Here is a 57671-nt window from a genome sequence, read left to right as displayed (position 1 = left end):
CGAAATCACGGGCGGAATGATCGGTGGTGCGGTCTGCGGACATGGCGAGGGTTCCTGACGATGGTGCCTGCGGCATGGCAGGTGAAAAATGACAGCGGGCGGTCACGACCCCGGTGCGGCGGGTCGAGCAAACGGCGCGACAGATCCGACCGGTGCAGGATCCAGCGCCTGCGCTCCGCCCGCGCGGGCCGGTTGGGTCAGCATCGACAGCAGGATCAGGGCGGCAAGACCCGACAGCAGGACCGCCAGCAGCGTCCGCAGCAGGCTCAGCGCAAAGGGGTTGAATAGAAAATAGACCATGCCGAACCAACGCGGCAGACCGCTGTTGGTTCCCTCGCGCCCCCTGCCGGGACCGCGCTAGCTGTCGAAGGCCTCCGGCTCCAGCTCACGCCAGAAGGCGATGATGGCCGCAGCATTGAGCGCCGAGCGCCAGCCGTGCTGACGGAAATGCTCGCGGTCCAGATCGCTCTCCAGCCGCGACAGGAACAGCCGTTTGTCTGCGTCACGCTGGGTCGGGTTTCGCCGCGAAACCAGCGCCTCGACAGTTTCCAGATGCCGCGCCCGGTCCCGGCGGGCTGCGGCGCGGGCGTCAAAGGCGGCGGCCTCTGCGGCGGCCTCCGCCTCGCGTGCCAGACGGGCCTCGCGGATGCGGGCCTCCTCCTCGGCTGTGATCGGCGGCGGGGTTCCGGCCTCTGCTGTCGCGCTGTAATCGCCGTCAATCGCCGCCCGCAGATAGCCAAGCCGCGATTTCACCGCCCCCTGCCCGGCCACGTAATCCAGTTTCTGCTGAACGTAATCCGGCCCGTGTTCGGTGATCCATTGCCGCGCCAGACGGTCTGACACGCCCTGCCCGCGCAGCGCCTTATAGACCGGTTGCTGGCGCAGCCCGTCGCTGTCGTCGATCTGGAACATCGCCATCTGCGGATTTTCACGGATCAGGAAACGGATTTCGCTGACCGCGCGGCCTTTCTTGCGGGTCTGCGGCTCGATGATGATGTCGGAGGATTTATTGACCTCGGCCACCGCCGGTTTGATGATCTTGGCGTTGAGATGTTTGAAACTCTCGTAATAGGCGGAGCCATCCACCCCCATCAGCTTGCGAAAGATATCGAGCCCCCACCAGCCAGTCGATCCGGTGCGCACAAAACGATAGCAGTTTTCATAAAGCGCCAGCCCGTGACCGGAGCTGAAATTGCGCTGAATCTTGACGTTGATCAGGGCAAAAATCTTGGGGTCGTGCAGTTTCTTGGCCAGCTCCGGCGAATAGGCATATTCGCAGATCCCATTCTTCAGCTTGGCAAAGCTGAGCAGCGATGAGACGCCCCATTCCTGATGGCCCTGTTCGTCCAGCATGTCCCATTCGGCAACGGTTTCGGCCAGCGCCCGCAGGCTGGCGCGCAGACTGTCGATATCGTTGGAGTTATACCCCACCATCATCGCCAGAGTGCGCGCGTCGATGGTATGGCTGCGCGCCGAGGTCAGCGTGTCATAGGCATTGAGCAGCAGCACATTCGACAGCTTGCGCTGCAACAGCGTCAGCTTGCCGCTGATATGGATCGCGGCGACATTCTTCTTGACCGTTTCGCGGGTCAACGCGCCGGTCAGCCGCTCTGTGTCAAAGCTGGGCTCTGCCATGGAATCACTGCCTGTCATCATGGGCCTCAATTGCGCCATACCCTGCCACAAAAGGAACCTATGCGACAACCGCACATGGGTTCCTTTGTTATTGGGTCGGCCGACATTTGTCTTTGGCACCGGTTCCGGGCAGCGGCCACCGCCACGCCGAAAGGGACCCGTTCACGGGATCAATCGTGGCAAATGACGCCCTGTTGCGAATCGCGGCGATGCCCCATGATCGCATGATCCGACCCGCCGTTGCGCCGCAGAGGCCCAGAGCGCGCGCTGGGGGCGCAACAGGAATTTCCGCCAATCAGTGTCAAAAATGGCGCAACAGGCTCTGTTTTGTGGCTGTCATTCGGTCTAGCATCAGGCTGGCAGCACCTCTGACACCGGACTGCCGGTGTGCAGCGCCATCCTGAGAATCGGCGCCTTTTGCCCCGCTTTCAGGCGCCTGTTATCCCGCATACGGGTGCCTTTCATCCCGTGTTCAGGTGCCTCTTGTACCGGATGCGGGTCCCCAAACTGGGGTAACTGACTGTAATTGAATGTTAAACCGGAACCAAAGACTCTAAAGATTCTAAAAAATATAAACGTTTAGCTGTCATCTATTTTTGAGTTTTCCAAGGAAAAGCCGAACGTTTCGCGGCGAAACCGGGCCGAGGTGGATTGAAGCACCTGCAAAATTTGCCCTTGCGGGTCCATATGACCTAGGCAGCCTGCAAGATGTTCCCTATTCTCTGGCATATAAGCGCAAATAGAAAACACGCGCGATAACACGCATCCACATGCACCGAGATCGAGCCGCAACATGACATCGCCTCCCCTGCCCCCGTATTTCAATCTGGATCCCAAACAGGCCGCCGCCAAACTGCCGGATCCGATCCAGACCACACGGTTCGCCAAGGCCGCCGCCATGTGCACCAAAGGGCGCGAGGATCTGGCCCGGCGCGGTTATGCGCCCGACGGCGAAAAACGGCTGCGCAAATTCTCCACCTGGGAGATCACCCGCTATCTGATCCCGGTCGCGCCACAGCATCTGCGCCGGGTGTTGAAGAACCACCCCGACCTGCCGCAGGGCGAGGGTGAAGGCGGCTCCAAATGGTTCACTCTGGAGGAGGTGCTGGCGCTGCGGCGGCATTTTGCCTCCGAAGGGATCTCGACCAAGGAATATCTGCCCTACCGGCCCAAGGGCGTGCCGGCCAAGGTGACGGCGGTTGCCAATTTCAAAGGCGGCGTTGGCAAGACCTCGACGGCGGCGCATCTGGCGATGTCGGCTGCGCTGGATGGCTACAAGGTGCTGGTCATTGATCTGGACAGCCAGGGGTCGATGACCTCAATCCTTGGCGGCAAGGTTGAGGACGAATGGTCCACCGTCTTTCCGCTGATCGCCAAGGATTACGCCAAATCCGTGGTTGCGGAAAACGCCGTGCGCGCCGCCGCCGGAGAGCCGGAACTGCCGCTGGATGAGACATTGAACGAGGCGCTGCGGGTTTCGTCGCGAAACGTCATCCAGAAAACCCATTGGTCGAATATTGATCTGATCGGCGCGCAGCTGAACCTGTATTGGGCGGAATTCCAGATTCCGGTCTGGCGCATGGGGCTGCGCAGCTGGCCGCTGTGGGATGCGCTGAGCAACTTCCTCGAGCAGGAGGGCATTCTGGACGATTACGATATCGTCTTCCTCGACACCCCCCCGGCGCTTGGCTATCTGACCATCAACGCGCTGGCGGCGGCGGATATCCTGCTGGTGCCGCTGGGGGCATCGTTTCTGGAGTTCGACTCTACGGGTCGGTTCTTCGACATGCTTTATTCCACCTTCGCCTCCATCGAGGAGGGCGAGAATATGGCACAGCGCGCGGCGGGTTTGCCGGAAATTAAATTTGAATGGGATGTAGTGAGGGCGCTGATCACGCGCTTTGACGCCAGTCAGCAGACGGACATGGCGAATGTGATCCAGGCCTATTTCGGAGATTTCATGAACGCCTACCGTCAGGATGTCACCGCCCTTGTTGGGCAGGCGGGAGAACAGGTGAATGGTATCTACGAAGCAGACTATCGCGACTTCAACCGCGATACCTATGTACGCGGTCGCGAAACCTTTGATCGGACCTATGCGGAGTTCAAGGAGCTGCTCATCGGCAGCTGGTGGCGTGACACCCAGATGGAAGAGGCGGAGTAACATGGCAAAACGCAGACGGCTGAGCGCCCCGGACGCGTCCGAAATCGAAGCCATCGAGGAGGGTTTCGCCGCGAAACCCGGCATCAACCCCTTTGACCCGGCGCCCGGTGGCGTCCCGGCCAGCGCGCCGCCGATTGCCAAGGTCTCGGCCGAGGCGGCACAGCTGCGCGGGATGGCGGCGGTGGCGGATCGGGTCGAGATGGCCCGCGACAAGGCAGACGCCGAACGCTGGCGCGCGGCTGAGACTGCCGGGGAAACCGTGCTGCGCATTCCGCTGGCAGAGATTGACCGCGACTATCTGCGCCGCGACCGGATGCAGATCGACGAGGAGGAGCTGGACGAGCTGATCAGTTCTATCCGCGCCCATGGTCTGCGCAGCCCGGTTGAGGTGATCGCGCTGGACGATGGCTACGGTCTGGTGTCGGGCTTTCGCCGTCTGGAAGCCTATGCGCGGCTGAACCGGAGCGAAGACGGGTTTGCCGAGATCCCCGCGTTTCTGCGGCGGGGCGCGGACAGTGCGGGCGCCTATGTGGCGATGATCGAGGAAAACGAGCTGCGCGCCAATCTGACGCCCTATGAACGCGGGCGCATTGCGGTGCTGGTGGCGGGGCAGGGGGTGTTTGCCTCGGTCGAGGCGGCGGTTGAGGCGCTGTTTGCGGCGGCGTCAAAGGCGAAACGCTCCAAGGTGCGCAGCTTTGCCGCCGTGCATGAGGGGCTGGGCGATCTGCTGCGCTATCCCAATGCGCTGTCGGAGAAGGCCGGGCTGAAACTGGCGGCGGCGCTGCGGTCGGGCGGGCAGGGCGCCCTGCGTGCCGCGCTGGCCGGGGCGGATCCGGCGGATGAGCGGGCGGAATGGCGGCTTCTGGAAACCGCGCTGTCGGATATGGACCCGGTGGCGGAGGCCAAGCCGCGTGGCGGACGCCCCCGGCAGGTCACCCGGCTGGCCGCGCGGCGGCTGCAATCGGGAGGGGACCTGTCGGCTGAGGTGGCGCCGACGGCGGTGCGAATCGACCTCAAGGGCCGCAGCCTTGACCCCGCGCAGGTGGAGGCTTTGCTGGCATTGATCGAGGATACCCTGGACTGAGGGCTGCCCGGAATGGCCGCTCACCCGTCTGTTCTGTTCGCCCCAGCTGTCGACCTCGGCGGCTGGGGTGCTTTTTACGGGGATTAATGGGTAAAACTGTAGGTACCGTCCCGTTTTAACGATAGGTTCAGACATTTTTGGCCAGATGGGTGGCTTGAGGGGTATGCACAGCGGGACGGCACTTGCAGGTACTATTTACATTCACGATGCGGCGCCTGGCGGTATTGCTGTTCTTCGCTCTCGTCGGTGTTCCGACTCTGGCCAGCATGGGGCAGGCCGAACCGATCCGGATGACCTATGAGGAATACCCGCCCTATTCCTTTACCGATATTGACGGATATCCAAAGGGCGTGTCGATCGACCTGATGCGGCATATCGCCAGCGCGGCGGGGCGGGAGGTCGTGTTTCAGCCCAACACAAACCCGGCCGGTATGCTGGATGAGCTGCGTCTGGGCCGGGCGGATGTGACATCGCTTCTGGCGCTGACGCCGGAGCGGTTGAGCGCCGGGCTGGCCACGCGCACGCTTGGATCGTTTGAGATGCGGGCCTTTGTCCGCAAGAGCGATCAGCTCTACGAGCTGGATGATCTCGCTGGAATGGATATAGGCGTGGTCAGCGGCAGTTTCGCCGTTGACGGTGCCCGCCAGATCCCCTTCACCGAGATGGTCGAATTTGCCTCGATGGACACCCAGATCCTGCCGTTTCTGACCGGTGAGATTGATGTGGTGGTGTCAGGCCACAACAGTTTCCTGCGGCGGCTGCGGATGGCTGAGGTTGACGACCATGTCCGGGTGCTGTCACCGCCGCTGGTCAGCAGCCCCTATGGGTTCCTGGTGGCGCCGGGGCAGGAGGCGCTGCGCGATGAGCTGGACGCCGCCATCGCCGCAAGTGTTGACGCCAACTTGCTGCGCGATCTGGACAAGAAATGGTTTGGCCAGTCGCGCACGATCTGGGACAATATTCTGGTGCGCTGGGGCCTGCTGATCGGTGCCGTTCTGGTGGCGGTCATCCTGACGCTGGGCTATTGGTTCCATTATTATCGCAACAAATCCAATCAGTTGCTGAGGGATCGCGCTGGCGACCAACTGCTGGTTGAGGCACTGGATGAGGTGGCTGCGGCCATCGTGATCTATGATCACAACCTGCGGGCGGTGCATTGGAACCATGGGTTTGAACTGATCTTTCCCGGCATGGTGGCGGCCCTGAAAAAGGGCGCGACGATGCAGCAGATGATCGTGAAATCCTATATGGATGGCACCATCGAAAACCCCTACACCGATGCGCAGATTGCATCCCTTGTTGATCAGGTTGTTGAGGATCTGCAGCGTGGAAGATCCGAGCCACGGACAGTGCGCGCGACGGATGGCCGGGTGTTTCAGGCCCGTGATGTCAAGCTGGGGCCCCGGCATTTTGCCTCCCTGCGGGTGGATGTGACCCGCTTGCAGGAACAGCAGGATCTGATTGCCGCGCAGGCCCGGTCGCTGGAGGTGGTCAACGAGGATCTGCGCACCTTCTCCGCCATTGCGGCACATGATCTGAAGGCGCCTTTGTTCAGCCTGCTCAACCTGATTGATTTTGTGGCGGAGGACATGCAGGAAGCCGGGATAGATCTGCCCGACGGCGTCCGCTCCAACTGGGTTGAAATGGAACGCCTGTCGCAGCGGATGATGCAGCTGGTGCAGGATCTGCTGGTCTATTCCACCACCCATAGCGAGAGCCATCAGGCGGAGGTGATCGAGCCATCGCAGCGCCTGCATGAGGTGCTGGAACTGGCCGGACCGCGCGCCGGTTTCGAGGTGATCATCGAAGCGGGGATGCCGGAACTACAGGTCAATCCGATCGCCTTTGACATGGTGATGCGCAACCTGATCGCCAACGCCTTTCAGCATCACGACCGGGAACGCGGCCATGTGGTGCTGAGCGCGAAAACCGGTCCCGATGCGGTGACGATCTCGGTGCGCGACGATGGTCCGGGCATCCCGGAGGAACACCGCGAGCGGATCTTTGCCCCGTTCCACCGGCTGTCCTCCTCGACCGAAGGCAGCGGGCTGGGGCTGGCGTTTATCAAGAAAACCGTGGAGAGCTGGGGCGGAACCGTGCAGGTTTCGGCGGCCCAGCCTCGTGGTGCGGTCTTTGAGGTGAGTTTTCCTCGCCCCCTCGCGAAGGGTGGCGCCGCGCCGAAGCAGCTTGTCGGCTAGACCTGTTCCTGGCCAGCTGCGCGCCTGGGGTTCATAAATTCAGGCTCTAACAAAGGCATTACAGACCAATCCCTGCGGTTGCATTGACTCTTCTTCCGCGGGCTGGCTACACACGGGCTGACACCTGATCGGCCCGGCCTGCGTGCGGCGGCTGCATTAAGGACAAAATTGGGACAAAACAAAGACAAACACCCCGTTAATTATGGTCTTAAGGGCAACCTTATTGTGACATCGGGGCTGGGGCGGCCTGTTATGGGCCGCGGGTTGTGATCCGGCGACCCCCGGCGCGCGACGACACCAAGGCGGAGTTTGACGATGACAGAACCGCAGACCATCTCTGGCGTGACCGGCTCCACATCTGGAGGCGGGGCAGGAGATCTGACGGTTGCGCTGCATATCGGGGCGCCGTTCACCGATGAGGATCAGCTGATCTGGTCGCTGCGCCGGGATTCGGCGCGGCTGTTGCAGGATGGCGTACTGGTGCGCCGACCGGGAACCTATCTGAAAGACCTGACCGATCTGAAGGGCCGCGCCGCAAAGGAGGGGGTCAGCGACGAGGCGTGCGAAGACTTTCTCGAGGGGGTTCTGCGCGACGCGGATCCGGCGCGGGTGGTGCTGTCGATGTCGGCGATTCTGGGCGTGCCGGCCTGGATGCTGAATGATGGGCGGCTTTACCGCAATGCCGGTGCCAATACCGCCGCGCTGCGGGCGGTGTTTGCCGATCATCGCTGCGAGTTTTTCCTGGGTCTGCGCAATCCGGCGACGCTGGTGCCGGCCGGGTTTGCCGCGCAGTCGCAGAAGGATTGGTACGGGTTTGCCGGGGATACCGACCTGATGGAGCTGCGCTGGTCCGAGGTGGTCGGCGATATCCTGACCGCAAATCCCGATTGCGCGATCACCGTCTGGTGCAATGAGGAAACGCCGGTGGTCTGGCCGCAGGTGCTGGGACATGTCACCGGGTTGGGCGCGGGCTACCGGTTCACCGGTGAGACGGATATTCTGCGTCAGGCGATGACGGAGGAAGGCACCCGGCGGCTGGAGGCCTATCTGGCCGAGCGTCCGAAGCTGTCGGAACAGCAGCGCAATCAGGTGCGCGAGCTGTTCCTGTCCTATTTCCACGCAGAAGATGCGGTGGAAGAGGAAATTGACCTGCCGGGCTGGTCGCAGGGATTCGTCGATGAGATGACAGAGCGCTATTTCGCGGATATTGATCTGATCCGCAGCCTGCCCGGCGTGACCGTTATCGACTGAGCCTTTGGCCTGTGCGAACGGCAGGTCCGGCCCGCCGCGCAGCTCAGCTGTCGTGGGCGGAGGCCCGCATCCGGCCCAGATGTTCGTCCCATCCCTTGTCCAGCGCCAGCAACAGGTCAAAGGCCTCGACCCCCTGTGGCAGGCCGGTGTGGGTCAGCGACAGATTGGTGCCGCCGGGCACCTCCTCTAGCGTCCAAGAGACGGTGCTGGTGCCATCGCCCATCGGCGCGATGGTAAAGCTGTAGTCAAGGCGGGTGAAGGGCTCCGCCAGCAGCACCTCGCCCCACATCAGCCGCTTGCCGCTTTCGGTGCCGAACATCTCATAGGGGCCTTCGACCAGCGGGGTCTGGGGTTTGTGGAACCAGATCGCCAGTTTCTCCGGCTCTGTCAGATAGGCCCAGACCTGGGCCGGGGTGGCCCGCAGATAGATGGATTTGCGCAGGATCGTATCGGTCATTGGATGTCCTTTTCGATTTCGGATTTGAGCGTCGCAAGGCGGTCGTCCCAGAAGGCATCAAAGAAGCCGAACCAGTCGAACACCTGCCGCAGCCCATCCGGGTTGAGGTGATTGAGCCGGGCGCGGCCCTCGGTCTGGACCGAGATCAGATTGCCCTCGTCCAGAATGGTGAGATGTTTCTTCACCGCGGCGCGGGTCATCTGAAAATTCTCCGCAACCTCGGCGATGGTGAGGCTGTCCTGCGCCAGCAGCCGGAGGATCTGGCGGCGTGTCGGATCCGCCAGGGCGCGAAAGGCCAGTTGCTCCGGGTGCTGGTGGTTCTGCTGGTCCGGCGTCTGCTGTGACATGGCGGTATCTGCTCCCTATATGATACCGTTTGGTATCCTTTTAATATGATACCTTATGGTTTCACGTCAAGCCTGATTCTGCGGCATCGCGCCGGACCCCCCGCTGGTCGGGGGCAAAACCGTGCTGTCCGGCGTCCTGTCCTGCCGGGACGGGCAGTCTGGCGTCCTTTCCGGCCCGGTTGGACGACGGAGCTGCGCGGCTCTGGCTAGGGTCAGGGCGAGGCGGCGGATGGCCTGCCCTCTACAGCCCTGCTGTTGCGCAACCGGAATATCTGACCAGAGAGAGACCCCGCCATGCTCAGACCTTCGTTTCAGTCCCGTTATCTGACCTCTGCGCTGCGGCGGTATCGGCGCGCCGTGCCGCTGCTGCCGGTGGTGTTCTGCATCGCACTGGGGTTTGCCATCGGGGCCACCCCTGCGACCAGCGCCGGAACCGGCAGCGATGACATCCAGCCGCGCGACGGGCATTGGCTGGCGCTGATGCAGTTCCGGTCGGTCAGCGGCTGTTCGGCGACGCTGCGGCGCGAGATCGAGTCCGATGCAAAGGATGAGGTGCTTTATTCCAAGCCCCTGCATTTTTCCAAACCACTGGATCTGAATCAGCTCAATGCGGCCTGGGAGGTAGATATCAACTGGACCCGCACCAGCCCCAACCGCTGGGAAGGGGTGATGACCGAGGTCGAGCGCACCCTGTTCGGCAAGGTCACCACCGTGACCGAGTTGCAGACACGGGTGATTTCGGAGGGGCTGATTGATCAGAAGGCAGTGGCCACGATCAGCTTTCCGCCGCGCATGGTCCGGCAGATCGGTTCAGCCGAGCCTTGCGTGGTCCATGCCGATATCACCCACCGGCTGCGCTGATCCGCAGCTGGCCAGCATCGCTCGCCCTGACGAGGGCGCGCCGGGGCGTCCCGAAACCCATACCCAAGACCTAAAACACGATCTGAAAAAGGATAAGACCATGAATTTTTATCGCAGCGCCGCTCTTGTGACCGCGTGTAGTCTGGCGGGCGCATCTGGCGCCGCCGCCGAGGGGCTGTTTTCCAACGGCCAGTTTACCCTCGGGCTGGGGGCGTTTGCCTCCTCCGACCTTTACAAGGGCGAAAGCACCGAAGCCGCCGCCCTGCCGTTTGTGTCCTATGACAGCGACCGGCTGCATCTGGGCTGGGACGGGGTCGCCTATCATATTCTGAACAGCGAGGACCTGCAGGTTTCGGTGCGCGTGGGTGCGGGCGAAAAGCCGGATTACCCGGAGAACAAGCCGCTGTTTGCAGGACTGAAGCGCAGCACACCGATCGAGGCGGGATTTGACATGACCTATCGTTTTGACGGGTTCTATGTGGCGGGCAGCGCGATGGTGGATGTCTCCAATGAGCATGACGGCTATCACGCGGAGGCCAAATTCGGGACCGAGTTCCAGATGGGCCAGCTGGGTGTCGATATTGGCGCCGGGGCGCGGATGCGCGACGGCAAGCTGAACAACTTCCTTTACGGTGTGTCCGCCAGCGAGGCGAGCGCGCAGCGGGCCGCTTATGATGTTGGCTCCACCACCGAGCCGTTTGTGGATATGACCATGGTCTACCCGATCAGCGACACGTTGTCGGTGCTGGGGACGGTGAATTATCAGCTGATCGACAAGAAGGTTCACGACAGCCCGCTGACCAATACCAAGGACAGCTATTCGGTCGGGCTTGGCCTGATCTACAGCTTCTGATCCATGGCGTCTCCGCTTCACTCGAAACTGCGGGGCAGGGCAGGGGAGGCGCGGCGGGAGACCGCGCCGCCAACCGGCCCCGCTGCCGCCGTGCCGCCGCTCTCTGCCGTTACCGGGGCCGCTCCAGCGGCGCCGGTTGAGCTGGTGTTTGTCAGCGATGCCAGGGCGACATGGCCGCCACTGCTGGCGGCGGCGATCTATCTGGGGCTGGTGGTCTGGATGCTGGTCGGGCTGTTCTGGTCCGCCGCCCCGCTGCCGCCGCCCGATGGTGGGAATTCCCCTGTAACAGAGCCTGTTTCTGTCGCTGTGCAGCTGTCGCAGGCGGCGCCGGTGACGCGGCTGCTGCACGCCGAGGGGCATAGCAGGGCTGACCGGGACGCCACCCTGCGGGCGGAGATGTCGGGCCATGTGGCCACCGTTGCGGTGGCGAAGGGCGCACGGGTTGCGCAGGGGCAGATCCTCGCCACCTTGCAGGCCGGTCCCCGGCAGGCGGCGCTGGCGCGGGCGGAGGCCTCGCAATTGCGGGCCGAACACGAGTACACGCGTGCGGCGGCGCTGCATCAGCGGGGATCGACCACCGATCAGCGGCTGAGCGAGGCGCGCGAGGCGCTGGCCGTGGCCAAGGCGGATCTTGCCGCGGCCCGGCAGGCTCTGGCGGAAACGCAGCTGACCGCGCCCTTTGCCGGGCATCTCGAAGCCTTTGACCTCACCCCCGGTGCCTATGTGCAGGAGGGGGCCGAGGTGGCGCGGGTGGTGGCGCTGGATCCGCTGCGGGTGGTGTTTCAGGTGCCCCAGCACCAGCGCGGCTCCCTGACCGAGGGGGCCATCGCGCAGGTCCGGTTTCTGGACGGGCGCAGCGCCGAGGGGCGGCTGAGTTTTCTGGGGCAGAGTGCGGCGGCAGAGACCCGCAGCTTCACCGCCGAGCTGACGCTGGCCAATCCGGCGGAGCGCAGCGCTGCGATCCCGGCCGGGGTCAGCGCCCGGATCGAGGTGCCGCTGGATCAGGTCCAGGCGCATTTCCTGTCACCGGCGCTGCTCTCGCTGGATATGGCGGGGGGGCTGGGCGTCAAATCTGTCGATGACACCGACCGTGTGGTCTTTACCCCGGTGGAGATCGTCCAGTCAGCGCGCGACGGCGCCGGTGTCTGGGTCAGCGGCCTGCCGGATCAGCTGCGGCTGATCACCGTCGGACAGGGGTTTGTCAGCGCAGGCGAACGGGTGCGGCCCGGCGGCGATGGCAACGGCGCGGCGGATCCGTCGTGAACGGCATATTGGCGGTGATCTTTTCCCGCAGCCGCGCGGTGATCCTGATCTTTGCGGCGCTGCTCTGCGCCGGGGCCTATGCCTATGTCAGCATCCCCAAGGAGAGCAATCCCGACATTCCGATCCCCTTTGTCTATGTCAGCACCAGCCTGTCGGGGATATCGCCGGGTGACAGTGAGCGGCTGCTGGTCAAGCCGCTGGAAACCGCGCTGAGCGGGCTGGCGGATCTGAAGGAGATGAAGGGTCACGCCTATGAGGGCTATGCCAGCGTGACGCTGGAATTCGAGGCAGGTGCTGATGTGGCAGAGGCGCTGGACCGGGTGCGGGTGGCGGTGGATCAGGCCCGCCCGGACCTGCCGGAGGCCGCCACCGAACCGGTTGTGATCGAGATCAACACGGCACTGTTTCCGGTGCTGACCACGGTGCTGTCCGGGCCGGTGCCGGAGCGCAGCCTGAACCGGATGGCGCGCGAGCTGAAGGCACGGCTGGAGGCGGTTTCGGGCATTTTGGAGGTCGATATCGGCGGCGGTCGTTCGGATCTGCTGGAGGTGCTGATCGACCCGGTTGCCTTTGCCACCTATGGGCTGTCCTTCGAGGCGCTGGTGGGACAGATCAACCGCAACAATGCGATGATTGCCGCCGGGACCATCGACGGTGCCGCCGGGCGGTTTGTGCTGAAGGTGCCGGGGCTGGTCGATGGGGCGCAGGATCTGATGCAGATGCCGGTCAAGGTGCAGGGCGGTGCGGTGGTGACCCTTGGCGATATCGCGGTGGTGCGGCGGCGGTTCGAGGATCCGCGCAGCTTTGCCCGGATCAACGGCCAGCCGGCGCTGACGCTGGATATCACCAAACGCAGCGGCGCCAATATCATCGAGACGGTGGCTGCGGCAAAGGCGGTGATTGCAGCGGCGCGGCAGGAGTGGCCGCAGAGCGTCAAGATCGACTATCTGCTGGATGAGAGCCGCGAGGTGGAGACCATGCTGGGCGATCTGGAGGCCAATGTGGTGGCGGCCATCGTGCTGGTGATGCTGGTGGTGATCTATGCGCTGGGACTGCGCGCGGCGCTGCTGGTTGGCCTGTCGATACCGGGGGCGTTCCTGGCTGGTGTGGCGCTGCTCTGGGCGATGGGGATCACGATGAACATCGTCGTGCTGTTCTCGCTGATCCTGGTGGTCGGAATGCTGGTGGACGGCGCCATTGTCACCACTGAACTGGCGGATCGCCATTTGCAGGAGGGCGCGACCCCGGCGCAGGCCTATCGCGCGGCGGCGGGGCGGATGGCGGGGCCGCTGATCTCCTCGACCGCCACCACGCTGAGCGTGTTTGTGCCGCTGCTGTTCTGGACCGGCACCACCGGTGAGTTCATGAAATTCCTGCCGATCACCGTCATCGTGACTCTGGCGGCATCGCTGCTGATGGCGCTGGTGTTCATCCCGGTTCTGGGGGGCGTGATCGCGCGGCGGTCGCCGCAGACGGCGGCGGCGAAACGGGCGTTGCATGCGGCGGAATATGGTGATCCGCGCCTTGGCCGTGGGACGGCGGGGCTATATGCGCGGATGCTGGCGCGCGCACTGCTGTTTCCGGGCACCACCGTTCTGCTGAGTCTTGCGCTGTTGATCGCGACCTTTGGCCTATATGGGACATTCGGCGCGGGGCTGAGCTTTTTCCCCAAGATAGAGCCTGAATTCATGCAGGTTCAGCTGCGTGCACGGGACAATTTTTCGATCCATGAACGCGATGCGCTGGTGCGGGTGGTGGAGGATCAGCTGCTGCGCCGCGATGGGATTGCCAGCGTCTATGCGGTGGCCTCGCTGGGCGGGGGTGATGATCTGGACCTTATCGGCACCATTCAGCTGGAGCTGGATCCCTGGGACCAGCGCCCGCCCGCAGCGGAGATTGGCGCCGGGATCCGTGCCGAGGTAGCGGATCTGCCGGGGGTCGAGGTGCGGGTGGAAACCGAGGATGACGGGCCAAGCGCGGCCAAGCCGCTGGATCTACATGTCACCGCCCGGGACCCCTCCGCGGCCGAGGCGGCGGTGGCCCGGATCCGCGAGATCATGGGCGGGATTGGCGGGTTCACCGATGTTGCCGACAGCCGCGCCCTGCCGGGGGTGGAATGGCGCATCGAGATCGACCGCGCCGAGGCCGCGCGCTATGGCGCGGACCTCAACCTTGTGGGGCAGGCGGTGCAATTGCTGACCCATGGCGTGACCGTGACCACATTCCGGCCCGATGACGTGGCGGAGTCGGTGGATGTGCGGGTGCGTTTTCCGGCGGCGGACCGCAGCTTTGACCGTTTGCGGCAGCTTCAGGTTCCGACCAGCGCGGGGCTGGTGCCGATTGCCAATTTCACCCGCTTTGCACCGGTGCCGCGCTCCGGCGCGATCGAGCGGCGGGACCAGTCGCGGGTGCTGACGCTCTCGGCCAATGTGGCGCCGGGGCTGCTGGCCGATGCGCAGATCGCGCGGCTGCGTCAGGCGCTGGACCGGGCCGATCTGCCAGACGGCGTAAGCTGGCAGTTCCGGGGCGAGGCAGAGGAGCAGGATGCGGCGATGCGGTTCCTGATCCTTGCCTTTGTGACGGCGGTTGTGCTGATGGCGGTGATCCTGATCGCGCAGTTCAACAGTTTCTATCAGGCGGCGGTGGTGATGTCGGCGATTGTCTTTTCTATCGCCGGGGTGCTCCTTGGGCTGCTGCTGGCGGGGCGGCCGTTTGGTGTGGTGATGGGCGGCATCGGGGTGATTGCGCTGGCGGGCATCGTGGTCAACACCAATATCGTGCTGATCGACACCTATAATGCGCAGCGGCAGGCGGGGCAGTCGCCTCATGAGGCGGCGCTGCGCGCAGGGGCGCTGCGGCTGCGGCCGGTGGTGCTGACGGCGCTGACAACGGTGCTGGGGCTGATGCCGATGGTCCTGGGGATGAAGCTGGATCTGCTTGCGGGCAGCATGGTGTTTGGCGCGCCGTCCAGCCAGTGGTGGACCGAGCTGTCGACAACCATCGCGGGCGGGCTGGTGGCGGCAACGCTGCTGACGCTGCTGGTGACCCCGGCGATGCTGGTGCTGGGCGCGCGCGGCCGCAGCTGGCGGGGTCAGCGGGCGACGGGTGGCTGAGAGCGGTGGCTGAGAGTGGCAGCGGCAGGCCACCGGCCAGCTGCTGCCCCGTCGTCGGCGTCAGGTCGATGGGGCGGCGCTGCCGCGGGCGGCACGCAGCGCAGAGGGGGTGGTGTTCATCTCGCGCTTGAAGGCGTTGTAAAAGGACGAACGCGAATTGAACCCGACATCATGGGCGATCACCAGAATGGTCTCATCGCTGTCATGCAGCTGTTTCACCGCATCCTGAATGCGCCATTTGTTGACGTAATCAAAGAAATTCGACTGAAGCGTCATATTCAGCGTCTGCGAGACGTAGTTGGAGGTGACGCTGATATGTTTGGCCAGATCCCAGAGCGACAGGTTGGGATCGCGGTAGAGCATATCCTTGGTCATGGCGCGTTCGATCTTGGCCGCGATACGGGCCGCGTGATCGTCGGTGAGCGCGGAGCGTTCGTATTTTGCGGTGGCCAGTTCCCGCTCGGCGGGCGGCTGCGTGTCGCCGCGCGGTTTCGGCATCAGCCCCGGCTGCTGGCGCACGCCCCAGACGCCGATCACCCAGGTGATGGCGAGGCTGGACAGGCCATTGGTCAGGTCGGAGGCTTCGCTGAACAGGATGAACAGCTCAAGACCAAAGAGGTCGGCCAGAATCTCGGCGACACTGAGCAGGAGATAGGCGGAGACCGTGGTGGTGATCCACCAGACCCAGGTCAGCTCGCGGTCCTCGGTGGTGGCAAACAGATCCTTCAGGCGCGTGCGATATCGCGACAGCATCCGCATGATCAGCACCAGGTAGATGGCGACCTGGCAGTAAAACAGCACTTCGACCAGCTGGAAGTAGATCAGGATCGCCTGAATATACTGGCTGAGGTCGGCGAACTCCAAATCATTCTGGGCGAACAGGGATTTCGGGATGGTCCAGAACAACACCACCATGCTGATCGCCAGCAGGATGGGCACCGCGTGCCAGAACCTTTGTGTGACCGGGGGGCCGTCATCCTCGGAGGTGAGACCGCGCACGTAGAGCCAGAGCAGCAGCGGCTGGGCAAATACGGCGGGCACATGCAGGCTGTTGAAGCGCGCGACAAGATAATCATAGGCGTCATCGGTGACCACCAGATCAAGGATGCCGAGCATTTCGGTAACGGATTGAGTGATGAAGAACAGCGCCAGCGGCACATAGATGCGCTGATGGCGTTGGTGCAGCAGCAGCTGATTGGTGCAGAACAGCGCCATGCCGAGGTGAAAGGCCGACAATGCCAGCAGGTATTTATCGTCCACCATCACGCGCCCGATCCTGAAATTCCCTATCTGGCCTTTAGCAGCGGGCAGCGCTGATGGACAGATCTGCAGGCGGTCAGGCTGTCCTTTCCAGCAGGGAAGAACGCCGGACAGGGGGCAGGGGCGGCTTTTGACCCTAGGGGCCGGGCCTCGCGGAGGGCCGGATCCTGGCGAGCACGCCGATCGCCTCGACCCGGTTGCGGACGTTCAGTTTGCGGTAGATTGAATGGGCGTATTCCGAGACCGTATGGGGCGAAATCTTGCAGATTGCCGCGCATTCCTTGGTTGTCAGCCCCTGGCTGAACAGATAGAGCACCTCGCGTTCGCGCGGGCTGAGCCGGGTCAGCGCCTCCGATTGCGGGGCGATCAGGGACCTGTTGAACGCGGCCTCTGCCGGGGCGTCGGCGGGGGGCTGTTCCGGGGCCGCCACCGTGGGCTGTCGCAGCTCCTCCATGCGGCGATGGATGATCATGCAGAGAAAGCGCAGGCTGTCGGTCTTGCCCGCGACATGGGCGAGAAAATCGGCCCGCGTCAGACTGGTGCCGATGTTGAAACCGCCGAACCGGTCGGAACCTTGCAGCCGAACCGGGATGGCAATGCCGGCGCGAAACCCGCTCTTGACCGAGGCGTCGCGGATGAAGGCGGTTTCCGCAGCGGCCAGATAGGGGTGATCGGCCAGAAACTCCGCCCCGGTGAACTGTGGTTCGTAGCTGTTGCAGCAGTGATCCAGAAACGGATCCCGATGGCTGGGCAGCTGCTGGTAGATATCGGGCAGGTTGGTCTGGATATGTGGATGGCTGCGGTCGCCGTCCACGGTCAGGTAGATGGCGTAGTCAAATCCCATCGCAGCAAAGACCTGCAAGCTCTGCGCCCAAAGCTCGGCGATGCTGGTGCAGCGTTCCAGACTGTCGATATCAGTCCAATCCACGACGATACCCCCTAATGTTAAGGGATAACACCTGCGGTGCCGCATTGCTAGCGTGGCCGAGGCGCCGGGGATACGGCCATGTCTCTCCTCGGATATGTTGGGCAAGGCTGTGGTCCGGCGCTGGTGGCCTGTTGTGAGTGCGGGGCATCTGAGTGTTTTTGACCGCCGCGGATCCGGTGTGAGGCCGATGCGGGGCGGCGAAGACAGCAAAGCCTGATGGGCCTGGCCGAACGTCGCATTACCGCATGTCGTATTGGCCGGGGGAGGCGCAGGGTGAGGCCGAATTGAGCGATCCTCGCTGCTGCCGGGGCCGTGGCATCGCTTGCCGGGGGGTAAGGCCACGGTCGTCGGCGGCGCCATTTGACCCGCGTCAGCCAGAGGGCGGGCGGGCGGTGACTTGATTAGCGCCGCTATTCAGATCATAATAAGCCAAATTTTGATCCGATTAAGGGCGCTTATCACATCATGCCGCATATCTGGCAGTCTCCATCCTGGCCGCGCTTTGGCTATGATCCGGCACATATCGAACCCGAACTGGCCCGCGCTGCCGAGGCGGTGGGCGAGGTGACGGGGCTTGTCCACGGGCTCACCCCGCAGGAGCGCGAGGAGATGCTGCTGCGCCAGATCGTGCAGGAGGCGATGGCCTCCTTTGGAATCGAAGGCGTGGCACTGGATGCCAGCGAGATCGAAGCCTCGGTTGTGGCTTCGCTGCGCCATCGCGACAGGGCGGCGATCTCGCGGCGCTCGGATGCGGTGGCGGAGCTGATGCTGGCGGCGCGCCGGGCCGATCAGCCGCTGGACAGCGCGCAGATCCTGACCTGGCACCGGTTGCTGTTCACCGGCATGGAGGTGGAGGACCTCGGCCGCTGGCGGCGCTTTGAGATGGAGATCGTGCGCTCCGCGACGGCGGGTCCGGGGGATGTGCTCTATAAGGCGCCGCCGCCGGATCGGCTGGAGGCGGAGATGGCGCAGTTTCTCGACTGGGTGAATGCCGATCAGGGAATGCCAGTTGCGGTGAAGGCGGCGCTGGCGCATCTGTGGTTTGAATCCATTCACCCGCTGTCAGATGGCAATGGCCGCATTGGCCGCGCCCTGATCGAACATGTGTTTGCCCGCAACCGCGCGTTGCCGTTTTCGCTGTCGCGACAGGTGGAGCGGGACAAGAAAGCCTATTATGCCGCCCTGCAGGCAGGGCGCAAAGAGGGCGCGACTGGCATGATTGACGCCACCGAATTCGTGCTCTGGTTTCTGCGCACGCTGACTCGGGCGGCGGCTTCGGCCCGCGATGAGGCGGGGTTTATTCTGCGCCGCAACCAGTTCTTTCTGCGCTACGGACCGGTGTTGAATGATCGCCAGAGCCATGCGCTGCGTCTGCTGTTTGAGCAGGGGCCGGAGCGGCTGGCGGTGGGGCTGAGCGCCAAATCCTACCGCAAGATCACCAAGACTTCTCCGGCCACCGCCACCCGCGATCTGCGCGCGATGGAGGAGGCCGGTGTGGTCACGCGGATGGACGCGGGCGGGCGCTCCACCGCCTATGCGATCCGGTTCTGACCTCCGGTCAGGTTTATATGTCTGACCTCTGGTCAGGTTGTGTGTCTGACCTCCGGTCAGGCAGGAGCCGTTGCAGAGGCCCAGGTCATCGCCTCAAATTCTTCGCGAAAGGCAAAGCGCTTCAGGTGGTTGTCGATGATCTTGCGGGCGTGATCCAGCTCTTCGGCAGTGGGGGCGGTGACCTCGGCCAGGAGCCGGTCGGCGCTGGCGGTCAGCGTTGCAGGTCCCATGCCCAGAGCCACGGTGCCCCGGCTGTCGTCATGGGTGACGGCGACCTTATGGGCAAAATGCTTGCACAGCTGTTGCAGGTATTTGGAGGCGTTGGGGGTGTCGAAATGGCCGGTATCCGTAATCATTTGGCTTAATCCTTAGTTTTTCTGTCAGCTTTGCAGGATAGAGATTCCGGGGCGCAGCGCAAGGTGAATTCACCGCTGCCAGCCATGGTGCGCGGCGGGCCGCAAAATGGGGCGCAAGCCAGATTGCAGGACTTGGCGCATGGTGGATTATCCGGCTGACAAACCCACCCGGCGGCAGTAGAACGGCCCGGCTACGGTGCAGGCAGATGTCGCGTCAGGCGCGGGAAGCAGCGGGTCACGGACCGCCACGCTGCTGTCCTGCTGATGCGAAAGACAGGCGACCCACATCTCAGGCGAATTTCAATTCATCCTTGAGAGGGGCGCTATGTTCCGGGCTTTTGAAAACCTTGTCGATCCGTTTGCGGCCTCGCAGAGGGCGGCGCCGCGTGCCGGTCTCTGGCCGTATCTGTGGCAGCAGCTGGCGCCCTATCGCAGATGGCTGCCGCTGATGCTGGTCACTGGCGTGCTGACCGCGCTGATGGAAAGCGGGCTGATCTTCTATGCCGGGCGGCTGGTGGATCTGATGACCGAGAGTGGCGCTGCGGCGTTCTGGGCCGATCACGGCGGTGAGATGATCCTCGCGCTGGTCTGTGTGCTGCTGCTGCGTCCGGCGCTGGTCGGGCTGAACCATCTGCTGCTGGAGCAGACCCTGTCCTCCAACCTGCAGGAACAGGTCCGCTGGCAGGCGCATCAGCATCTGCTGGGGCAATCGGTCGGCTTTTTTCAGCATGATTTCGCCGGGCGGCTCAGCAATCGGGTGATGCAGATGGGACCGGCGGTGCAGGACAGCGTGCATATGATGTTCGAGGCGGTGCTGTTCGCGGTGACCTATATGCTGGGTGCGGTGGTGGTGCTGTCGCAGATCGACGGGCGGCTGGCGGTGCCGCTGCTGATCTGGGTACTGATTTACGGCGTCTACGTGCGCCATGTCGCCCGCCGTGTCGCGGCGACGGCGGAGAAATGGTCCGATGCGCGCTCCGGGGCGACGGGGCGGATTGTCGATGCCTATGGCAATATCGAAACCGTCAAGCTGTTTGCACAGGGCGGGCAGGAGCTGGGTTATGCGCTGTCGGCGCTGCGGCGGCTGCGGACGCGTTACCAGCGGTTCATGCGGATGATGACCACGCTGGCCTTTGGCAGCATTGCCATCAACGGCGTGTTGATCCTGATCGTGGTGGCTCCGGCGATCTGGCTGTGGACGGTGGGTCAGGTCAGCGTTGGAGAGGTGGCCGCCGTCGCGGCATTGACCATCCGGCTGAACGGCATGAGCGGCTGGATCCTCTGGGTGACGATCCGCCTGTTTGAAAACATGGGCATCATCCGCGAGGGGCTGCGGTCGCTGGCAACGCCACATGCGGTGGTCGATGCAGCGGCGGCGCCGGCCCTGAAGGTCACGCGGGCGGAGATCCGCGTGGAGGGGCTGCATCACAGCTATGGCAAGGCATCGGAGGATGGCAGCGGGGGTGTGGCGGGGCTTGATCTGACAATCGGGGCCGGGCAGCGGATCGGCATTGCCGGGCCGTCCGGCGCGGGCAAGTCGACGCTGGTGTCGCTGCTGTTGCGGTTTGATGACCCGGACCGGGGGCGCATTCTGATCGACGGCCAGCCGATCGACAGCGTGACACAGGACAGCCTGCGCGCGCAGATTGGCGTGGTGACGCAGACAACCGCGCTGGTGCATCGCTCGGTGCGGGCCAATATCCTATATGGCAATCCCGGCGCCAGCGAGGCGGAGATGGTGATGGCCGCCAAACGCGCCCGTGCCCATGATTTCATTCTGGGGCTGCGCGATCAGGCCGGGCGGACCGGCTATGACGCCCATGTGGGCGAGCGCGGAGTGGCCCTGTCCGGCGGGCAGCGGCAGCGGATTGCGATTGCGCGGGTGGTGCTGAAGAATGCGCCGATCCTGATCCTGGACGAGGCAACCTCGGCGCTGGACAGCGCGGTGGAGGCGGAGATCGAGGAGACATTGCGGGATGTGATGCAGGGCAAGACGGTGATCGCCATTGCGCATCGCCTGTCCACGATTGCGCAGATGGACCGGATTGTCGTCATGGATCAGGGCCGCATCACCGAAGATGGCAGCCATGCCGCGCTGCTGGCGCTGGGGGGCACCTATGCGATGCTGTGGTCGCGGCAGGTGGGCAGCCCCTGCGTGTCGGTGGATTGCTGACGGCAGGCAGAGAACGGCGCGAGGATTGATCCGTGCCGTTCTCTGCCGCGCTGGCTCAGCCGACCGAGCGCGTTTTTTGTCCGGTCGGGGTCAGATCATCGGCGGCAAGCGCCCGGATCTCGGCGATGTCACCCGCAAGCGTCTGAAACACGGCGTCCCCGAACCATTCCAGCGAGGCCTCGCAATCGCCGTCCCGCTGCATTTCGCGCAACAGGGCGCGGTAGTCATAGGCGCCCTGCATCAGCGGCACCATGCCCGCGCGACAGCCGGCGGCGCTGTAGACATTCGCCGGGGCAAAGACCGGCAGGCGGGTGCGGTCGGAGATGTTCTTCAGGTGGTAATGCGCAATTCTGGGCAGCAGGGTCCGGCGTGCCGCAACCGGATCATCCCCGCCTTCCCAGACGTGGAGCGCATCGAAATTGATGGCCAGCGCATCGTGGTTGGTGGCGTCGATCAGCGCCACGGTTGAGGCGAGCGTATCGGCCAGCGTGCCGGGATGGGTCTCCACCAGCAGGCGCAGCCCGTGATCGGCGGCGATATCGCAGGCGTGGCGCAGGGCGCGGGTGGTCTGGTCGCGGTCCGCCGCCGGGACCGTGGCGCTGGCCTGCATCCCGGCAAAGGTGCGGATCTTGCCCGCGCCCCAGCCCTGCGCCAGCGCGCAGAGGGCGCGGGTTCGACGGGTCAGCTCCTGATGGTCCTGCAGGGGCAGGTAGTCGCTGATCATCGGGATCGACAGCCCCTGCGCGGCCATCCACTGGGCGTTATGGATCGCCAGCGGTGACTGATTGCGGGCATGAACGCCCCAAAGCTCAATCCCCTGAAACCCGGTATCCCGCGCCCAGAAGGCAATGTCCTTCAGATCAATCAGCTGATGGCGAAAGGAAATCGTGCAGAGCGAGATCTTCATGCCGGCTCCCCCGTCCTCACCGCGGCAGATGCGGGCGCCGCTGGTATCTGTGACTGGCACCAGCTCTGGAATTCGGTGTGAAGTGCCTCCTTGATGGCAAACTCCAGCCGGTCCAATGCGTCCAGCGCGGCGATCAGATCCGGCACCAGTGTGCGGTCTCTGGTATGGGCGATTTTCGCGGCAAGGAAATGCAGGCTGCGGAACCCTTCGCAGAGCGCCTCGACCTGATCGCAATTGGCGTCGAACGCGGCAAAGCTGGTGTCCAGCGCGCGCCAGAAGAAGGCAAAGGCGTGTTCATAGGCGTACTTGCGCAGGGACAGCACCGGAAGTTCGCGCAGGGCGATCTCCAGCTCCGGCAGTGCCAGAGGCCTGTCGGGACGGCAGTGATGCGCGATAATGCCGCGCAGGGCGTCCGTCAGCTGGTTGGCGTCCGGGCGGAAGGTCGCGTCGAAATAGGCCACGAGGTCCTGAGGCTCGGGCGCGCGGACGCGTGTGCTGTCGAGGATATAGCCGCCCGCCACGCTGGGCTGTGCCATGGCATTGAGGATGGCGCCGCGCGGCAGATCTCCGCGCCAGCGATAATCCGGGTCGTTCATATGCCAGACCTCGGGGTCGGCGGTCGGCTCGACAATGACGAAATGCGGAAACGGGTCCTGATTGTATTTGGTGTCCCGCTCCGGCAGGTGGAACATGTCGAGCATGACAACCAGCTGGCGGTCGGTGGCCGGGTTGTGGAGCAGCTTTTCAAAGCGGGTCAGGTTGTCGGATTTCGACAGGGCGGGATCGTGCCACTGGCTGACGCGGATGCCATACAGTCGTTCGACCCAGCGGATATAGTGATCCTGTGTCATCTCGGCGCTGTGATAGGCCAGATGCTGATGGGTAGTGATGGCAAAATCGCTGTCCCAGGTGCCAAAATAGAAGGGTCGGAAATCCAGCCCCTCATGCCGCCGGATCGCCGCACAGAGACAGCTGACAAAGCAATGCACGGTGATCTCGCTCGGGTCCTGATTGGCGGGCGCGGTCTCGGGTTCTGCGCTGGGAGAGGTCGGCGGGCCGGGCAGAAGCACATGGATCAGATCGGCGACGGTGACGAAATCCTCCTTGCGGAAATCACGCTCGGGGATGGCCACGCCGTGGTCGGTTTCCAGATGCACCAGCAGGTTGATCAGCACCACGGAGTCGATATGCAGATCATCGTTCAGCACCGCCTCGGGGCGGAACTGCGCCATATGCGGATTGGCCAGCGGTCCGGCGAGGGTCTGCTGCATTGCGTGCAGCACGCTGTCGAAGGTCATGCGGGCACCTGCTGATCGGCTGTGTGATCGGTGCCGGATGCGTATCTGTTGGCGATGTCGCGGCGGCTGATCTTGCCATTGGCCTGACGCGGCAGGGCGGGGAGGCGGCGCAGGAAGGTTGGTCTCTGGTAGTCGGCCAGCAGATCGGCGCAGTGCGCGCGCAGCTGATCCTCGCTGAGATCCGGGGCGACAAACAGCAGCCCCACCCGCGAACCGGCCTGCGGGTCGGGCAGGCGAAAGGCGACGGCATCCTGCACATCGGGCAGGCTCATCACCGCGCGTTCGACGTCCTGCGGATAGACGTTCAGCCCGGCCACGTTGATCATATCGTCCGCACGGGCGGTAAACACCAGCCCGCCATCGGCGGTGAGATAGCCCAGATCGCCGGTTTCGACCCAGTTGGTCGTGGCGGCATCCGTGGTGGCCGGTTCCCCTGTCGTCAGCTGCACGCGGACCGGGCCGGGCGTGCCGGGCGCGCCTGCCTGTAGGTCGAGATGCGGTAGTGGTCGGCCGACATCGCAGGGCGCCCGCAGGTCCTGATTGATGGCGACACAGCCCACTTCGGAACAGCCATATTGCTGGAACAGATGCCGGGTGCGGGCGCGAATGGTGTGGAACCATGGATCGGGCAGCACGGTCCCGGAGGTGACGGCGGCGTTCAGTGTCTCGTCCGGGGGCAGGAGCCTCGCCAGCGTGTGCAGCATCGCAGGCGAGGTATAAAGCACCGGGTCTGGCAGCTCGCGCAGGCGGCGCAGAATGTATTTCGGGTTCACCGCATCAATGATCACCGGCACATGGCCACGATGCAGCGCCACCAGAACCCCCGGTATCAACCCGTAGGAATGGGTCACCGGGCAGGCGATCACCGGCGTCATCCCGGCCGCGCGGTCAAAGAAGGCGGCATAGGTGCGGATCTCGGTTGCGATGCTGTCCCAGCTGCGGGTGATCACCTTGGCCGCGCCGGTGGTGCCGGAGCTCATCTGCACCAGAACGCCTGCGCCGGGGCGCGCGCTGGCGGTCTGACCGGGCTGCCGGGGCAGCGGTTGCGGGACAAGATCATCCTCCAGAAACCAGTCGCATCCGGCCTTGGTCGCCATCTGTTTCGCGGCTTCCGCCGGGATATCGGCGTGGATTGGGAAAACGCCGGCCTTGTGGTCCTTCAGGTAGAGCAGGGTTGCGAGGCCGAGGCCGGTGTCGCGCATCCGCAGGGCGTAGCGGTGGTGCAGATCATTGCCAAGCGCCTGTTGCAGTCTTGGGTGCAGCGCGGTTGGATCAGAAAGGGTGTCGTTCAACACAAACATGGGTCAGCTGTCCTTTGCAGTGGCCAGAGGGTTGTCGATGAGATGGCGGTAGCTGCCGCGTCGGTCGGGGTCGATTTTGCGGGTGATCAGGCTTTCGGCGTGGATCTGGCGCGCAAAGGGAGCGAAGGCCGCCATGCGCTGTTGCTGCCCGTGATCGGCGGCGTAGCGGTCCAGCCGGTCGCGCAGGCGCTGCCAGAACCGGGTCTCCGGCAGGTCGAAATGGCGTTGCAGGAGGTCCGACAGATCCGCGAGGTTGAAGACAAAGAGCGTGTCCATCACCAATTCGCGCAGCCCGTCAGCACAGGAGAGCGCGTGGAACTGATCCGGCTCTGCGCTGGCAAAGGCGGGGTCAATCGCCGCCAGATCGGGGCGTAGCGCGGGCTGGGACAGCAAGGTGTCGACATATTCGACACCATCGTGGAAATCGCGGGCAATGAGGCCGGTCGGCCAGCCGTTGTCATGCTGAAGGATGAGGTTCTGCCCATGGGCTTCCAGCCCGATGCCATGGGCCACCATCAGGTGCCAGACCGGCAGTACCGCCGTTTCAATCAGCTGCGCCAGCCAGCGGTCGCGCCCGTGGGCGGCAATCCAGGGGGCGATCAGCGGCTTGCCGTCCTCTTCTGTCAGGGCCAGCGCGTTGAACGGCATCATCTGATTGTCCGCCAGACCGAGCGAGGCCGGGCTTTGCCGCCAGATCGCGGCCAGATGCCCCTCCAGCGCGGTGCCGCGCCCGGCGATGATGCCGGCATATTCCGGCAGCAGGGTCAGCGGATAGCGATCCTGCAACAGCGGGTCACTGGCGATCACCGCGGCAAGCCAGTCCGATATCAGCGGCGCGATGGTGACGGTTTCGGGGATCAATGTGCGCAGGGACGAGGTGTTGCGCATGGTCATTGCGGTTTTGACATGGGCGCGCTGCGGCTGGTCGGCATTCATCAGCGTGCGCACCGATTGGGTCGCCCTGTAGCGGTCGCCGATCTCGCCGAGGGGGATCAGCTGGCCTGCGGCGTGCCAGGCCTGCACCAGCGGATCCTGTGCCAGCTGGTCCCATTGCCAGGGGTGGACCGGCAGCAGGGCAAAGCCCTCGGCGCTGCGCATGGCGGCGAGGCTGCGGATGCGCTCCCATTCCGCCGGTCCCAGCTCGCGGGGCCAGAAATCCGCATCGGGCAGGCGCTGTTGGACCAGCGCGGGGTGCAACAGCAGCCCGATCAGGCGAAAACTCTGCCCTGCCTCAGGCCCGTAGCGGAGATGATCGCGGTCGCTAAAACCGCTGCGCGCCTTGTAACAGGGGTGGTAGGGGTGGCCTTCGTGGATGGCGCGCTCCATATCGGCGATGCCCAGCTGGTGCCGCCGGGGCGGGCGGGGAATCTGCCGGTGGTTGAGATCATCCAGATGGGCGGTGCGGTCAAGGTCGACGCGCAGCGCGGCCAGTGCCGCCGCCGGAGCCGTGAGCGCCGAGAGCACGTCCTCCAGCGCGGCGGGCTGCCAGCCGTGCTCCTGTGCCATCTCGATGCTGCCGGCATCCAGCCGATAACGGCCAAAGGCGCCACAGCGCCCGCTGGCGCGGAAAGACCGGTTGCCGAGCTGCCAGCGCAATCCGCGATCGTGCCAGGTGATGTCTTGGGCGCAGCCTTCGCTCAGCAGCGCTTCGCATAGCTGGCGCAGCACCCGCAGCGCGCCGCGGGTCTGCCGGGTTTGCGGGTGGGGCTGTGCTTTGCCCAATGGGCACGCGAGGTCATAGACAGGCATCTTGCATAACCTCTCTGGTCTGGCGTTGCGGGGCGGCAATCGGATTGGGGATATCGACAAACAGCCCTTCCTGAGTGTCGGTCTGCAATTCATCCAGATCGTGCAGGCGGGTCAGCAGATTGGCCTTGGTCGCCAGCCGTGGCGCATAGAGCAGCTGCTCCACCAGCGCGCGCGCGGGTCCGGTAAAGCGCGGCCGCAGGCGGTGCAACTCATCGCGCAGCTGTTGCAGCAGCGCGTCTTCGCTAAGCAGCCCGTCGCAGCCCATGCGCCAGATCACCGCAAAGATCTGGTTGACCACAAGGTAGTAGGTCAGGCGGGCGTTGATATGGGTGCGGCTGAACACCAGCGCGGGCACATCGGCGAGGCTGGGCTCGATCTGGCGCAGCGGGGCAAAGGCATCATCGGTGATGAAATAGCCCTGATTGTCGCGGTAGAAGCCCTGCCGGGGCAACCCCTCGGACAGATCCAGCAAGGCGTTCTGCTGATGCGCCTCAAGGGCGATGCCGTGCCGGTCATAGAGCGTCAGAACCGGGGTGAGCATACAGTCGAGATAGGCGCCGAACCAGCGCGTCGCCGCCTGTCTGCGGGTGCTGCGCTGGCGCGCGGCGAGATCGGCGATCTGCGTGGCCAGCAGCGAGGCACACCCCGGTCGCGGATCGGCCGTAAGTGCGGCGAGGGGGAAGATGCCGGCGCCCGCCTCACCTGCAAAGGGGTTCTTGCGGAAAATCACCTCGAAACCGCTTTCGCGGCGCTCCGGCAGGGTCAGGGTCAGATAGGCCGGATCGTCGATGATCTGAAACTTTGGCAGGCTGGTTGCGATGTTCAGGCGCCGCAGCAGCCGCGCCATCGCAACCCCCTGCTGCAATTCACTGGCAAGGGTCACGCGCAGCGAATTGGTCAGCCGCACCGGCACCGAGAATTTGAGCATCCAGGGGCACTCGGCGGCAAAGACTGTCCGCAGGGACGACGTCGGGGTGAAAGCCGGTCCGGCATGCCCCAGATCGCGCAGCTGACCGCTGGCCAGCAGGGCCTGAACGGCGGGATCGAGCAGCAGCGCCTGCGCCTGAAGCGGATGGGCCGGGATCAGCTGCTCGCCCGGGTGCAGGCAGAGGCCATCGGTCAGGCCCCCAATATCGCGCAGGATCTGCGACAGCGGCGCGGCGGCGCTGTCCTGGCGGGTAATCTCGGTCCGGGCGGCAAATAGGTGCAGCTGGAACTCTCCTGCATATTCAGGTGCATAGGTCCGCTGCTGCCAGTCGGTCAGGCCGTCGCGGCTTTTGGGTGTGGGATGCAGCCAGTGACCAAAGACCAGCGATTGTTCCGCCTGCCGGAACTGGTGCGGGCTGGGGCTCGGCGCGGTGCGCCGCAGCGCGGCTTCGATCTCGGCGTTGCTGTTGAAAATGGCGCGCAGGAACTCTGCCAGTCTGGCGGGATCCGTTGCGCCGGAGCGGTGAAAACACTCTTGCGCGATCAGGCTGATGGTCTGGACCGGTGGCGCCGGCTGCCAATAGGTTTCGCCGCAAAACCGCAGCTGCGCGGCGCCGAATTTCAGCGGGCCGGTCCGGGAGGTATAGCGCAGGCCAAGCCGCAGCACGGCGGGGATATGCGCCAGCGCAATGTCGATCCGGGGCGCGCGATCCGGGGCCGATGACCTGTGGTCGCCGGGCAGCTCGGGGCATTCGCGCAGGAAGCCGTTGAGCAGCGCCTGAAGGCTGGCCGCCAGCGCCACCTCAGCGGCGGCATCCGGGTGGGGATCGGTCGGTGGGACCGACAGCGGGTCGGGGAACAGGCCTGTCTGATAAACCATCATCTGACCGGCCCCGCCGCCCGCATGGGGCGGTATGGAATTGGGTGCATCTCTTACAGCGCTTCCGCAGCGATGCCAGACAGCGCCACCGAAGAGGGATCCCGGCGGGGTAAGCGGTCTGGCGATGTTACAGGAGAACTGGCGGAATGCTGGCGGCTAAGCGGTGAGGAGACCCCAGCCGCCTTGGCATGATTTCATGCGTTGGTCTTAGGCAATACGGACATGTTTCAAAAGGGTTTTGATCGCCGTAGGTGTGTTATTGCCGAAGCGGGCGCGCCACAGTCTGGCGCGCCCGAAGGGTGAGGGCCGGAGCGGGGTCAGACCCACCGCTCAGAAGGAGACATTGGCCACGATGGAGACCGAACGGCCCGGTTCCTTAAGCGTTGCAAAGCCGGGATAATCGCCGCCATAGGTGGCGCGGTCGGCGTATTGACGGTCAAAGACGTTGTTGATCTCGGCGCGGATCGAGACATTGTCATAGGCGGCCGGGCGATATTCGGCAAAGAGGTTCAGCACCTCGTAGCCTTCCAGTTTGGTTGTGGGGTCAACCTCGTTCAGCTTTGGATCATAGTCAAAGGCCGCGTCGATATGACCGCCGACAACCAGGTTCCATTGAGGCAGTTCCTGCTGCACCTCAAGCGCCAGCACCTGTCCGATCGGGGCCCCGGAATCCAGCAGGTAGTAGCCGGAGGCGGGCGCGCCGTTGACGCGGGTTTCGCTGTCGCTGAAGGTCAGCCGGGCAAAGCCGCCCTCCCAGCCATAGGTGGCGCCCAGATTGTAGCCCCGGCTTTCGAAATCATAGCTGGTGACCACCGGGCCTGCGACGTCACGGGTGTCGTCGATCCTGGTCTGGAAAGCTTCTGCGCCAAGGGTCCAGTTGCCGCTCTGCCAGTCGGCGCCGATGACAACATTGCTGGCACGGCGCGGTTTCAGCGCCGAATAATCCCAGTCGCGGAAGAACAGGAAGTTGTCCTCGACCCCGATCCCGCCAAAGACGTTGGAATAGCCCGCCCGCAGGGACAGCGCATCATTGACGCTATAGACGATAGAGAGGTTGCCACTCAGCCCGGAGCTGTCCTGCTGATAGGGGCTGCCGCTCTGGCCGAAGTCCTGGCCGGTAAAATCGTTCCAGTCATAGCGCAGACCGGCGGAGACCTTCAGCCGGTCGCTGGGTTGCAGGCGGGCCTGGGCAAAGACGCCGACGGTCCGGCTTTGTTCCGAGGGGCGATTGCTGCCCCAGAAATCGCCGCTTGCGGTGCTTTTCTGGTCCTGGAAGTCCACCCCGGCGGTGATGGTATCGCTCTCTGACAGGTGGAACCGGTTCTGGAAGGTCGCGGAATAGGTCCGGGTCACACCCACGCTGGTTTCTGTGGTGCCGATGCTGCCGATCTCATTCTCGGAAAATCCGATGGTGGCCGAGGGATCCCAGTTGCCGCCGCCGTTCACATCCTCGTAGCGCAGCGAATAGACCGTGCGTTTGGTGTCGTAGACCGTGCCAAGCGGGTTGAAGGACGCTGTGCCGAAATTGGCGCGGCGGTTGCGCAGGGCGGTGTCCTGCATCTGCTGGCCCGAGAACTCGAACCGGTGGCCTTCGTCGGTCTGATAGGCCAGTTTCAACAGGCCGGCGGTCAGGTCGCTGCGGGTGCCGCCCACCGTGTTGCCGGCGCCATCGGTGTAATCGTCACCGGTCATGCGCTTGCCGTAGAGCAGGATCTCGAACCCGTCTGCCTGCCCGGCCAGCGTCAGAGAGCTGCCGAAGGTATCGCCGTTTTCGCCGTAGCTGAGACGTGCTTTGCCGCCAATGGCCTGACCGTCGGTCAGGATGTCCTCGGCGTCGATGGTTTCCATCACCACCCGACCGGCCAGGGCGCCGGGGCCTGCATCAGCCGGGGCCACACCGGGATCGACCCGGACGGATTTCATCAGGCCGGGGTCAAAGGCATTGGCGCTGGCGTGGTGGAACACGCGGTTGTTCTGGGACACGCCGTCGACCTGTACCGCCAGTTTCAGCATGTCGATGCCGTTGACGTAGATCTTCTGCGCCACCGGGATTGCCCCGCCCACCGACACCGAGGCGATTCCCGCAAAAAGGTCTTTCAGATCGCCCATCGCGGCGCGTTCGATTTCCGCATCCGCCACATAGACCGCCGTCGCCCGGTCAGCGGCTTCGCCATCGCTGTCGCGCTGCTTCACAAGGATGGGGTCGAGCGACAGGACAGTGTCGTCCTGCGCGTAACCTGTTGTTGCGGAAAAGAGAGTGAGCGCCGTGCTGCACAGCAGCCCGGTCATGAGGAGGGAGGATTTCTGTGCTGTTTGATGTGCCATGTTAACCCGCGTGATAATGTGCTGATAGCTTGGGGTAACCTGGCTTTGCCCCCGCTGGGGCCTTGGGTCTCATAGTGAGCATTGCGGCACCTTGCAAGCAGCGGTGGCAAAAAATCTTGCCTTACCTGTCTGCCTGTCTGGCTGATGACCGGGCCCCCGCAGCGTGCTGTGGACAGGCAGCGCAGGCAATGACGTCTGGACTTTTGCCCGGTCCCGGCCTAACAAGCGGGCGATTTTGAGCCAGCCATATCGCCAGCCTTCCTCCATCTGACGGGATTGAACATGGCAAATTGGACGCGATTGCAGCTGACTGCTGCGCTGGTGCTTGGATTGGTCGGCGCTGCTGCCGCCAATGACGACAGGCCGGAGACACCCCTTCTTGACACCGCGCGAGGCGCGCAGGCTGTGCCGTCGCAGCCGCAGGCCCTCGTGGTGCTGGATGTTGCAGCTGCGGATACGCTGGCGGCACTGGATGTGCCGATGGCAGGGCTGCCATCGCGGCTGTATGTCGATTATCTGAACGCCGAGCAGGCGCAGGCGACCCCGGTCGGGACGCTGTTTGAGCCGGATTTCGAGGCGATTGCCCTGCTGGGGCCGGATCTGATCATTGCGGGCGGACGGTCCTCCGCTCAGGTCGATGCGCTGTCGGAGATTGCGCCCACCGTGGACATGACGATCTGGGGCGCGGATCATGTGGATATCGTGCTGTCACGGCTGCGCAGCTATGGCGCGCTGATGGGCCGGAGCGCGCAGGCCGCCACGCTTGAGGCGGCGTTTCTGGCCAAGCTGGAGAGCACCCGCGCCGCCGTTGCCGACCGGGGTCGGGCGCTGATCGTGATGACCAATGGTCCGAAGGTGACAACCTATGGCCGCGAGTCCCGTTTTGGCTGGATTCACAACGCGCTGAACCTGCCCGAAGCGGTGGTCGAGCAACCTGCCGCGGCGGCGGCTGAGGCGGCGGAGGCCGCTCCCCATGGCGAGGCGATTTCCTTTGAATATATCGCTGAGGCGAATCCCGACTGGCTGATCGTCGTGGACCGGGCCAGTGCCATCGGGCAGGACAATCAGGCCGCCGCCGCGACGCTGGACAATCCGCTGGTGACCGGCACCGAGGCCTGGAAAAAAGGTCAGGTCATCTATCTGAACTCCGCCAACATCTACATCGCAGGCGGTGGCATCCAGTCGATGACCGCGACGCTGGAGGATATCCTGGCCGGGTTTGCGCGCGATGGCTGAAACCGCGGCGCCAGCCCGCGTATCGGGCGGATCACCGGCGGGGCGGCTGGGCCTGTGTCTGCTGCTGCTGGCGGGTCTGGCGGTGCTGAGCTGCGCGATTGGCGTCACTCAGGTCTCGCCGCTGGCACTGTTTGACGACCCACGGGCGGCGCAGCTGCTGCTGGTCAGCCGCATACCGCGCACGCTGGCGGTGATCCTGACCGGAGCGACGATGGCGGTCGCCGGGGTGATCATGCAGCTGCTGGTGCGCAACCGATTTGTCGAGCCGGGCACCACCGGCACCAATGAGGCGGCGATGCTGGGGCTGCTGGGGGCCACCCTGCTGGCGCCGGCATGGCCGATCTTTGCCAAGATGCTCTGCGCGGCGGTTGCAGCGCTGCTCGGGACGTTGGTCTTTCTGGCGCTGGCCCGGCGCATTCCACCGCAGCGGCCCCTGCTGGTTCCGCTGGTGGGGCTGGTTTATGGTGGCATCCTTGCGGCCTGCGCCAGCTTCGTCGCGTTTCAGGCCGATCTGCTGCAATATCTGGCGATCTGGATGAGTGGCGAGTTTTCCGGCGTCCTGTCAGGCCGTTACGAGCTGTTGTGGCTGGCGGGCGTCCTTGCGGTGCTGGCCTATCTGGTGGCGGATCAATTCACCATTGCCGGTCTGGGAGAGGTCGCCAGCCGGAGCCTCGGTCTGCGCTACCGGCAGGTGCTGGGCTTTGGCGTGGTGGTGGTGTCGCTGGTGTCGGCGCTGGTGATTGTCACCGTGGGCGTGCTGCCCTTTGTCGGGCTGGTGGTACCCAATCTGGTGTCCCGGATCATGGGCGACAATCTGCGTGAAAGCCTGCCCGTGGTGGCGGCCACCGGCGCCGGGCTGCTGTTGATCTGTGACATGCTGGGGCGGGTCCTGCGGGCGCCCTACGAGATTCCGGCCGGCACGGTGTTCGGGTTGTTCGGAGCGGCGCTGTTCCTCATCATGCTGCTGCGCCGGGGCGCACATGGCTGACCTGTCCTTCTCATGGATCGACCGGCGCCTGTTGCTGCTGGCGGGGCTGCTGATGGGTGCGGCGGTTGGTTTTGTCGGCTGGGGCCTGCCATGGTCCGAGGGCGTCCCGTCGCGCTACATCCTTGGGCTGCGCATGACGAAGCTGGCCGGGCTGCTCTGCGTCGGGGCTGCGGTCGGGCTGGCCACGGTGCTGTTCCAGACGCTCAGTCAGAACCGGATCCTGACGCCTTCGATCATGGGGTTCGATGCGTTGTTTCTGCTGACCCAATCGGTGCTGGTTGCGGTTTTCGGCCTTGCGGGGATGGTGCAGCTGTCGGGATTTGCCGGGTTTGCGCTGGACACCGCCGTGATGATGACGGCGGCGCTGCTGTTGTTTACCAGCCTGCTGCGGCGGATCCGGGGGGACATCCAGCTGCTGATCCTTGTTGGCGTGGTGATTGCGGTATTGCTGCGGACGCTGGCCGGGTTTTTGCAGCGGCTGATGGATCCGTCTGCCTTTGCCGTGGTGCAGGGGCGCATGTTTGCGCAGTTCGGCAGTATCGACCGGACCGCCCTGCTGGCGGCGCTGGTGGTGATCCTGCCGGTTGCCCTGTGGCTGCTGCGCCGCTCGGCGCTGCTGGATGTCGTGGCCTTGGGACGCGATCAGGCCCGCAGTCTGGGGGTGCGGTATGACCGGCTGCATTTGCAGCTGCTCTGCGTGATTGCGGCGCTGGTTTCGGTCTCTACCGCCCTTGTTGGTCCGCTGGCCTTTCTCGGGCTGCTGGTCACCAGCCTTGCCCATAGCCTGATGCAAAGCCATCGCCACGCACTGCTGCTGCCTGCTTCGGCGCTGATTGCGGCGCTGGTTCTGGTGGCGGGGCAGACTCTGTTCGAGCGGCTTTTGGACCTGCAGTCCAGCCTTGCGATCGTGATCGAATTCTGCGGTGGGCTGCTGTTCATCGTGCTGTTGTTGAAAGGAAAACTGAGATGATCACCGTGGCGGGCCTGTCGTTCACACTGGCCGGAAAGACGATCCTGAACGCGGTTGATGCCAGCCTGCCTGCCGGGAAGATCACCGCGCTGATCGGGCCGAACGGGGCGGGGAAATCGACCCTGCTGAAGCTGATTGCGCAGCAGATGCCTGCAAGTGGCGGCGCGATCACCCTGTCGGGTCGCGATCTGCGCGGGATCAGACCGGATCAGCTGGCGCGGCGCATGGCGGTGGTTGGCCAGCAGCTGGAGGTGGCCAGCCGGGTGCGGGTGCGCGATCTGGTCGGCTTTGGGCGCTGGCCGCATAGTCAGGGGCGGCTGACGGCGCAGGATCACACCGCGATTGACGCCGCGCTGGCGCAGTTCGGGCTTGACGATCTGACCGACCGGTTTCTGGATGAGCTGTCCGGCGGCCAGCGTCAGCGTGCCTTTATCGCGATGGCCTATGCGCAGGACACCGACTGGCTGCTGCTGGATGAGCCGCTCAACAATCTGGATCTGAACCATGCGCGCAACCTGATGGCGCAGCTGCGTCGTCTCGCCGATACCCGTGGCAAAAGCATCGTGATCGTGCTGCATGACCTCAACTATGCGATCAGCTGGGCCGATCATGTGGTGGCGCTGGCTGGGGGGCGCGTCGCCTTTGCCGGTCCGGTTGCCGAGGTTGCGACGGGCGACACCCTCAGCGCGCTGTACCAGACGCCGGTGGCGCTGCGCGAGATCGAGGGGCGGCGTATTGCCTGCTATCATGGCTGAGGTCGGACTGTTCGCGTGGGATTGACGGCACCGGGGGGGCTGCGGATAGCTTCTGCGCAGAACCTGACATCTGATGGCACGCCCGAATGAAACATATCTACGAACCTCTGGCCTATACCGATCGCCCGATCCAGACGCGGTACTGGAACCGGTTTCTGCCCGATCCGGCGCCACGATACGCGCCGCTGCGCGATGAGGTGACGGCGGAATTTGCCATAATCGGAGGCGGCTATACCGGCCTGTCGGCGGCGCTGACCCTGGCCGAAAACGGCGGCGATGTGGTGTTGCTGGATGCCGAACGGCCCGGCTGGGGGGCCTCGGGGCGCAATGGCGGGCTGGTTTCGGTGGGCAGTGCCAAACTGGACGATGATGCCATTCTGCGCCGCTATGGCGAACCGGATGCGCGCCGGTTCTTTGATGCCGAACGCGCGGCCGTCGATCTGGTGGAGCAGTATCTGGACCGGTACGCGCTGGAGGTGGATCGCCATTCGCGGGGCTATACCTATGTGGCGCATCGCGCGGACCGTCTGGAGGAGCTCCATGCCTATGGGCAGGAGTACACCCGCCGCTATGATCTGCCGTATGAATTTGTACCAAAGGAAGACATGGCGGCGCAGGGGCTGAACAGCCCGGAGTTCCATGGCGCGGTCCATCTGCCTGTGGGGTTTGCGCTGAACCCGATGAAATTCGTGCTTGGCCTGACCCGCGCGGCAGAGGCGGCGGGGGTGCGGATGTATTCGGACCGTGCCGTCGAGGCGATTGACACGCAGGGTGACGGCTATCTGCTGCGGGTCGCCGGCGGGCAGGTCCGCGCCAGGCGGCTGCTGATTGCCACCAATGGCTATTCTTCGGACGATCTGCCGGGCGCATTCGCGGGCCGCTATCTGCCGGTTCAGTCCAATATCATGGTGACTCGCCCGCTGAGCGAGGCCGAGATTGCCGACCAGGGCTGGTGGAGTGAGCAGATGGTCTGCGACAGCCGCACGCTTTTGCATTATCTGCGCCTGTTGCCGGATCGTCGGCTGTTGCTGGGGCTGCGCGGATCGGTGCGGGTGAGCGAGGAGAATATCGCCGCCACCAAAGCCCGCGCGCGGGCGGATTTTGACCGGATGTTCCCGGCCTGGCGCCATGTGGAGACGGAGTATTTCTGGTCCGGGCTGATCTGTATGACCCGCAATCTCGTGCCCTTTGCCGGGACAGTGCCGGGGCTGGATAACGCCTGGGCCGCGCTCGGGTATCATGGCAGCGGCGTCTGTATGGCGCCTTATGCCGGGGCGCTGATCGCCGATCAGGCGCTGGGGCGCAGCCGCCTGCCGCATCCCGATCTGATGCAGCGCCCGCTGCGCCGGTTTGAGCTGGGCCGCTGGCGGCGGATGTCACTGCCGCTGGCCTTTGGCTGGTATAGGATCAAGGACCGGATCTGACCGGACCCCGGCAGCGGCATCAGAGCGGCGCGCTATGCGACTGGTGGATCCGGCTCTGTCGCAGGCTGTCCGGGGCCGGGCCGCGAAAGGCGCTGCGGCGGATCACGTCCGGCGCATGGCCATAGGTTTCGCGGATGTGCTGGCTGAGGCTCTGGTAGCTGCCAAAGCCGGTGGCGACGGCGACCTGACGCAGCGGTATATCGGTCTGGGTCAAGAGCTGATGGGCGCGTTCGATCCGCAAGGACCGGTAAACGCTGAGCGGCGAGCGTTCAAAATGGCGGGTAAAGCGCCGTTGCAGGCAGCGGGTGGAGACATTCAGCATATCGGCCAGTTCGGCCACCGACAGCGGCGTTTCGATATGGTCCTGCATCACGGCGAGGCATTGGGTGATCAGCCCGTCGCCTGCGGATTTCTGTTCTAGGTTCAGCGCAATACGGCTCTTCTTGGGGCGTTTGCCGGTATCAAGACCGAGGTAATGCGCCATACCATTCGCGGCCAGTCGCCCGCAGTCGGCAGCGATGATATCCAGCAGCATATGCGGGGTGGCAAAACTGCAGATCGCCGAATGCACGGTGCCGGAGGCGGCAGTGGCGGCGCCGTCCTGATCCTGACGCAGGCTGCATTCCCCGGCCGAGGCGAGGAAATTCGGGTGGATCGCCAGATGGTGATCGCCGCCGCGCGCCAGCGCATCCAGCAGGAACACCGCACCGCCAACAAAGGCGCTGCGCTCTGACAGGCGCATCACCTGATTGACGCGGGCGCGTTCCTTGGCATTCAGCTGCCAGCGGCTGTGAATATCGCCCAGAAACACCACGAGCGCGCGGGCGCGACCGGCAACCGGGCCGCTGGCGAGCATATCCAGACCACAGACGCGCACCCGGTATTGCACCCCGTCCAGCAGATCGTTTGCGGCGTCGAACAGGTCGATGATGATCTGGGCGCGGGATCGTGGCGCGCCGTCGGGAAGGACGACATCAATGTGACGCAGGCCACGGCCACCGGTGCGGGCAATCTCGCTATCGCCGTGGGGCCGGGAATGAAGTGTCATCTGTCTGCCTCGCATACGGTGAGCGGGATGGATCGGCATAGGGGTGCCGCCGGTGGGAACCGGCGACACCTTGGGTCTTGGCGTGGATTTATTCCGCCGCCTCTGCGTAATCCTCCATCGGAGGGCAGGTGCAGATCAGGTTGCGGTCGCCATAGGCATTGTCGACGCGGTTGACCGCCGGCCAGTATTTATCCACACCGAGGTTGCCTGGAGGGAAGCAGGCCTGTTCGCGGCTGTAGGGGCGATCCCACTCACCGACCAGATCGCGCACGGTGTGTGGTGCGTGCTTCAGCGGGTTGTTTTCGGCGTCGATCTTGCCGTCGATGATGTCCTGCGCCTCCGACCGGATGGACAGCATGGCATCGCAGAAGCGGTCCAGCTCGTCCTTGGGTTCGGATTCGGTCGGCTCCACCATCAGCGTGCCCGCCACCGGCCAGGACATGGTCGGCGCGTGGAAACCGCTGTCGATCAGGCGCTTGGCCACATCATCCACGGTCACGCCGCCCTCGTCATTCAGCGGACGGGTGTCCAGAATGCACTCATGCGCCACACGACCGGATTCGGAGGTGTAGAGGATCGGATAGGCATCCTTCAGACGTGCCGCGATGTAGTTGGCGTTGAGGATCGCAACCTTCGTCGCCTGCGTGAGGCCAGCGCCCCCCATCAGCAGCACATAGGCCCAGCTGACCGGCAGGATCGAGGGCGAGCCGAAGGGCGCTGCCGAGACAGGACCCACGGCGGTGCCGTATTCCGGGTGACCCGGCAGGTGTTCGGTCAGATGCGCCTTGACGCCGATCGGACCCATGCCGGGGCCGCCACCGCCATGCGGGATGCAGAAGGTCTTGTGCAGGTTCAGGTGGCTGACGTCGCCGCCAATGTCACCCGGACGGGACAGGCCGACCATCGCGTTCATATTTGCACCGTCGATATAGACCTGACCGCCGTGCTCATGGGTGATCTGGCAGACCTCCTGCACGGTGGTCTCAAACACGCCGTGCGTGGACGGGTAGGTGATCATGCAGGCGGCGAGGTGGTCCGAGTGCTTCTCGGCCTTTTCGCGGAAATCCGCGACGTCGATATTGCCTTTGTCATCCGCCTTGATCGGAACCACCTGATAGCCAACCATCTGCGCGGTGGCCGGATTGGTGCCATGGGCGGAGGTCGGGATCAGGCAGACGTTGCGATGACCCTGACCGTTTGCCGCGTGGTAGTTGCGGATGGTCAGAAGGCCTGCATATTCGCCCTGCGCGCCAGAGTTCGGCTGCTGGGAGATCGCATCATAACCGGTGATCTGGCAGAGCTTGTCGTTCAGATCGGCGATCATCTCATGGTAGCCCTGCGCCTGATCTTCGGGAACGAAGGGGTGCAGGTTGCTGAACTCCGGCCAGGTGACCGGGATCATCTCGATGGTCGCGTTCAGCTTCATGGTGCAGGAGCCAAGCGGGATCATCGCACGGTCCAGCGCCAGATCGCGGTCGGCCAGACGGCGCATGTAGCGGGTGATCTCGGCCTCGGCCCGGTTCTTGTGGAAGATCGGGTGGGTGAGATAGGCGCTCTCGCGCAGCATGGCTTCGGGCAGGCGGTACTGCTTGTTGGAGCTGTCGTCCTTGCGGTCGATGCCAAAGGCACCCCAGACGGCCTCGATGGTTTCGGCGCGGGTCTGTTCGTCGAGCGAGATGCCGACCTTGGTTTCGCCGACGCGGCGCAGGTTGATGCCGCGCTGAACAGCGGCTTCCATGACGGTTTTCTGCAGGTGACCCACCTCAACCGTGATGGTGTCAAAGAAGACTTCCGGTTCGACCTTGAACCCGGCCTGTTCCAGACCAGCGGCCATGCGGGCGGTCTTGCGGTGCACGGATTGCGCAATCGCCTTGATGCCATCGGGGCCGTGGTAGACCGCATACATCGACGCGATCACCGCCAGCAGCGCCTGTGCGGTACAGACGTTGGAATTGGCTTTTTCGCGGCGGATGTGCTGTTCGCGGGTTTGCAGCGACAGGCGATAGGCCTTGTTGCCGCGCGCATCGACGGAGACGCCGATGATCCGGCCGGGCATGGAGCGCTTCAGCTTGTCGGTGGTCGCCATATAGGCCGCGTGCGGGCCGCCGTAGCCCATCGGAACGCCGAACCGCTGGGTCGAGCCGATGGCGATATCGGCGCCCATTTCACCGGGGGATTTCAGCAGCGCCAGCGACAGGATATCCGCCGCGACAACCGCAACGCCCTTGTTGTCATGCAGGGCGGCGATCTGGTCGCTGAAATCGGTGACATGGCCATGGGTGCCGGGATACTGGAAGATCGCGCCAAAGACGGCGGCGGCCTCCAGTTCGGAGGGATCGGCGACAACAACGTCGATGCCCAGAGGTTCGGCGCGGGTCTGGATCACGGCGACGGTCTGCGGGTGGCAGTTCTTGTCCACGAAGAAGGCCGCGTTATTCGCCTTGGAGCGCGACCCACGATGGGCCATCGCCATGGCTTCGGCCGCGGCGGTGGCTTCGTCGAGCAACGAGGCATTGGCCACCGGCAGGCCGGTCAGATCGCTGACCATGGTCTGGAAGTTCAGCAGCGCCTCAAGGCGACCCTGCGAAATCTCAGGCTGGTAAGGCGTGTAAGCCGTGTACCAGGCGGGGTTTTCCAGGATGTTGCGCAGGATCGGCGCCGGGGTGGTGGTGCCGTGGTAGCCCTGACCGATCAGCGAGGTCAGCACCTTGTTCTTGCCCGCGATCTCTCGCATGTGGAACAGCGCATCGCGTTCGGTCATCGCCGGACCCCAGTCCAGCGCCTCTTTCTGGCGGATGGCGGGGGGCACGGTGGCGTCGATCAGCTCATCGAGGGTGTTGAAACCGATGGTTTTGAGCATATCGGCCATTTCACGCGGGCTGGGCCCGATGTGGCGGCGATTGGCAAAATCATAAGCTTCGTAATCAGTCAGTTTGAAGGCCATGTGGAGCGCTCCTGTTGCGAGGGGTCGCCTGCCGAGGCTGCGGGAGCCTCCGGCGGGGATATTTAGAGCCAGAAGATGCGGCGGAGCCGGTTGCCGGATCCGCCGCGCAGGATCAGCCGATCAGCGCCTTGTAGCCGTCCAGATCCATCAGATCCTCCAGCTGCGAGGTGTCGGAGAGTTTGATCTTGTAGATCCAGGCCGCGCCTTCGGGGTCTTCGTTCAGGGCGCCGGGGTTGTCGGCCAGAGTCTCGTTGATGGCGGTGATCTCGCCATCGAGCGGGGCGTAGATTTCCGACGCGGCCTTCACCGATTCAATGACGCCGATCTCGCCGCCTTTTTCAAATTCCTCGCCGCTGTCCTGCTGCTCGATGAAGACAACTTCACCCAGCTGCTCGGCGGCATGTTTGGTGATGCCGAGCGTGGCGGTGTCGCCCTCGACGGTGATCCATTCGTGATCTTCGGAATAATAGGTGGTCATCTCGGGTACTCCTGGAGCTTAACGTTTGTAGTTCTGGGTGACGAAGGGCAGCGCGGTGATTTCTGCATCATGGGGCTTGCCACGGATGATCAGCTTGACCTGTTCGCCCGGTTTGCCATGCGGCGCGGCGACATAGCCCATGGCGACCGGGCCGCCGACGGTGGGGCCAAAGCAGCCGGAGGTGATTTCACCGATGGTATTGCCGTCGGCGCATTGGATTTCAACATGCTGACGGGCGGGCGCGCGACCGGAGGGTTTGATGCCGACCAGTTTCTTCGCGGCCCCCTCGGCCAGCTCTTTCTGGATGCGGGCAGCACCGGGGAAGCCGCCTTCTTCCTTGCGGCGTTTCTGGATCGCCCAGGCCAGCGAGGCCTCGATCGGGGAGGTCGACTGGTCGATGTCATTGCCATAAAGGCAGAGACCGGCCTCCAGACGCAGGGAGTCGCGCGCGCCCAGACCGGCGGGTTCGCAATCGTCATGGGCCAGGAACAGCCTGGTGATGCGTTCGGCGTCAGCCTCGGGGATGGAAATCTCATAGCCGTCTTCGCCGGTGTACCCGAGGCGGGAAATGCGGCATTCCACGCCGTCGATATCGGCAAGGATGGTTTCCATGAACGTCATCTCGCGGGCGGCGGGGCAAAGGTCGCCCACCACATTTTCGGCTGCCGGGCCCTGAACGGCGACCAGCGCGCGGTCGAAGATCTCGGTCACCTCGACACCGTCGAGATGCGCCTTCATATGGGGGATATCCTGATGGCGCAGGGCGGCGTTCACCACCACGAAGTAATGATCGCCGGCATTGGAGACGATGAGGTCGTCCATGATGCCGCCATCGTCATTGGTGAAGAAGCCATAGCGTGCCTTGCCTTCCTTGAGGGTGGCAAAGGCCTGCGGGCAGAGTGCTTCCAGTTTTTCGCCGACGTTGTCGCCGCGCAGGATCACCTGGCCCATGTGGCTGACATCGAACAGCGCAGCCTTTTCGCGGCACTGCTTGTGCTCTCCCATGATGCCCATGGGGTACTGGACCGGCATTTCCCAGCCGGCAAAATCCACCATCTTGCCGCCGAGGGCGACATGCAGGTCATAGAGCGGGGTACGTTTCGGCGCGTCGGTCATAGCGTCTTGCCCTTGAATTGATGTGGTTGAAAAGCCGGGGCGCGACGCCTGCCGCGCCCCGATGTCGGTTGGTCTTGATTATTCTGCCGCGCCTTTGCTCGGCTCTTCCGTCTGCCCGTTGGAGGCAAAGAACTCTTTCGTCACCTTGAAGACGACCGGGCTCAGCAGGGCGAGGGCGATCAGGTTCGGGATCGCCATCATCGCGTTCAGCGTATCCGCCAGCAGCCAGATGAAGCCCAGATCCGCCGTGGCCCCGAAGTAGATCGCGACGATCCACAGCACACGGTAGCCGATCAGCACCTTGGCACCCAGAAGATAGCCGACGCATTTCTCGCCATAGTAGGACCAGCCCAGAATGGTGGTAAAGGCAAAGATCGACAGCGCGATGGCAATCACATAGCCGCCAAAGCCGGGCAGGGAGGTTTCAAAGGCCAGCGAGGTCAGCGCTGCACCGCTTTCGCCCGAGGTCCAAGCGCCGGAGGCGATGATGGCCAGACCGGTGATGGAACAGACGATGATGGTGTCGATGAAGGTGCCCAGCATGGCGATCAGGCCCTGATTTACCGGACCCTTGGTTTCAGCTGCGGCATGGGCGATCGGGGCGGAGCCAAGACCGGCTTCGTTCGAGAACACGCCACGGGCCACACCAAAGCGGATTGCGGCCCAGACAGCGGCCCCGGCAAAGCCGCCTTCAGCGGCCGAGGGGGTGAACGCATAGGTGAAGACAAGACCCAAGGCATGGCCCAGCTGATCGGCGTTGATGATCAGAACCAGCAGGCCGATGGTGACATAGCTGACAGCCATGAAGGGAACCAGTTTCCCGGCCACCGCACCGATGCGGGTGATGCCGCCAAGGATCACGGCGCCGGTCAGCGCCATCAGCACGATACCGGTGATGGAGGGGTTGAAGCCGAAGTTGGTTTCCAGCACCTGTGCCACACCATTGGCCTGGACACCATTGCCGATGCCGAAGGCGGCGATAGCCCCGAACAGCGCAAAGGCAAAGCCGAGCCAGGCCCAGTTCGCGCCAAGACCGTTCTTGATGTAATACATCGGGCCGCCGACATAATTGCCCTGGCTGTCCTGTTCGCGGTATTTTACCGCCAGCACGGCTTCGGAATATTTGGTGGCCATGCCGACCAGTGCGGTCATCCACATCCAGAACAGCGCGCCGGGGCCGCCGAGGAACACGGCGGTGGCAACGCCGGCGATATTGCCGGTGCCGATGGTGGCCGACAGCGCGGTCATCAGCGCGTTAAACGGGGTGATCTGGCCCTCGCCATCTCCGGCCTCGCGGCCCTTGAACAGCAGGGCAAAGCCGGTGCCGATGCGCAGGATGGGCATCAGCTTCAGCCCGATCTGCAAGAACAGGCCAACGCCGAGAATGAGGACCAGCATCAGCGGTCCCCAGACGATCCCGTTGATATAGCCCACAATCGAATTCAAAACTTCCATAATTTTCCTCCCTTTGGGTGGTGGTCCTTGGCCTATGAGTGCCTGTCCCGGCCTTTGCTGCGGTTCGCGACCGATGACAAGTCGATTTCCCGGTCCTGCCCCTCCTGCCGCGACCCACCAGTCGCGGGGCAATCCCGGTCCGAGGGGTGGTCCGTTAGCCGGCACCCCCCGCAAGGCTGTCGCCAAGCTGCCTGTTGCGGGCTTCCTTGAGCGCCGCAAAATCCTCATCCGCGTGAAAGGAAGAGCGGGTCAGAGGTGTCGCCGAGACACCAAGGAACCCTTTGCTTCGGGCCATGCGTTCGATCTGCTCAAACTCCTCCGGGGTGACGAAGCGATCAATCGGATGGTGTTTCGGGGTGGGCTGAAGATACTGTCCCACGGTCAGGAAATCGACGTCCGCAGCGCGCAGATCATCCATCACCTGACGCAGGTCTTCCAGGGTTTCTCCCATGCCGACCATCAGGCCGGATTTGGTAAAAACCTGTGGATTGGCGCGTTTGGCGTCATCCAGCAGCCGCAGCGAGCTGTAATACCGCGCACCGGGGCGGACACGGGGGTAGAGATGTGGGACGGTTTCCAGATTGTGGTTGAACACATCCGGGGCCGCGTCAAAGACGATCTTTGCGGCATCACCCTTGCCCAGAAAATCCGGGGTCAGCACCTCAATCGTGGTGCCGGGGGTCTGGTGGCGCACGGCGCGGATGGTCTGGGCGATATGCGCCGCGCCGCCGTCCTCCAGATCATCGCGATCAACGCTGGTGATCACGACATGGCGCAGTGCCAGTTTCTTCACCGCCTGTGCCACCCGACCGGGCTCAAAGGCGTCCAGCGCATCGGGGCGACCGGTCGAGACATTGCAGAAAGAACAGCCGCGGGTGCAGATCTCGCCCATGATCATCATGGTGGCATGACGTTTGGACCAGCATTCGCCGATATTGGGGCAGGCGGCCTCTTCGCAGACGGTGGTCAGATTGTGATCCCGCATCAGGCGGCGGGTCTCGAAATACTCCGCGCTCTCGATTTTCTTGCGGCGGATCCACTTCGGTTTGCGCGGGATCTCGCTATCGGCCTTTTTCGATTTTTCCGGGTGGCGGAGCCGCGGCATGGGGACGTTCATCCTACGGCCTCCTTACGCTTGCCGACAAAGGCACCTTCGGGACCGGTCTTGGCGATAGCAGGCATCGAGGTTGAAAAGCGTTTGTCCACCGCGACATAGCCCGCAGGGCCGTCACCGATAACGATCCGATCATAAAGGCTCATCTCTGCCCCTCACTATTGTCTGTCAGGGGAAAAAAGCCCCTAACTCTCCCGTGTGTTTCCTTTAAGAAACTTTTCCACGATAAGCAACGATTGCTTTTACATAGAAACTTTGACCTATCACCGGGGGAAGGGTAAACATTGGGAAACTCAGGAGATTGCACGCCCATGGAACCCATCAACGCGGAAGACGGCGCCCCCGCGACGGAGTTTGCCGAGGCTCCCGATGGTGATGCGCTGGGGAAAATGATTCGCGAATCCCGCAAGGAGAAGGGGCTGACGCTGGAGGAAGCGGCGCGGGCCGCGAACATCGGCCGCTCCACCCTGTCGAAGATCGAGAACAACCAGACCCGCCCCAGTTTCGAGATCATCCGCCGCCTGATGCAGACGCTGGATTTGCAGACGCCGCAGCTGTTTGTGCAATCCGCCAAGAGCGATATCTCCGGGCGGCGCGACTACACCCGCAAGGGCGCGGGAGAGCATCAGGAAACCCAGACCTACGACCACGAACTGGTGTGCACCGAGCTGACCAGCAAGCGGATGCTGCCCTATATCAGCCGCATCAAGGCGCGTGACGTGTCGGAGTTCGAAAGCTGGATTCGCCACAGTGGCGAGGAGTTCATGTTCGTGATCAGCGGTGAACTGGTTCTTTACACCGAACATTACCGCCCGCTGCCGATGAAGGCCGGCGATACCGTCTATTACGACAGCGGCATGGGCCATTGCTGCGTTTCGACCAGTGAAGAGGACGCGCAGGTGCTCTGGGTCTCGCTGAACTGATCTGAACTCAGCGGCGCCCCCGGCGATATGCAATCTGCGCCGCCCGGATATTGGCCGGGGCGGCGCAGATCGGTGTTCCATGGCTTGGGGTGATCCGCCTATTCGGCAGCAATCTCCAGCGCCGCGCAGTTGGCCGTGCTCTCGTCGGCTTCCATGCGTGACCAGTTAAGATCGCCCTCGTAGCGCCAGACCAGATGCCCCTGATCGTCCATCGCCATCAGATGAAGCCAGCCATTGTCGAACAGGGCGCGCACCTGTGGGTGGCGGTTCAGGATCTGCGTCATGGCATCGCGCGGCGCCTCGATCACCACGGTCAGCCGCAGCGGGTCATGTTGCAGCGCCTCGCCATCATGCACCGATTGCCAGGGCAGACCGGGTTTCAGCGCGCCGCCATTGCCTTCCAGCACACCGATGCCACCGGCGACGTTGTGCAACAGTTTGTTGCCGCCACCGAACAGGGCGGGGGCCACGCTGGAGCCGTAGTATTGCAGGCTGATCCAGCTTGCGACCACCACCGGCGCGGTCATGATCAGCTCCAGCACGCCAAAGCCCTCATCCGCCCGCCAGTCATAGCTGTGCAGGAAGGATTGCCCGTCAAGCGCCCGGCCCTCGGTCCGCTGACGCGGGGCGGCGATAAAGGCGCGGCAACCGGCCAGCCCCCATTCCGGGCGCAGTTCCGCCCAGTCGGAGGAGCGGCGCAGGATGTCTGCACCAGCGCTTGCGCGGGGCAGCCGTACCGCCCGTTCGCTGCGGGCCAGAGCGCCTGCGGCCTCGATCCAGCGACGGATATTCGCCAGCTCGCGGGCAAAACGGGTGGCAGCACCAGCGGGCAGATCCTGTTCGTAGAGCGTGACCTGATCGGTGGTGGTGTGATGCAGCGCGGGCAGGAAAACGGTGTCCTCGGGGATGCTGATCCCTGCCTCGCGCAGTCCGCCGCGTACCGCCCGGTCATTCAGCAGTCCGGCCAGCAACCGGGCATTCACGTCACCCGCATGGCCACCGCAGGCGCCACAGTGCAGAGCACTTGCATGGGGGTTGTTGGTCACATCCGCGCCATGGCCTGCCAGCATCACAACCGGGGCAAAGCCACCGGTCAGCGACATCGCCGACAGGATGGTCCGGGCCATCGCAACCCGGTGGTCCAGATCCACCGAAGCATCAAGCACCGGCGCCGGATCCGTGGCCAGACGACTGCTGGCACCAAAGGCATCGCGCAGCAGCTTGCCCGCATAGACCGGGCCTGTGGCCTCGACAAAGGCAAAGGAGGAGACCGCCGCCAGTTTGAACCGGCCCCAGGCGCGCCGCGCCCGCGCTGCATAGCGCCGGGCAAGGTCAAGCTCCGCCGGTTCCGCCGCCCGCGACTGGACGCCCGCGCTCAGCAGCACCGGGCCGCGCCCTTCGGTAACGTCGGAGCCCGCTGCATTATGCGCCGCGGCCAGCCCGAAGAAGCCCGCAAACCCAAGTGTCTGCACGCCGCTGTCCTGTGCTTCCAGCGCGCGGCGGAACACTTCGGACCGTACATCAATACAGAAGGCGGCCTGCAATAGGGGGCGGTCGGTGGCCTTTGCCTGTGCCGCTGGCTCCGGGGTCGCGACGGTCAGCCTGCCCGCCAGTTGCCGCTGCGCCGCCCGTTCGCCTGCCTCTTGCAGAATGGCGTCGATCACCTGATTGCGGCTTGGGGTGATCGGGGTTTCGTGGCTTTCGACGACCTCCTGCCAGCGGGCCGCGATCTGGTCGCGATACTGGTGGAACAGCGCCTCGTCAAACACCATGCGGATCGCCAACAGCTCAACCGTGGTGGTGTCGCTCTTGCCCTCCAGCTCGGCCTGCCACGACAGGTAGCGGCCATATTGCGCCCAGCCTTGCAGTGTCATCAGCCAGCGGTGAAACCCGGTCTCGGCGGCCGCAGAGCTGACGCCCAGCGTTTCGGAGGCCCGTCCGATGGCGCGCCAATGTGACCGGTTGGTAGCGGCGACAAACCCGCCAAACCCGTGCAGCCCGTGGATTTCCGGCGTCAGATCGCGGCTGGCAAACTGACGCCAGGCCGCATAGGTGCCGCCGGTCCGGTCCGGCTGCCACAGCGCCTGCCCCTGATCGAAATGGCTGGCGGCAAAGGCGCCGATGCGTTCCTCGATCAGGCCGGGCCAGTCGACGCCGGACAGCTCCTGCGCCAGCTCCGCCACCGTCGGCAGCGCGCTTGGGTCATCGTTGGTGTCCGTGGCGCCCAGTGCCGCATGGAGATCGGCCATCTGCACATCGCTGAAGCGGGTGCCGACCCGCGCCAATGCGGCCCGCAGATCGCTGTCGGTGAGGTCTCCGGCGGCCCGTTTCGCCGCCCAATGGCTGCGGTCCGGGGTCACCCGTGTGCCCGCAACCCGCGCCAGCCGCGCCGAGGTCACCGCCAGCGGCTCTTCGCTCTGACCGAGGAAGGGGTTCACCGCAACGCTGGAGGTGAGCGGGAACAGCGGCGGGATCGCGCGGGCGGCCCGATTGGCGCAGGTGACCAGCTCCAACAGGGCGGCGGGGTAGGTTTCGTGCTTCATCAACATGGGTCGATCTCCCGGTTTCAGGATGTGGTCCGCTTTGACCAGCCGCCCAGCAGCCGATCAAAAATCGCATTTGCATAAAGCCCGTTGGACAGATGGACCCGCAGCCCCGCTGCCGCCGGGTGCATCGCCCAGAGCGGGAAGGTCGCCTGCGCCACGGCCACCGCGCCAAAGCTGACCAGCGCCAGCAGGATCAGCGCCCATTCCAGCGGGCCGGGAGCAGGGGTGGCAGGCAGGGTGCCGGCGGTCAGCTTCAGCGCCGCCAGTTGCAGCAGGAAATAGCTGACAGAGGTGGCCGCCGCATAGATCACCGTGCGCCGGGTCAGCGCACCGGGGGCGGCATCGGCCAGCCCCTGCGCCAGAATATAGGCCACGCCAAAGATCAGGATCACCCCCAGCGCAATTGCCTGCACCGATTTGCCGTCAAAGCCAAAGACCGCTCCAACCAGCGCATAGATCACGATGCCGATGCCAAAGGCCTGCATCACATTACGCGCGCTTGGCACCGCGACGGGACCGGGGCGCCGGATCGCGGCGACATTGGCCACCGCCTCGCCAGCGCTGAGAAAGGCGTGCGCCTTGTAGAGCGAATGCGCCACGATATGCAGCAGCGCCAGCGGGAACAGCGCCAGACCACATTGCATGATCATAAAGGCCATCTGCGCGATGGTGGACCAGGCCAGCGAGGTCTTCACGGCCGGCTGCGTCAGCATCACCAGCCCGCCGAACAGCGCGGTAAACCCGCCCAGCATCACCAGCACCGCCATCACCGCAGGCGCGGCCAGCATCACATCGGCAAAACGGATCAGCAGGAAGCCGCCCGCATTGATGACGCCTGCATGAAGCAGGGCGGAGACCGGCGTCGGCGCTTCCATGACCTCGGTCAGCCAGCCATGGGCCGGAAACTGCGCCGAGGCGAGCACCGCCGCCAGCGCGATCAGCCCGGCGGCGGCAAGGGTCAGCAGATCGGGGCTGGCAGCGGCAAGAATGCTGGCGATATCGCTGGTACCATAGGCGGCAATCAGCAGCGCGACAGCGAGGCCGAGTGACATTTCGCTGGCCCGGGCCACCAGCGCCTTTTTCCGCGCGGCCCGCTGCGCCGTTGTGCGCTCGCGATAAAACAGCAGCAGCTGATGCAGGCACAGGCTGGTGGCGGTCCAGGCCAGAAGCAGCTGCACCAGATTGCCCGACATCACCAGCAGCAAAACCGCGGCCAGCGTGGCGCTCATCCAGCCGGTAAAGGCGCCCTGACGGCCCTCGCCGTCCATATAGGTGGCGCTGTAGCGCAGCACGATCCAGCCGATGAAACTGACCAGACACAGCATCACGGCGCTGACCACATCCAGCCGCACCGACAGCCCAACTCCAAAAAGGCCAAGCAAGGGCGAGCTGCCCGGACCGTTCAGGCCCAGCAGCACCGCAGACAGCGCCGAGATGGCAAATGCCGCCAGCGCGGCATATTCCGCCAGACGCGGCAGATGACCCGGCCGCAGACCCGGTGTCCGGCGCGCCCGCAGTGCGACGGCCAGCAGCAGCATCGGGGCCAAGAGCGGCAAAAACAGATAGAACATGAAAGGCTCCCGTATTCACATGCAGCAGGGGACGCTGCGTCAACGAGACAGGTAGCGCGGATCTTTGATTAATAAAAATTCATTGTTATGGCCTTATCGTTCTATTAATAAGAATGAATGCCCCTGAACTATCATCATCTGCGCTATTTCTGGGCCGTCGCCCATGACGGCAATCTGACCCGCACCGCGCAGCGGCTGAATCTGTCGCAATCGGCGCTTTCTGTGCAGATCAAACAGCTGGAGGAGCGGCTGGGCCATCCGCTGTTCGACCGGCGCGGACGGCAGCTGCATCTGACCGAGGCGGGGCGTATCGCGCTGGATCATGCCGATGCGATCTTTGCCACCGGGCAGGAGCTGATCGCCACGCTGGAAGGCAGCGAGCGCAGCCGTCAGGCGCTGCGGGTGGGTGCGCTGGCCACACTGTCGCGGAACTTTCAGATCGGGTTCCTGCGGCCCATGCTGGCGCGAAGTGATGTCGAGGTGATCCTGCGCTCCGGCAGCCCAACCGAGTTGCTGGAGGGGCTGGCAACGCTGAACCTCGATCTGGTTCTGATGAACCGCGAACCTCCCGACGACAGCCTGACCCCCTATGAAACCCATCAGATCGGGGATCAGGCGGTGAGCATCGTCGGCACCCCGGCGCGGCTGGATCCACGCCTGCCGATCCGCGAATTGCTGACCACCCATCCCTTTGTGCTGCCGACCACCGACAATACGGTGCGGACCGCCTTTGATGCCATGGCCAGTCGCCTGTCGGTGGTGCCGCAGGTGGCTGCCGAGGTCGACGACATGGCGATGATGCGGCTGCTGGCCCGCGAGGATATCGGCCTGGCGCTGGTGGCCCCGATCGTGGTGCAGGATGAGCTGTCCTCGGGGCGGCTGCTGGAGGCCGAGGAGCACCCCCGCATTCGCGAGACCTTCTATGCGGTCACCCTGCGGCGCCGTTTTCCAAATCCGCTGGTTCAGGAGGTGCTGGCAGGCAGCGCCTCGGTGCTGAACGGCTGACCTTCCGGCCCGCTGCCCGGCAGAGCTGGCATGAAGCCACCAGCGCCTGGCTCGTCCCGGCACTGCGGCGCCGCCCCGGTTCGTGATCCTTTGGGTCGGACCCAGCGCTGTCCCCTATCGCAAAAAAGTCATCGCCCCGCACGATTGGCATATTGGATGCAAGAACTCTTTAATAAGCTTGCCACATAATTTGGCCATTACCGATTGATTAACCTAGATATCCTATAGGTTGAGCAAGGCGACTGATCATACCTTTGGATTGTAAGCTTTAATCTCAGAGCACTCAGATGATTGATACCCAGTATTTCGTTTTTGATTCCGCCGTCGACCACTGTCAGACCCTGCATATCGATCTGCCGGATGACGCAACCGTCATCTACCTGACCCGCAACGGGTCCGGCCTGCGTCAGATCGCAGAGGCCCTCAGCGCAGTGCGCGGTCTGTCGGCGCTGCATATCATGTCCCACGGCGAAGACGGCGCGCTGCTAATCGGTGACGAAACCGTGACCGAGGCCACGCTCGCCCGGTACCCTGAGGTGATGGAGGCCCTGCGCCGGGCGCTGCATCCCGGTGGTGACATCCTGCTTTATGGCTGCGAGGTGGCGGCAACTGCCAAAGGCGAAGCCTTCGTTGCTGCCCTGGCCGAGGCGACCGGCGCGAATGTTGCCGCATCGCGGACACTGACCGGCGCTGCCGAGCTGGGCGGCGACTGGGATCTGGAGATGCAGATCGGCGCGATCTCAACCCCGATCGGGATTTCGGCAGTGGCGCAGGCGGCCTATCCGGCAGTTCTGTCCACTGTATTGAACTACGGCAACTATACAAATGGCGGCAACAACAAGGACGCCTGGGCCGATGGCAGCGACGGGATCGCGGATTTCCCCGGGCTGACGCTGACGCTTGATTTTGGTGACGGCAGCGAGGGTTCAAGCACCTTCACCAATCTGAACATGCGCGGCGCGCAGAACCTGGCGGTGGGCGCTGTCGAGGGCGGGACCATCGGCGCAATGGACGGTGCCTTCTACAACGATGACAGCAATGGATTTCAGCTGGCCGGTGATGGCGATTTCAGTTTCGAGGGGTTTCGGGTGCTCGGCCGGGCGCAGAGCATCACCTCACAGACTTTCACCATCCGTGGCTTTGACAGCAGCGGGACAGAAATCGTCTCAGATACGCTGACCTGGGCTGCGGCCGGTTCCAATGCACTGGTGTCATACAGCATCGGCAGCGGCGACTGGGACGCGGATGCAGCCTGGGGATCGGTGCGACGCATTGCGGTCGATTACACCAATGAACCCAGTTTCCAGGAATTCGCGGTCCTGACCATGACCGTCGACACGGCCGTGGTTTCAGCCAATAACGCCCCGCTGCTGGGCGGGACACCGCCAGATGACACTGCGACAGAGGATGTTGCGACGGCGATTGACCTGTCGGCCTACAATATATCTGACGCCGACGGCGATACCATAACCCTGACCCTGGCCGTGGATCGCGGCACCATCGCCACCACCGATGGCAACGGAACAACCGCCGGTGTGACCGTGGCAAATTCCGGCACCGGGTCGATGACGTTGCAGGGGTCGGCCGCTGATCTCAATACCTATCTGAACGACACGTCAACACTTCGCTACACCACCGCCAGCAATGACACCACTACTGCGGTTCTGACCGTCACCCCCAACGACGGCACCACAAATGGCAGCGCCGATACGGTCAGTATCACCATTTCGGCGGTGAATGACGCGCCGGTGCTCGACGCCGCGGCGTCGCCCGTGCTCAGCACCATTGCCGAGGACGCAGGCGATGACGATGGCTCCTCCGCTGATGGCGACGACGACGCCAGCAACAACGCCAATAACACAGGTGACAGCGTTGCCAGCATCATGTCCGATGGCAGCGTGACCGATGTCGATGGCAGCCCGGTCGAAGCGATTGCGGTGACTGCGGTCGATAACACCAACGGGATCTGGCAATATTCCCTCGACAACGGAACCAGCTGGACGAATTTCACCGCCACCACCGGCACATCGGTCGATCTAACAAGCGCTGCGCGCCTGCTGGACGGGTCGCTGGCGGGGGCGGCTACCCATCTGATCCGCTTTGTGGCAGATGCGGATTATTCCGGCACCGCCACCATCACCATCCGCGCCTGGGATCGCTCCACCGGCTCTGCCGGCGGCGTCGCGGACGCCAGCGTGACCGGCGGTACAAGCGCGTTTTCCGCCATCAGCGACACCGCCAGTATTACTGTCACCAGCGTCAACGATGCCCCGGTCTTTGCCGGTCTGGATGCTACGCCGACCTTTGTCGAAGGCGGCAGCGCCGTGGTTCTGGACAGCACCGCCACCATTGCCGACACCGAACTGGCCAACCTGAATGGTGGCAATGGCGATTTCGGCGGTGCCTCGCTGACCATCGCCCGCAACGGCGGCACCGATCTCGAGGATGATTTCGGCTTTGATATGACCGGGGCTCTGTTCACGGTCAGCGGCAATATGCTGCAAAGCGGCGGGCAGAGCTTTGCGACATTTGCCGAGGTGGGCGGTACGCTGACGATCAGTTTCACCTCCCTCGCCACCCCGGCGACAACCGCTCTGGTGACCGACGTGTTGCAGCGGGTGACCTACAGCAACACCAGCAATGACCCGGATGCCTCGGTCCAGTTGGACTGGACCTTCTCGGACGGCAATGTGGGCAGCCAGGGCAGCGGCGGGATCGCCTCCGCTACCGGCGCGGTCACGGTGAGCAATACCGGCGTCAACGACGAACCAACGCTGACTGCTACCGGCGGCAACCCAACCCATGTTGAGGGCGGCGCGGCGGTTGACCTGTTCAACAGCGTTACCTCCGGCACGGTTGAAACCGGACAGACGATCACGGGCCTGACCCTGACCATCACCAATATCGCCGACGGCGCGGATGAAATACTGGCGTTTGACGGCACCGACGTGGCCCTGACAAATGGCGCCGCTCTTGTCAGTGCCGCCAACTCCCTGTCGGTGAGCGTCTCCGTAACCGGCAGCACCGCCACCATCACCGCCACCGGGGGTACCCTCAGCCCTGCGGCGCTTCAAACACTCGTAGATGGTATAACCTACCGGAATACATCAGATAATCCCACAACAACCGCCAATCGCGTGGTCACCGTGACCGAGCTTGTCGATAGCGGCGGCACGGCAAACAGCGGCGATGACACCGCCGCCCTGGCCGTGACAAGCACGGTCACGATCACCGCCGTCAACGACGCTCCCGTGCTGGCAAATCTGACGGGGGATCAGGGCGTCCTGACACCTGGCGCATCTGCGCTGATCGATGCTGGCGCCGACGCCACTCTCGCCAATGCAGATTCGCCCGATTACACCGGCGGCGTCCTGCGGATTGTCGACAAGGACAGCAACAACACCGCAAGCGGCAGCTTTTCCGTCGACGGCACAACGGTGACATCGGGCGGTGACGGGGGCATTGCGACCAATGAAACCATTCAGATTGGTGGCGTGACCATTGGCACCGTCGATGCAACCGAGGACGGGCAGGGCGGCAACACGCTTGCAATCAACCTCACCGCCAATGCGGACGATGCCCGAATCCAGACATTGATCCGCAATCTCGCCTGGGGCGCCTCGGCCGGGACCGGTGCGCAGACCTTCACCCTCAGCCTGGATGACAACGACGGCACGGCCAATGGCGGCGCGCAGTCCACCTCGGTCGATTTTTCGATGATCCTTGGCAACAAACCCGTGGTTGCCAATCTGGCCGGCGATACCGTCGCCTTTGTCGAGAACCTCGGCGCGGTGGCGCTGGATAACGGCGGCAATGTCACGATCAGCGATGCCGATAATAATCTGGGCAGCGGCACACTGAGCCTTGCCTTCCAAAGCGGACAGACCGCCAATGATCGCCTGCTGATCGACACCAGCGGTTCCGTCACACTGTCTGCCGGGCAGACAGCGGCCTCCTCCGTCAGCGTGGGCGGCGTGGTGATCGGCACCTTGGCCAACGGTGCGACCGGTGGCGCCAATGAAACACTAGGCATCAATTTCAACGCCAATGCGACCCCCTCCCGGGTGCAGACGCTGGTCGGCGCGCTCTCCTACGACAACAGCAGCGATGACCCGGCGACCCATGACCGGACGCTGGGTCTCACCATCACCGACGGCACCAGCATCAGCTCCGACACTGCGACGCTGACCGTGACCGTCGCGGCCACGGATGATGCGCCGACGCTGGTCGCAACCGGCAGCAATCCGAATTTTGTGGAAGGCGACCCGGCAGCGGATCTGTTCAACACTGTCAGCGCCGACACCGTCGAGGCGGGGCAGACGCTGACCACTCTCAGTCTGACAGTCACCAATATCGCCGACGGCGCGGCGGAGGTGCTGACGATCGACGGCAGTGTCTTGGCGCTGACGGATGCCAACACGCTGACCACCGCGAGCAACGGCCTGACTGCGACGGTATCCGTCTTGGGCAATACCGCAACCGTCACCCTGACCGGCGGCACGCTGAGCACCGCCGCGGCCGAGACGCTGGTTGACACCATCACCTATCGCAACACATCCGAAACCCCGACCGGGGGCAGCCGTGTTGTCACCATCACCGGCCTGACCGACAGCGGCAGTGCAACCGGCAGCAACGCCAACAGCGCCCCGCTGACGCTGTCGTCGTCGGTAAACGTGATGCCGGTGAACGATGCCCCGGTGATCGGCAATGCCCACTACCATGCGACGAGCCAGGTTGTTGTCGGAACCGGCGCCCAGAGCCTTGGCGGTTTGTCCGCGGTGACGGTGTCCAACCTCGATTCCAGCGATTACAACGGCGGCCAGCTGACAATTTCGCAGAATTCAGGCACCACAAATGGCAATTGGGGCGTTGACGGCACGATTGTCACTGCCGGAGGCGATGCCAGCCTTTCCGCAGGAGAGACTGTTCTGGTCAACGGCGTGACCATTGGCACGGTGGATATCACCAATGACGGGCAGGGCGGTTCGGATCTGACCATCAACTTCAGCACCGCCGATGCGACCAACGCGGCGATCCAGACCCTGATCCGGTCTATCACCTATGAGGCCCCGTCCACGGTCGGCGCGCGGGATTTCACCCTGACGCTGAATGATGCCGATGGCACTGCCAACGGTGGCGATCAGGATAGCAGCGTCAGCTTCCTCCTGAATGCGACCGGCACCCCTCCGGTGATCGGCAATCTCGACGGCGACAGTTTCACCTTTACCGAGGGTGACAGCGCCACAGCTCTTGATGTGGCGGGGGACCTGACTGTCAGCGACGCGGATAGCGCCGATTTTGATACCGGCACGCTGACCGTCTCCTTCGAGAGCGGGATGCAGGCCGAGGATCGGCTCCTCATCGATGTCAGCGGCACCGTGTCGCTCTCTGCCGGTCAGGCCAACGGCTCGGTGGTCTCCGTCGGCGGTGTGCCCGTCGGAACCATCGTGGCAACCGGCACCGGCGGCGCGGGTGAAGATCTGGTCATTACCCTCACCTCGGGTGCAACACCCGCGACGATCCAGACCCTGCTGCGGGCCCTTCAATATGACAGCGCCGCAGCCGGCGCGCCAACCGACGGCAACCGTCAGATCGGCGTGCAGATTGCTGGCGGTACCGACAATGCCTTGTCAGATATGGCCGTAGTCACGATCAACGTTAACCCGGCGCCAGCGCCGGGAGGCGGATCAACAGGCGGCAGGCCGCTGGATATGTCGGCTGGCGACGACGATGACTCCATCGGCGGCACCAACTTCAATGACACCATCAACGGCGGCGGCGGCAATGATCGCATCACCGGCAACCGGGGCGAGGACCTTCTGAGCGGCGGCAGCGGTGTGGACACGCTGCGCGGAGGCGACGGGGACGACCAGCTCTTCCTAGGGTCCGGAAACGACCGGGGGGTCGCCGGCGACGGCAATGACCGTTTGAACGGCGGCAGCGGCAATGACTTCATGCACGGTGGCACGGGTGAGGATACGCTGCGGGGGGGCGTTGGAGACGATACTGTTTATGGCGGCCTCGGGAACGACACGATCGGAGCGGGACGTGGCGATGATATCGTCTTTGCTGGCGGCGGCGCCGACCGCGTGAACGGCGGGGGCGGCAGCGACCAGATCGCAATGGGCTCCCAGGACGACCGCGCCTTTGGCGGCAGCGGCAATGACAGCCTTGCTGGCGGCGAGGGTCGGGACACGCTGAACGGCGGTATGGGCGACGATCTGCTGCGCGGCGGTGTCGGCAGTGACGTCTTTATCTTTGTCAGCGGTCGCGGCAATGATCGTATCGCCGATTTCGACGCGCAGGAGGACCAGTTGACCCTGCGCGAATTTGGTTTCGCCAGCCGGGACCAGGCGCTGTCTTTCGGGGCGCAATCGGGGGATGATTTCGTCTTTACCTTTGCCGATGGCAGCACCCTGACCCTGATAGATGTCACGCGGGCCGAACTGGAAACCGCCGACCTCCTGTTCTGAGCAACCGGACCGCCCTGCCGCCGCCAGACCGGCGGACCACCGCATCAGGCGGCGCCGCTTCGGCCGTCAGCGGCGCCTGCCGCTTTCGCGCTCCGTGCTACAGGTCCGTGCTAGAGGCCGGTTGATTTTACGGGAGTATTTCCCAAACGGTGGCAATAGGGCTATGACAGCTGGGCAGCGCTCGTATCGGAGTGCTGGCTGAAATTGCCGACAGTAGCGGGTTGCCAAAAGGCGCACCCGTTATCACGCGCCATCTGATCGAGGGCACCGACACGGCCTTTGAGCTTGTGCTGACGGCGAACGCGACAGGAAGACAATTCGGGAGATGCTGGGACTATGACGACGGATCGCAGGACGCGCCTCAGACTGGGGATGGTCGGGGGCGGGCAGGGTGCTTTTATCGGTGCGGTGCACCGGATTGCTGCCCGGATGGACGACCGGTTTGAGCTGGTTGCCGGCGCGCTATCATCAGACCCGGAACGCGCGATGGCCAGCGCCGCAGAGCTGGGGATCGCCGCGGATCGCAGCTACGCCAGCTATGACGAGATGGCCCGCGCCGAGGCCGGGCGCGACGATGGCATCGATGCGGTTGCCATTGTGACACCCAACCATCTGCACGCAGGCCCCAGCATCGCCTTTCTCAACGCGGGCATTCATGTGATCTGCGACAAACCGCTGGCCGCCAGCGCAGCCGAGGCCGAGGCGATCAGACAGGCGGCGGAGGCCAGCAGCGCCCGGTTTTTT

Annotated in this window: 42 protein-coding genes (1 of these 42 running past the window's edge); 19 read left to right on the top strand and 23 right to left on the bottom strand. The window is 64.0% G+C overall.

Features of this window, described 5'->3' with window-relative positions; translation table 11 throughout:
* The 3 genes in view from VWZ87_RS01840 to VWZ87_RS01830 are tightly spaced (at most 59 nt apart) and all read right to left on the bottom strand, a layout consistent with a single transcriptional unit that may run on beyond the window.
* On the bottom strand, positions 1-43 hold the 5' end (the start) of the coding sequence (locus VWZ87_RS01840) for a DUF1206 domain-containing protein (protein WP_340547778.1). Its footprint begins 800 nt before the window's first position; the window shows 43 of its 843 coding nt (coding positions 1-43); its start codon is at positions 41-43; the stop codon falls past the left edge of the window.
* A gap of 59 nt (positions 44-102) precedes the next feature.
* Positions 103-300 carry a hypothetical protein gene (locus VWZ87_RS01835; RefSeq protein WP_416535313.1) on the bottom strand — a complete coding sequence of 66 codons (198 nt, stop codon included), beginning with the start codon at positions 298-300 and terminating at the stop codon, positions 103-105.
* A 57-nt stretch (positions 301-357) separates the two neighbouring features.
* Positions 358-1635 carry a replication initiation protein gene (locus tag VWZ87_RS01830; protein WP_416535343.1) on the bottom strand — a complete coding sequence of 426 codons (1278 nt, stop codon included), beginning with the start codon at positions 1633-1635 and terminating at the stop codon, positions 358-360.
* 793 nt (positions 1636-2428) lie between these two features.
* On the opposite strand from VWZ87_RS01830, the gene VWZ87_RS01825 reads away from it, so the two are divergent.
* From VWZ87_RS01825 to VWZ87_RS01810, 4 genes are all read left to right on the top strand, one after another.
* The gene (locus VWZ87_RS01825; protein WP_340547776.1) at positions 2429-3799 is read left to right on the top strand and encodes an AAA family ATPase; all 1371 of its coding nucleotides are present in this window, start codon (positions 2429-2431) and stop codon (positions 3797-3799) included.
* 1 nt (position 3800) lies between these two features.
* The gene (locus tag VWZ87_RS01820; protein ID WP_416535312.1) at positions 3801-4883 is read left to right on the top strand and encodes a ParB/RepB/Spo0J family partition protein; all 1083 of its coding nucleotides are present in this window, start codon (positions 3801-3803) and stop codon (positions 4881-4883) included.
* Positions 4884-5065: 182 nt separating this feature from the next.
* Positions 5066-7081 (top strand): ATP-binding protein, encoded by a 2016-nt coding sequence (locus tag VWZ87_RS01815; protein ID WP_416535311.1) that lies wholly within the window; start codon positions 5066-5068, stop codon positions 7079-7081.
* A gap of 315 nt (positions 7082-7396) precedes the next feature.
* Entirely contained in the window at positions 7397-8332 is a 936-nt protein-coding gene (locus VWZ87_RS01810; protein WP_416535310.1) for a hypothetical protein, read from the top strand.
* Positions 8333-8375: 43 nt separating this feature from the next.
* Here the strand turns inward: VWZ87_RS01810 and VWZ87_RS01805 are convergent, their stop codons facing one another.
* The gene (locus tag VWZ87_RS01805; RefSeq protein ID WP_340547772.1) at positions 8376-8789 is read right to left on the bottom strand and encodes an SRPBCC family protein; all 414 of its coding nucleotides are present in this window, start codon (positions 8787-8789) and stop codon (positions 8376-8378) included.
* Positions 8786-9136, bottom strand: a complete 351-nt coding sequence (locus tag VWZ87_RS01800; protein ID WP_416535309.1) for an ArsR/SmtB family transcription factor — start codon at positions 9134-9136, stop codon at positions 8786-8788. The genes VWZ87_RS01805 and VWZ87_RS01800 overlap by 4 nt, the downstream gene beginning before the upstream one ends.
* Positions 9137-9430: 294 nt before the next feature.
* On the opposite strand from VWZ87_RS01800, the gene VWZ87_RS01795 reads away from it, so the two are divergent.
* The 4 genes from VWZ87_RS01795 to VWZ87_RS01780 all read left to right on the top strand — a co-directional run bounded on the left by VWZ87_RS01795 (position 9431) and on the right by VWZ87_RS01780 (position 15226).
* Positions 9431-9997, top strand: coding sequence for a hypothetical protein (locus VWZ87_RS01795; protein ID WP_340547770.1), 567 nt, complete (start codon positions 9431-9433; stop codon positions 9995-9997).
* 100 nt (positions 9998-10097) lie between these two features.
* Complete coding sequence (locus VWZ87_RS01790; RefSeq protein ID WP_416535308.1) at positions 10098-10850, top strand: MipA/OmpV family protein; 753 nt, start codon at positions 10098-10100, stop codon at positions 10848-10850.
* 3 nt (positions 10851-10853) lie between these two features.
* Positions 10854-12113: an efflux RND transporter periplasmic adaptor subunit gene (locus VWZ87_RS01785; RefSeq protein WP_416535307.1), complete on the top strand. Its 1260-nt coding sequence runs from the start codon at positions 10854-10856 to the stop codon at positions 12111-12113.
* The gene (locus VWZ87_RS01780) at positions 12110-15226 is read left to right on the top strand and encodes an efflux RND transporter permease subunit (RefSeq protein ID WP_416535306.1); all 3117 of its coding nucleotides are present in this window, start codon (positions 12110-12112) and stop codon (positions 15224-15226) included. Before VWZ87_RS01785 ends, VWZ87_RS01780 begins: the two co-directional genes overlap by 4 nt.
* 60 nt (positions 15227-15286) lie before the next feature.
* Here the strand turns inward: VWZ87_RS01780 and VWZ87_RS01775 are convergent, their stop codons facing one another.
* Positions 15287-16489 carry a helix-turn-helix domain-containing protein gene (locus tag VWZ87_RS01775; protein WP_340547811.1) on the bottom strand — a complete coding sequence of 401 codons (1203 nt, stop codon included), beginning with the start codon at positions 16487-16489 and terminating at the stop codon, positions 15287-15289.
* A gap of 133 nt (positions 16490-16622) precedes the next feature.
* Positions 16623-17414: a helix-turn-helix transcriptional regulator gene (locus tag VWZ87_RS01770; protein WP_416535305.1), complete on the bottom strand. Its 792-nt coding sequence runs from the start codon at positions 17412-17414 to the stop codon at positions 16623-16625.
* Between the two features lie 465 nt (positions 17415-17879).
* On the opposite strand from VWZ87_RS01770, the gene VWZ87_RS01765 reads away from it, so the two are divergent.
* On the top strand, positions 17880-18965 hold the full coding sequence (locus VWZ87_RS01765) for a Fic family protein (protein ID WP_416535304.1): 1086 nt from the start codon (positions 17880-17882) through the stop codon (positions 18963-18965).
* Positions 18966-19021: 56 nt separating this feature from the next.
* On the opposite strand, the gene VWZ87_RS01760 is transcribed toward VWZ87_RS01765, so the two are convergent.
* Positions 19022-19321, bottom strand: a complete 300-nt coding sequence (locus VWZ87_RS01760) for a DUF2218 domain-containing protein (protein WP_416535303.1) — start codon at positions 19319-19321, stop codon at positions 19022-19024.
* Between the two features lie 325 nt (positions 19322-19646).
* Here VWZ87_RS01760 and VWZ87_RS01755 point away from each other — a divergent pair, with 325 nt between their 5' ends.
* Positions 19647-21494: an ABC transporter ATP-binding protein gene (locus VWZ87_RS01755; RefSeq protein ID WP_416535302.1), complete on the top strand. Its 1848-nt coding sequence runs from the start codon at positions 19647-19649 to the stop codon at positions 21492-21494.
* Between the two features lie 55 nt (positions 21495-21549).
* Here the strand turns inward: VWZ87_RS01755 and VWZ87_RS01750 are convergent, their stop codons facing one another.
* The 6 genes from VWZ87_RS01750 to VWZ87_RS01725 all read right to left on the bottom strand — a co-directional run bounded on the left by VWZ87_RS01750 (position 21550) and on the right by VWZ87_RS01725 (position 30881).
* The gene (locus VWZ87_RS01750) at positions 21550-22401 is read right to left on the bottom strand and encodes a sugar phosphate isomerase/epimerase family protein (RefSeq protein ID WP_416535301.1); all 852 of its coding nucleotides are present in this window, start codon (positions 22399-22401) and stop codon (positions 21550-21552) included.
* Positions 22398-23699 (bottom strand): DUF6005 family protein, encoded by a 1302-nt coding sequence (locus VWZ87_RS01745; protein WP_416535300.1) that lies wholly within the window; start codon positions 23697-23699, stop codon positions 22398-22400. Before VWZ87_RS01745 ends, VWZ87_RS01750 begins: the two co-directional genes overlap by 4 nt.
* Positions 23696-25000: an AMP-binding protein gene (locus tag VWZ87_RS01740; protein ID WP_416535299.1), complete on the bottom strand. Its 1305-nt coding sequence runs from the start codon at positions 24998-25000 to the stop codon at positions 23696-23698. Before VWZ87_RS01740 ends, VWZ87_RS01745 begins: the two co-directional genes overlap by 4 nt.
* 3 nt (positions 25001-25003) lie before the next feature.
* A complete protein-coding gene (locus VWZ87_RS01735; RefSeq protein WP_416535298.1) occupies positions 25004-26749 on the bottom strand; it encodes an IucA/IucC family protein in 1746 nt (581 codons plus the stop codon).
* Positions 26736-28559 carry an IucA/IucC family protein gene (locus VWZ87_RS01730; protein WP_416535297.1) on the bottom strand — a complete coding sequence of 608 codons (1824 nt, stop codon included), beginning with the start codon at positions 28557-28559 and terminating at the stop codon, positions 26736-26738. Before VWZ87_RS01730 ends, VWZ87_RS01735 begins: the two co-directional genes overlap by 14 nt.
* A 327-nt stretch (positions 28560-28886) precedes the next feature.
* On the bottom strand, positions 28887-30881 hold the full coding sequence (locus VWZ87_RS01725) for a TonB-dependent receptor plug domain-containing protein (RefSeq protein WP_340547757.1): 1995 nt from the start codon (positions 30879-30881) through the stop codon (positions 28887-28889).
* Between the two features lie 282 nt (positions 30882-31163).
* On the opposite strand from VWZ87_RS01725, the gene VWZ87_RS01720 reads away from it, so the two are divergent.
* From VWZ87_RS01720 to VWZ87_RS01700, 5 genes are all read left to right on the top strand, one after another.
* The gene (locus tag VWZ87_RS01720; protein ID WP_416535342.1) at positions 31164-32117 is read left to right on the top strand and encodes a siderophore ABC transporter substrate-binding protein; all 954 of its coding nucleotides are present in this window, start codon (positions 31164-31166) and stop codon (positions 32115-32117) included.
* Positions 32110-33105 (top strand): ABC transporter permease, encoded by a 996-nt coding sequence (locus tag VWZ87_RS01715; RefSeq protein WP_374015680.1) that lies wholly within the window; start codon positions 32110-32112, stop codon positions 33103-33105. Before VWZ87_RS01720 ends, VWZ87_RS01715 begins: the two co-directional genes overlap by 8 nt.
* Entirely contained in the window at positions 33098-34075 is a 978-nt protein-coding gene (locus tag VWZ87_RS01710; protein ID WP_416535341.1) for an iron chelate uptake ABC transporter family permease subunit, read from the top strand. Before VWZ87_RS01715 ends, VWZ87_RS01710 begins: the two co-directional genes overlap by 8 nt.
* Positions 34072-34830: an ABC transporter ATP-binding protein gene (locus tag VWZ87_RS01705; RefSeq protein ID WP_416535340.1), complete on the top strand. Its 759-nt coding sequence runs from the start codon at positions 34072-34074 to the stop codon at positions 34828-34830. The genes VWZ87_RS01710 and VWZ87_RS01705 overlap by 4 nt, the downstream gene beginning before the upstream one ends.
* 86 nt (positions 34831-34916) lie before the next feature.
* A complete protein-coding gene (locus tag VWZ87_RS01700; protein ID WP_416535339.1) occupies positions 34917-36254 on the top strand; it encodes an NAD(P)/FAD-dependent oxidoreductase in 1338 nt (445 codons plus the stop codon).
* 19 nt (positions 36255-36273) lie between these two features.
* Here VWZ87_RS01700 and VWZ87_RS01695 read toward each other — a convergent pair whose 3' ends face one another.
* From VWZ87_RS01695 to VWZ87_RS01665, 7 genes are all read right to left on the bottom strand, one after another.
* Positions 36274-37302 (bottom strand): helix-turn-helix domain-containing protein, encoded by a 1029-nt coding sequence (locus VWZ87_RS01695; protein WP_416535338.1) that lies wholly within the window; start codon positions 37300-37302, stop codon positions 36274-36276.
* 88 nt (positions 37303-37390) lie between these two features.
* The gene (gene gcvP / locus VWZ87_RS01690; RefSeq protein ID WP_340547751.1) at positions 37391-40246 is read right to left on the bottom strand and encodes an aminomethyl-transferring glycine dehydrogenase; all 2856 of its coding nucleotides are present in this window, start codon (positions 40244-40246) and stop codon (positions 37391-37393) included.
* Positions 40247-40358: 112 nt separating this feature from the next.
* A complete protein-coding gene (gene gcvH / locus VWZ87_RS01685) occupies positions 40359-40724 on the bottom strand; it encodes a glycine cleavage system protein GcvH (protein ID WP_340547750.1) in 366 nt (121 codons plus the stop codon).
* An 18-nt stretch (positions 40725-40742) separates the two neighbouring features.
* Positions 40743-41840 carry a glycine cleavage system aminomethyltransferase GcvT gene (gcvT, locus tag VWZ87_RS01680; RefSeq protein WP_340547749.1) on the bottom strand — a complete coding sequence of 366 codons (1098 nt, stop codon included), beginning with the start codon at positions 41838-41840 and terminating at the stop codon, positions 40743-40745.
* Between the two features lie 78 nt (positions 41841-41918).
* A complete protein-coding gene (locus VWZ87_RS01675) occupies positions 41919-43295 on the bottom strand; it encodes an alanine/glycine:cation symporter family protein (RefSeq protein WP_340547748.1) in 1377 nt (458 codons plus the stop codon).
* Between the two features lie 154 nt (positions 43296-43449).
* The gene (gene lipA, locus VWZ87_RS01670) at positions 43450-44412 is read right to left on the bottom strand and encodes a lipoyl synthase (protein WP_416535337.1); all 963 of its coding nucleotides are present in this window, start codon (positions 44410-44412) and stop codon (positions 43450-43452) included.
* On the bottom strand, positions 44409-44555 hold the full coding sequence (locus VWZ87_RS01665; protein WP_340547809.1) for a hypothetical protein: 147 nt from the start codon (positions 44553-44555) through the stop codon (positions 44409-44411). The genes lipA and VWZ87_RS01665 overlap by 4 nt, the downstream gene beginning before the upstream one ends.
* A gap of 165 nt (positions 44556-44720) precedes the next feature.
* Here VWZ87_RS01665 and VWZ87_RS01660 point away from each other — a divergent pair, with 165 nt between their 5' ends.
* Complete coding sequence (locus tag VWZ87_RS01660; RefSeq protein WP_416535336.1) at positions 44721-45332, top strand: helix-turn-helix domain-containing protein; 612 nt, start codon at positions 44721-44723, stop codon at positions 45330-45332.
* A 98-nt stretch (positions 45333-45430) separates the two neighbouring features.
* Here VWZ87_RS01660 and VWZ87_RS01655 read toward each other — a convergent pair whose 3' ends face one another.
* Positions 45431-47881, bottom strand: coding sequence for a YbcC family protein (locus VWZ87_RS01655; protein ID WP_416535335.1), 2451 nt, complete (start codon positions 47879-47881; stop codon positions 45431-45433).
* A gap of 17 nt (positions 47882-47898) precedes the next feature.
* A complete protein-coding gene (locus tag VWZ87_RS01650) occupies positions 47899-49449 on the bottom strand; it encodes a proton-conducting transporter membrane subunit (protein WP_416535334.1) in 1551 nt (516 codons plus the stop codon).
* A 117-nt stretch (positions 49450-49566) separates the two neighbouring features.
* On the opposite strand from VWZ87_RS01650, the gene VWZ87_RS01645 reads away from it, so the two are divergent.
* The 3 genes from VWZ87_RS01645 to VWZ87_RS01635 form a co-directional block, all read left to right on the top strand.
* Positions 49567-50454 (top strand): LysR family transcriptional regulator, encoded by an 888-nt coding sequence (locus VWZ87_RS01645; protein WP_340547805.1) that lies wholly within the window; start codon positions 49567-49569, stop codon positions 50452-50454.
* A gap of 287 nt (positions 50455-50741) precedes the next feature.
* Complete coding sequence (locus tag VWZ87_RS01640; protein WP_416535333.1) at positions 50742-56927, top strand: DUF4347 domain-containing protein; 6186 nt, start codon at positions 50742-50744, stop codon at positions 56925-56927.
* 336 nt (positions 56928-57263) lie between these two features.
* Positions 57264-57671: Gfo/Idh/MocA family protein (locus VWZ87_RS01635; RefSeq protein WP_416539356.1), on the top strand; the 408-nt coding region annotated here is incomplete at its 3' end.

Origin of the sequence: Phaeobacter sp. JH20_37, from assembly GCF_048056015.1 — a bacterium.
Classification (GTDB): Bacteria; Pseudomonadota; Alphaproteobacteria; order Rhodobacterales; family Rhodobacteraceae; genus Phaeobacter; species Phaeobacter bryozoorum.
Note: the sequence above shows the minus strand (reverse complement) of the source record. Positions and strands in the feature narration are given on the sequence as shown.

Bases quoted from the DNA above. Each gene is read 5' to 3' on its own strand.
- VWZ87_RS01790 (WP_416535308.1), top strand. From the start codon at position 10,098: ATGAATTTTTATCGCAGCGCCGCTCTTGTGACCGCGTGTAGTCTGGCG.
- VWZ87_RS01640 (WP_416535333.1), top strand. From the start codon at position 50,742: ATGATTGATACCCAGTATTTCGTTTTTGATTCCGCCGTCGACCACTGT.
- VWZ87_RS01665 (WP_340547809.1), bottom strand. From the start codon at position 44,555: ATGAGCCTTTATGATCGGATCGTTATCGGTGACGGCCCTGCGGGCTAT.
- VWZ87_RS01820 (WP_416535312.1), top strand. From the start codon at position 3,801: ATGGCAAAACGCAGACGGCTGAGCGCCCCGGACGCGTCCGAAATCGAA.
- VWZ87_RS01715 (WP_374015680.1), top strand. From the start codon at position 32,110: ATGGCTGAAACCGCGGCGCCAGCCCGCGTATCGGGCGGATCACCGGCG.
- VWZ87_RS01765 (WP_416535304.1), top strand. From the start codon at position 17,880: ATGCCGCATATCTGGCAGTCTCCATCCTGGCCGCGCTTTGGCTATGAT.
- VWZ87_RS01775 (WP_340547811.1), bottom strand. From the start codon at position 16,489: ATGGTGGACGATAAATACCTGCTGGCATTGTCGGCCTTTCACCTCGGC.
- VWZ87_RS01835 (WP_416535313.1), bottom strand. From the start codon at position 300: ATGGTCTATTTTCTATTCAACCCCTTTGCGCTGAGCCTGCTGCGGACG.
- VWZ87_RS01750 (WP_416535301.1), bottom strand. From the start codon at position 22,401: ATGAAGATCTCGCTCTGCACGATTTCCTTTCGCCATCAGCTGATTGAT.
- VWZ87_RS01755 (WP_416535302.1), top strand. From the start codon at position 19,647: ATGTTCCGGGCTTTTGAAAACCTTGTCGATCCGTTTGCGGCCTCGCAG.
- gcvP (WP_340547751.1), bottom strand. From the start codon at position 40,246: ATGGCCTTCAAACTGACTGATTACGAAGCTTATGATTTTGCCAATCGC.
- VWZ87_RS01710 (WP_416535341.1), top strand. From the start codon at position 33,098: ATGGCTGACCTGTCCTTCTCATGGATCGACCGGCGCCTGTTGCTGCTG.
- lipA (WP_416535337.1), bottom strand. From the start codon at position 44,412: ATGAACGTCCCCATGCCGCGGCTCCGCCACCCGGAAAAATCGAAAAAG.
- VWZ87_RS01785 (WP_416535307.1), top strand. From the start codon at position 10,854: ATGGCGTCTCCGCTTCACTCGAAACTGCGGGGCAGGGCAGGGGAGGCG.
- VWZ87_RS01675 (WP_340547748.1), bottom strand. From the start codon at position 43,295: ATGGAAGTTTTGAATTCGATTGTGGGCTATATCAACGGGATCGTCTGG.
- VWZ87_RS01645 (WP_340547805.1), top strand. From the start codon at position 49,567: ATGCCCCTGAACTATCATCATCTGCGCTATTTCTGGGCCGTCGCCCAT.
- gcvH (WP_340547750.1), bottom strand. From the start codon at position 40,724: ATGACCACCTATTATTCCGAAGATCACGAATGGATCACCGTCGAGGGC.
- VWZ87_RS01720 (WP_416535342.1), top strand. From the start codon at position 31,164: ATGGCAAATTGGACGCGATTGCAGCTGACTGCTGCGCTGGTGCTTGGA.
- VWZ87_RS01745 (WP_416535300.1), bottom strand. From the start codon at position 23,699: ATGACCTTCGACAGCGTGCTGCACGCAATGCAGCAGACCCTCGCCGGA.
- VWZ87_RS01830 (WP_416535343.1), bottom strand. From the start codon at position 1,635: ATGGCAGAGCCCAGCTTTGACACAGAGCGGCTGACCGGCGCGTTGACC.
- VWZ87_RS01705 (WP_416535340.1), top strand. From the start codon at position 34,072: ATGATCACCGTGGCGGGCCTGTCGTTCACACTGGCCGGAAAGACGATC.
- VWZ87_RS01800 (WP_416535309.1), bottom strand. From the start codon at position 9,136: ATGTCACAGCAGACGCCGGACCAGCAGAACCACCAGCACCCGGAGCAA.
- VWZ87_RS01700 (WP_416535339.1), top strand. From the start codon at position 34,917: ATGAAACATATCTACGAACCTCTGGCCTATACCGATCGCCCGATCCAG.
- VWZ87_RS01810 (WP_416535310.1), top strand. From the start codon at position 7,397: ATGACAGAACCGCAGACCATCTCTGGCGTGACCGGCTCCACATCTGGA.
- gcvT (WP_340547749.1), bottom strand. From the start codon at position 41,840: ATGACCGACGCGCCGAAACGTACCCCGCTCTATGACCTGCATGTCGCC.
- VWZ87_RS01825 (WP_340547776.1), top strand. From the start codon at position 2,429: ATGACATCGCCTCCCCTGCCCCCGTATTTCAATCTGGATCCCAAACAG.
- VWZ87_RS01740 (WP_416535299.1), bottom strand. From the start codon at position 25,000: ATGTTTGTGTTGAACGACACCCTTTCTGATCCAACCGCGCTGCACCCA.
- VWZ87_RS01730 (WP_416535297.1), bottom strand. From the start codon at position 28,559: ATGATGGTTTATCAGACAGGCCTGTTCCCCGACCCGCTGTCGGTCCCA.
- VWZ87_RS01760 (WP_416535303.1), bottom strand. From the start codon at position 19,321: ATGATTACGGATACCGGCCATTTCGACACCCCCAACGCCTCCAAATAC.
- VWZ87_RS01660 (WP_416535336.1), top strand. From the start codon at position 44,721: ATGGAACCCATCAACGCGGAAGACGGCGCCCCCGCGACGGAGTTTGCC.
- VWZ87_RS01725 (WP_340547757.1), bottom strand. From the start codon at position 30,881: ATGGCACATCAAACAGCACAGAAATCCTCCCTCCTCATGACCGGGCTG.
- VWZ87_RS01655 (WP_416535335.1), bottom strand. From the start codon at position 47,881: ATGTTGATGAAGCACGAAACCTACCCCGCCGCCCTGTTGGAGCTGGTC.
- VWZ87_RS01805 (WP_340547772.1), bottom strand. From the start codon at position 8,789: ATGACCGATACGATCCTGCGCAAATCCATCTATCTGCGGGCCACCCCG.
- VWZ87_RS01695 (WP_416535338.1), bottom strand. From the start codon at position 37,302: ATGACACTTCATTCCCGGCCCCACGGCGATAGCGAGATTGCCCGCACC.
- VWZ87_RS01650 (WP_416535334.1), bottom strand. From the start codon at position 49,449: ATGTTCTATCTGTTTTTGCCGCTCTTGGCCCCGATGCTGCTGCTGGCC.
- VWZ87_RS01795 (WP_340547770.1), top strand. From the start codon at position 9,431: ATGCTCAGACCTTCGTTTCAGTCCCGTTATCTGACCTCTGCGCTGCGG.
- VWZ87_RS01735 (WP_416535298.1), bottom strand. From the start codon at position 26,749: ATGCCTGTCTATGACCTCGCGTGCCCATTGGGCAAAGCACAGCCCCAC.